Origin of the sequence: Rhodococcus sp. OK302 (assembly GCF_002245895.1) — a bacterium.
In the GTDB taxonomy this organism is placed as follows: domain Bacteria; phylum Actinomycetota; class Actinomycetes; order Mycobacteriales; family Mycobacteriaceae; genus Rhodococcus_F.
Genome location: NZ_NPJZ01000002.1, coordinates 677,132 through 734,802, shown reverse-complemented (window position 1 = coordinate 734,802; position 57,671 = coordinate 677,132). Strand labels below are relative to the sequence as shown.

The 57,671-nt window shown below is 61.5% G+C and carries 49 protein-coding genes and 5 pseudogenes (2 of these 54 running past the window's edge); 12 read left to right on the top strand and 42 right to left on the bottom strand.

What is annotated here, in order from left to right; translation table 11 throughout:
• Positions 1-972, bottom strand: the 5' portion of a protein-coding gene (locus BDB13_RS31405; RefSeq protein WP_094275857.1) for an enoyl-CoA hydratase/isomerase family protein. The gene continues 90 nt to the left of window position 1, outside the view; the window shows 972 of its 1,062 coding nt (coding positions 1-972); its start codon is at positions 970-972; its stop codon lies beyond the left edge, outside the window.
• A 90-nt stretch (positions 973-1,062) separates the two neighbouring features.
• Here BDB13_RS31405 and BDB13_RS31400 point away from each other — a divergent pair, with 90 nt between their 5' ends.
• From BDB13_RS31400 to BDB13_RS31390, 4 genes and pseudogenes are all read left to right on the top strand, one after another.
• The gene (locus BDB13_RS31400) at positions 1,063-2,250 is read left to right on the top strand and encodes a CoA transferase (protein ID WP_094275856.1); all 1,188 of its coding nucleotides are present in this window, start codon (positions 1,063-1,065) and stop codon (positions 2,248-2,250) included.
• Complete coding sequence (locus BDB13_RS31395) at positions 2,247-3,608, top strand: amidohydrolase family protein (RefSeq protein WP_094275855.1); 1,362 nt, start codon at positions 2,247-2,249, stop codon at positions 3,606-3,608. Before BDB13_RS31400 ends, BDB13_RS31395 begins: the two co-directional genes overlap by 4 nt.
• A gap of 227 nt (positions 3,609-3,835) precedes the next feature.
• Positions 3,836-4,000, top strand: a pseudogene (locus tag BDB13_RS33900) (IS6 family transposase); the annotation flags it as partial.
• Positions 3,994-4,707: an IS6 family transposase gene (locus BDB13_RS31390; RefSeq protein ID WP_141210788.1), complete on the top strand. Its 714-nt coding sequence runs from the start codon at positions 3,994-3,996 to the stop codon at positions 4,705-4,707. The pseudogene BDB13_RS33900 and the gene BDB13_RS31390, both read left to right, overlap by 7 nt.
• 443 nt (positions 4,708-5,150) lie before the next feature.
• Here BDB13_RS31390 and BDB13_RS31380 read toward each other — a convergent pair whose 3' ends face one another.
• From BDB13_RS31380 to BDB13_RS31330, 11 genes and pseudogenes are all read right to left on the bottom strand, one after another.
• Entirely contained in the window at positions 5,151-7,868 is a 2,718-nt protein-coding gene (locus BDB13_RS31380; RefSeq protein WP_094275853.1) for an ATP-binding cassette domain-containing protein, read from the bottom strand.
• The gene (locus BDB13_RS31375) at positions 7,861-8,739 is read right to left on the bottom strand and encodes a branched-chain amino acid ABC transporter permease (RefSeq protein WP_094275852.1); all 879 of its coding nucleotides are present in this window, start codon (positions 8,737-8,739) and stop codon (positions 7,861-7,863) included. The genes BDB13_RS31380 and BDB13_RS31375 overlap by 8 nt, the downstream gene beginning before the upstream one ends.
• Before the next feature lie 612 nt (positions 8,740-9,351).
• A complete protein-coding gene (locus tag BDB13_RS31370; protein WP_176459836.1) occupies positions 9,352-10,491 on the bottom strand; it encodes an ABC transporter substrate-binding protein in 1,140 nt (379 codons plus the stop codon).
• Between the two features lie 227 nt (positions 10,492-10,718).
• Complete coding sequence (locus BDB13_RS31365) at positions 10,719-11,477, bottom strand: class II aldolase/adducin family protein (protein WP_094275850.1); 759 nt, start codon at positions 11,475-11,477, stop codon at positions 10,719-10,721.
• 52 nt (positions 11,478-11,529) lie between these two features.
• Entirely contained in the window at positions 11,530-12,795 is a 1,266-nt protein-coding gene (locus BDB13_RS31360) for an amidohydrolase family protein (RefSeq protein ID WP_176459835.1), read from the bottom strand.
• Positions 12,796-13,023: 228 nt separating this feature from the next.
• Positions 13,024-13,448: pseudogene (locus BDB13_RS33895) on the bottom strand (IS630 family transposase); the annotation flags it as partial.
• Between the two features lie 753 nt (positions 13,449-14,201).
• Positions 14,202-15,992, bottom strand: a complete 1,791-nt coding sequence (locus BDB13_RS31350) for a CoA-transferase (RefSeq protein ID WP_176459833.1) — start codon at positions 15,990-15,992, stop codon at positions 14,202-14,204.
• A 31-nt stretch (positions 15,993-16,023) separates the two neighbouring features.
• On the bottom strand, positions 16,024-17,025 hold the full coding sequence (locus BDB13_RS31345) for a PDR/VanB family oxidoreductase (protein WP_094275847.1): 1,002 nt from the start codon (positions 17,023-17,025) through the stop codon (positions 16,024-16,026).
• A 135-nt stretch (positions 17,026-17,160) separates the two neighbouring features.
• Positions 17,161-18,627 carry an aldehyde dehydrogenase family protein gene (locus tag BDB13_RS31340; protein WP_094275846.1) on the bottom strand — a complete coding sequence of 489 codons (1,467 nt, stop codon included), beginning with the start codon at positions 18,625-18,627 and terminating at the stop codon, positions 17,161-17,163.
• The gene (locus tag BDB13_RS31335) at positions 18,624-19,712 is read right to left on the bottom strand and encodes a zinc-binding dehydrogenase (RefSeq protein ID WP_094275960.1); all 1,089 of its coding nucleotides are present in this window, start codon (positions 19,710-19,712) and stop codon (positions 18,624-18,626) included. Before BDB13_RS31335 ends, BDB13_RS31340 begins: the two co-directional genes overlap by 4 nt.
• Before the next feature lie 61 nt (positions 19,713-19,773).
• The gene (locus BDB13_RS31330; protein ID WP_094275845.1) at positions 19,774-20,946 is read right to left on the bottom strand and encodes a cytochrome P450; all 1,173 of its coding nucleotides are present in this window, start codon (positions 20,944-20,946) and stop codon (positions 19,774-19,776) included.
• A 309-nt stretch (positions 20,947-21,255) separates the two neighbouring features.
• On the opposite strand from BDB13_RS31330, the gene BDB13_RS31325 reads away from it, so the two are divergent.
• Together BDB13_RS31325 and BDB13_RS33465 are read left to right on the top strand one after the other, a co-directional pair.
• Positions 21,256-21,726, top strand: a complete 471-nt coding sequence (locus tag BDB13_RS31325) for a hypothetical protein (protein ID WP_254923159.1) — start codon at positions 21,256-21,258, stop codon at positions 21,724-21,726.
• A gap of 11 nt (positions 21,727-21,737) precedes the next feature.
• Complete coding sequence (locus BDB13_RS33465) at positions 21,738-21,956, top strand: hypothetical protein (RefSeq protein ID WP_369597493.1); 219 nt, start codon at positions 21,738-21,740, stop codon at positions 21,954-21,956.
• Between the two features lie 173 nt (positions 21,957-22,129).
• Here the strand turns inward: BDB13_RS33465 and BDB13_RS31320 are convergent, their stop codons facing one another.
• The 10 genes from BDB13_RS31320 to BDB13_RS31275 all read right to left on the bottom strand — a co-directional run bounded on the left by BDB13_RS31320 (position 22,130) and on the right by BDB13_RS31275 (position 31,203).
• Positions 22,130-22,921 (bottom strand): enoyl-CoA hydratase/isomerase family protein, encoded by a 792-nt coding sequence (locus tag BDB13_RS31320; protein WP_176459832.1) that lies wholly within the window; start codon positions 22,919-22,921, stop codon positions 22,130-22,132.
• Positions 22,922-23,001: 80 nt separating this feature from the next.
• Entirely contained in the window at positions 23,002-24,153 is a 1,152-nt protein-coding gene (locus tag BDB13_RS31315) for an acyl-CoA dehydrogenase family protein (RefSeq protein WP_094275959.1), read from the bottom strand.
• A gap of 35 nt (positions 24,154-24,188) precedes the next feature.
• The gene (locus tag BDB13_RS31310; RefSeq protein ID WP_176459831.1) at positions 24,189-25,082 is read right to left on the bottom strand and encodes a hypothetical protein; all 894 of its coding nucleotides are present in this window, start codon (positions 25,080-25,082) and stop codon (positions 24,189-24,191) included.
• Between the two features lie 51 nt (positions 25,083-25,133).
• Positions 25,134-26,039 carry a fumarylacetoacetate hydrolase family protein gene (locus BDB13_RS31305; RefSeq protein WP_094275842.1) on the bottom strand — a complete coding sequence of 302 codons (906 nt, stop codon included), beginning with the start codon at positions 26,037-26,039 and terminating at the stop codon, positions 25,134-25,136.
• A gap of 37 nt (positions 26,040-26,076) precedes the next feature.
• Positions 26,077-26,778, bottom strand: a complete 702-nt coding sequence (locus BDB13_RS31300; RefSeq protein WP_094275841.1) for a 4-carboxy-4-hydroxy-2-oxoadipate aldolase/oxaloacetate decarboxylase — start codon at positions 26,776-26,778, stop codon at positions 26,077-26,079.
• Positions 26,775-27,485: a PIG-L deacetylase family protein gene (locus tag BDB13_RS31295; RefSeq protein ID WP_094275840.1), complete on the bottom strand. Its 711-nt coding sequence runs from the start codon at positions 27,483-27,485 to the stop codon at positions 26,775-26,777. The genes BDB13_RS31300 and BDB13_RS31295 overlap by 4 nt, the downstream gene beginning before the upstream one ends.
• A 44-nt stretch (positions 27,486-27,529) precedes the next feature.
• Positions 27,530-27,880 carry a ferredoxin gene (fdxA, locus tag BDB13_RS31290; protein ID WP_094275839.1) on the bottom strand — a complete coding sequence of 117 codons (351 nt, stop codon included), beginning with the start codon at positions 27,878-27,880 and terminating at the stop codon, positions 27,530-27,532.
• Positions 27,877-29,541, bottom strand: coding sequence for an FAD-dependent oxidoreductase (locus BDB13_RS31285; RefSeq protein WP_094275838.1), 1,665 nt, complete (start codon positions 29,539-29,541; stop codon positions 27,877-27,879). The genes fdxA and BDB13_RS31285 overlap by 4 nt, the downstream gene beginning before the upstream one ends.
• The gene (locus tag BDB13_RS31280; protein WP_176459830.1) at positions 29,538-29,972 is read right to left on the bottom strand and encodes a nuclear transport factor 2 family protein; all 435 of its coding nucleotides are present in this window, start codon (positions 29,970-29,972) and stop codon (positions 29,538-29,540) included. The genes BDB13_RS31285 and BDB13_RS31280 overlap by 4 nt, the downstream gene beginning before the upstream one ends.
• Positions 29,965-31,203 (bottom strand): Rieske 2Fe-2S domain-containing protein, encoded by a 1,239-nt coding sequence (locus tag BDB13_RS31275; RefSeq protein ID WP_094275836.1) that lies wholly within the window; start codon positions 31,201-31,203, stop codon positions 29,965-29,967. Before BDB13_RS31275 ends, BDB13_RS31280 begins: the two co-directional genes overlap by 8 nt.
• A gap of 230 nt (positions 31,204-31,433) precedes the next feature.
• Between BDB13_RS31275 and BDB13_RS31270 the strand changes: the two genes are divergently transcribed.
• Positions 31,434-32,186, top strand: coding sequence for an SDR family oxidoreductase (locus tag BDB13_RS31270; protein WP_094275835.1), 753 nt, complete (start codon positions 31,434-31,436; stop codon positions 32,184-32,186).
• A 27-nt stretch (positions 32,187-32,213) separates the two neighbouring features.
• On the opposite strand, the gene BDB13_RS31265 is transcribed toward BDB13_RS31270, so the two are convergent.
• Genes BDB13_RS31265 through BDB13_RS31235 form a run of 7 tightly spaced genes read right to left on the bottom strand, consistent with a single transcriptional unit; the run spans position 32,214 to position 40,229 of the window.
• Positions 32,214-32,846 carry a TetR/AcrR family transcriptional regulator gene (locus tag BDB13_RS31265; protein WP_176459829.1) on the bottom strand — a complete coding sequence of 211 codons (633 nt, stop codon included), beginning with the start codon at positions 32,844-32,846 and terminating at the stop codon, positions 32,214-32,216.
• Between the two features lie 35 nt (positions 32,847-32,881).
• Positions 32,882-33,931 carry an LLM class flavin-dependent oxidoreductase gene (locus BDB13_RS31260; RefSeq protein ID WP_094275833.1) on the bottom strand — a complete coding sequence of 350 codons (1,050 nt, stop codon included), beginning with the start codon at positions 33,929-33,931 and terminating at the stop codon, positions 32,882-32,884.
• Between the two features lie 42 nt (positions 33,932-33,973).
• On the bottom strand, positions 33,974-34,747 hold the full coding sequence (locus tag BDB13_RS31255; protein ID WP_094275832.1) for an SDR family NAD(P)-dependent oxidoreductase: 774 nt from the start codon (positions 34,745-34,747) through the stop codon (positions 33,974-33,976).
• On the bottom strand, positions 34,744-36,363 hold the full coding sequence (locus tag BDB13_RS31250; RefSeq protein WP_176459828.1) for a class I adenylate-forming enzyme family protein: 1,620 nt from the start codon (positions 36,361-36,363) through the stop codon (positions 34,744-34,746). The genes BDB13_RS31255 and BDB13_RS31250 overlap by 4 nt, the downstream gene beginning before the upstream one ends.
• A 20-nt stretch (positions 36,364-36,383) precedes the next feature.
• Positions 36,384-37,244, bottom strand: a complete 861-nt coding sequence (locus tag BDB13_RS31245) for a 3-hydroxybutyryl-CoA dehydrogenase (protein WP_254923158.1) — start codon at positions 37,242-37,244, stop codon at positions 36,384-36,386.
• 53 nt (positions 37,245-37,297) lie between these two features.
• The gene (locus BDB13_RS31240) at positions 37,298-38,380 is read right to left on the bottom strand and encodes a 2-oxoacid:ferredoxin oxidoreductase subunit beta (protein ID WP_094275829.1); all 1,083 of its coding nucleotides are present in this window, start codon (positions 38,378-38,380) and stop codon (positions 37,298-37,300) included.
• A gap of 1 nt (position 38,381) precedes the next feature.
• Positions 38,382-40,229, bottom strand: coding sequence for a 2-oxoacid:acceptor oxidoreductase subunit alpha (locus BDB13_RS31235; protein WP_094275828.1), 1,848 nt, complete (start codon positions 40,227-40,229; stop codon positions 38,382-38,384).
• An 889-nt stretch (positions 40,230-41,118) separates the two neighbouring features.
• Between BDB13_RS31235 and BDB13_RS33460 the strand changes: the two are divergent.
• The 5 genes and pseudogenes from BDB13_RS33460 to BDB13_RS31215 all read left to right on the top strand — a co-directional run.
• Positions 41,119-41,256 (top strand): annotated as a pseudogene (locus BDB13_RS33460) (IS3 family transposase); the annotation flags it as partial.
• A gap of 293 nt (positions 41,257-41,549) precedes the next feature.
• Positions 41,550-41,813: a hypothetical protein gene (locus BDB13_RS31990; RefSeq protein WP_141210786.1), complete on the top strand. Its 264-nt coding sequence runs from the start codon at positions 41,550-41,552 to the stop codon at positions 41,811-41,813.
• On the top strand, positions 41,774-41,953 hold the full coding sequence (locus tag BDB13_RS33735; protein ID WP_094275826.1) for an IS3 family transposase: 180 nt from the start codon (positions 41,774-41,776) through the stop codon (positions 41,951-41,953). Before BDB13_RS31990 ends, BDB13_RS33735 begins: the two co-directional genes overlap by 40 nt.
• A gap of 54 nt (positions 41,954-42,007) precedes the next feature.
• Positions 42,008-42,118, top strand: a pseudogene (locus BDB13_RS33890) (hypothetical protein); the annotation flags it as partial.
• A 1,007-nt stretch (positions 42,119-43,125) separates the two neighbouring features.
• Positions 43,126-43,572: a hypothetical protein gene (locus tag BDB13_RS31215; protein WP_094275824.1), complete on the top strand. Its 447-nt coding sequence runs from the start codon at positions 43,126-43,128 to the stop codon at positions 43,570-43,572.
• 845 nt (positions 43,573-44,417) lie between these two features.
• Here the strand turns inward: BDB13_RS31215 and BDB13_RS31210 are convergent.
• The 13 genes and pseudogenes from BDB13_RS31210 to BDB13_RS31150 all read right to left on the bottom strand — a co-directional run.
• The gene (locus BDB13_RS31210) at positions 44,418-45,818 is read right to left on the bottom strand and encodes an IS30 family transposase (protein ID WP_441347260.1); all 1,401 of its coding nucleotides are present in this window, start codon (positions 45,816-45,818) and stop codon (positions 44,418-44,420) included.
• Positions 45,819-46,483: 665 nt separating this feature from the next.
• A pseudogene (locus BDB13_RS33450) lies at positions 46,484-46,642 on the bottom strand (IS6 family transposase); the annotation flags it as partial.
• Positions 46,643-46,708: 66 nt separating this feature from the next.
• Positions 46,709-47,413 carry an IS6 family transposase gene (locus tag BDB13_RS31200; RefSeq protein WP_441347259.1) on the bottom strand — a complete coding sequence of 235 codons (705 nt, stop codon included), beginning with the start codon at positions 47,411-47,413 and terminating at the stop codon, positions 46,709-46,711.
• Between the two features lie 47 nt (positions 47,414-47,460).
• On the bottom strand, positions 47,461-48,480 hold the full coding sequence (locus BDB13_RS31195; protein ID WP_254923175.1) for an IS110 family transposase: 1,020 nt from the start codon (positions 48,478-48,480) through the stop codon (positions 47,461-47,463).
• A gap of 309 nt (positions 48,481-48,789) precedes the next feature.
• Positions 48,790-49,668, bottom strand: coding sequence for a TIGR03619 family F420-dependent LLM class oxidoreductase (locus tag BDB13_RS31190; RefSeq protein ID WP_094275956.1), 879 nt, complete (start codon positions 49,666-49,668; stop codon positions 48,790-48,792).
• A 74-nt stretch (positions 49,669-49,742) separates the two neighbouring features.
• Entirely contained in the window at positions 49,743-50,195 is a 453-nt protein-coding gene (locus tag BDB13_RS31185; RefSeq protein WP_176459826.1) for a MaoC family dehydratase, read from the bottom strand.
• A gap of 28 nt (positions 50,196-50,223) precedes the next feature.
• A complete protein-coding gene (locus BDB13_RS31180) occupies positions 50,224-51,114 on the bottom strand; it encodes an SDR family oxidoreductase (RefSeq protein WP_094275821.1) in 891 nt (296 codons plus the stop codon).
• A gap of 72 nt (positions 51,115-51,186) precedes the next feature.
• Positions 51,187-52,224, bottom strand: a complete 1,038-nt coding sequence (locus BDB13_RS31175; RefSeq protein ID WP_254923174.1) for an acyl-CoA dehydrogenase family protein — start codon at positions 52,222-52,224, stop codon at positions 51,187-51,189.
• Between the two features lie 91 nt (positions 52,225-52,315).
• The gene (locus BDB13_RS31170) at positions 52,316-53,809 is read right to left on the bottom strand and encodes a class I adenylate-forming enzyme family protein (RefSeq protein ID WP_094275819.1); all 1,494 of its coding nucleotides are present in this window, start codon (positions 53,807-53,809) and stop codon (positions 52,316-52,318) included.
• An 11-nt stretch (positions 53,810-53,820) separates the two neighbouring features.
• On the bottom strand, positions 53,821-54,123 hold the full coding sequence (locus BDB13_RS31165) for a hypothetical protein (protein ID WP_094275818.1): 303 nt from the start codon (positions 54,121-54,123) through the stop codon (positions 53,821-53,823).
• A gap of 37 nt (positions 54,124-54,160) precedes the next feature.
• Positions 54,161-55,249 carry a phosphotransferase family protein gene (locus BDB13_RS31160; protein WP_094275817.1) on the bottom strand — a complete coding sequence of 363 codons (1,089 nt, stop codon included), beginning with the start codon at positions 55,247-55,249 and terminating at the stop codon, positions 54,161-54,163.
• Positions 55,246-56,538: an acyl-CoA dehydrogenase family protein gene (locus BDB13_RS31155; RefSeq protein ID WP_094275816.1), complete on the bottom strand. Its 1,293-nt coding sequence runs from the start codon at positions 56,536-56,538 to the stop codon at positions 55,246-55,248. Before BDB13_RS31155 ends, BDB13_RS31160 begins: the two co-directional genes overlap by 4 nt.
• 47 nt (positions 56,539-56,585) lie before the next feature.
• On the bottom strand, positions 56,586-57,671 hold the 3' portion of the coding sequence (locus BDB13_RS31150) for a thiolase family protein (RefSeq protein ID WP_094275815.1). The gene runs 57 nt beyond the window's last position; 1,086 of the gene's 1,143 nt are visible here — the last part of the coding sequence; the start codon falls outside the window, past its right edge — the gene reads right to left on this strand; the stop codon is at positions 56,586-56,588.

Here is a 57,671-nt window from a genome sequence, read left to right as displayed (position 1 = left end):
CCAGCGCCCAATCCGACGCGGAATCGACACTGTGCCACCGGCTCCCGGGATCAAACCCATTCCGATCTCCGGGAGCCGGAACACCGTTCCGGGGTGCGCGCTGATTGACTGGGCAAATGCCGGCACTTCGATCCCCGCACCGACGCAACTGCCATGGACGTGCACTTCGATTCGATCAGCCAGTCGGGCCATCAAACGCGCCGCCCCGGCTCGGGTCCGAATCAGGTGTGCGATAGCAAGATCCGGAGTGGTCCCGAACTCATCCAGATCGCCGCCCGCAGAGAAGGATGGTCCGGCTCCGTCGAGCAGGACCTTCTCAATACTGGAGTCCATCAGTGCAAGTTGTAGTGCGGCCACCAGGCCGTCGCGCACCTGCGCACCGTAGGCGTTGCGCCGTTCCGGGCGGTTGAGGGTGATGTGCAGCAACGCATCACGGCGATCGATCAGTACCGGTTCCTGCGGTGCCGGAGGCGGCAGTGGCCTCGGTCCGCGGCCCTCGAGCCACCGACGAAAGTCCGGGGTACCCAGGAGTGTCGAGTAGGCCAACGATTCCACATCCAGGGCAGCCGGAATGGATAGATCCTCACCCAATCGCAGAACCTGCGAAGCAACCACGGATGCATACGGGTTCTCATGGAAGCGTTCGAAGAAAACTGCCAATTCGGCATCGACATCTTCGACGTTCACGAACACCCGAATACTCGAATCCTGGTACGAACTGACGGTAGTGTCGAGTGCCTGTGCAAGTGTTCTGGTTGCTGCGTCAGGTGCCTTGGTGGAACGACCGACAACAACGCGGTCGCACTCGAGAACCTTGGCAGCGGCAGCCTTAGCGACGTCCTCGGACATCGACTGATCGAGGTCGACAGCTATCGCTGCATCGTCGAGAGCACCGCCCTCGGCCAGAATTGGATGATCGAGTGCCCCGTCGACAACGTCCGTCGGAGACAGCAAGCGAACCTTATCGATCATCTTCGTCCTTCAAACTGGCGGGCACCGAATAGCATCTCCACGTGCGGGATTGCCTTTCCGATAATGATTTTCGGAGTGTAACATCGAACGATGTTTGCCTGGCCGGACGCCGTTGACGAGACCGAGCGGATCCAGGATTGGTTGAGCAGTGGCATTGTGCCCCTCACCGGAACAGCGGATGGTCCTCCCCTGATTCCCCCGGGAAATGCAGCAACAATCGCCAACAGCCTGGGTTCCTTCATCGGCGCCGGCGGCGACGGCGCCCGTTTCCTTTCCGAGCGCGCAGCATTCACGGGAATGACCCGGAACGGCAACATCGCGGTCGGAGGGAAAACTCGTCTGCTCCCCACCTCTGACGGTTGGGCCGCCGTGTCCTGTGCCCGCGAGAACGATCCACACCTGTTGGGCGCACTGATATCGCAGGACATCGCCGACGATCCGTGGCCCTCCGTCGCCGCCTGGTTGTCCGCTCACCGTGGTTCCGAACTAGCCGAGCGAGCCATGCTGCTCGGTCTTGCTGCTGCACCCGTCCGACGCAGTGCCACTCCCGTTCCTACTCCGACAACCCGCCGCTGCGTTGACGGAATGCTCGTCGTCGATTTCAGCGCACTCTGGGCCGGTCCACTCTGCTCACATCTCCTCGGGGCTGCCGGGGCACGAGTGGTGAAAGTCGAGACAACCACCAGGGCTGACGGAGCGAGGTTCGGAAATCCGGAGTTCTATTCGCTGCTACATTCCGGACACGAGTCCGTCGTACTCGATCCTGACACCACGGCCGGGCGGTCAGCGTTGGCTCGTTTAGTGGGGCAGGCAGACATCGTGATCGAAGCATCAAGGCCGCGCGCACTAATCGGCTTCGGTCTCGACGCCGACGCAGCGGTCTCGTCCGGGACTACCTGGATTTCCATCACCGCAGCCGGACGCAACTCGCAGCGAATCGGTTTCGGCGACGACATAGCGGCGTCAAGTGGCCTGATCGCACACGACGCCACTGGATCTCCGGTTTTTGTCGGCGACGCCATTGCCGATCCGTTGACCGGACTTCTTGCTGCGGCCCTCGCGATGTCCGAAACACCTTCCGGTGCGGGGCATCTCTGGGATATTTCGATGACGGACCTCGTATCGTCCACACTGCCTCCTCACCCGCAGACCAAGATGCCGGAATACGACGCCAGGTTCATGGCTCTGCCGCGCAAGGGCGCAGGTGTCGGCGTCGCGCCGTCTTCCGGAGCCGACACCCAGTCAGTGCTTCGCAGCCTCGGAATCGATCTCCCGTGAGCGAGCTGTTGATCACCAACTGCGTGATCGAATCTGTTCCCGGACTGGATATTCGAATCGAGAATGGACTGATCACCGAGATCGGACACCACCTCAGCCGCGGCAACGAAGAGGTTGTCGACGCCGCGGGAAACGATGTCATTCCGGGATTGTGCGATCACCACATCCATCTCCACGCCCTGGCTGCACGCCGTGCTTCCGTCGAATGTGGTCCGCCGCATGTCCGGACTTCAGCAGAACTCGCTGCAGCACTGCATAGTTCACCGGGCACCCACGGCTGGGTACGGGGCGTCGGCTACTTCGAGTCAGTTGCCGGAGACCTCGACCGGGATCAACTCGACCGCCTCCACGTTGCACGCCCCGTCCGTATTCAACATCGGAGCGGCGCTCTGTGGATTCTCAATACAGCCGGAATCGAAGCAACGGGAATACAACGGGCCGATCACCCTGGCATCGAACGAGATTCGAACGGACATCCAACCGGACGAGTGTGGCGAGCCGACGCCTGGCTCCGTGATCGCATCCCCGGGAACGCTCCCCCGTCGTTGAGTACCGTCGGGTCCGAACTCGCCGAGCTCGGAATCACGGCCGTCACCGATGCAACCCCTGACCTCGATGACGATGGTATCGCCTCGATCTCCGCGGCGATGTCCACAGGCGAACTCCCACAACGGGTGCACCTATTGGGCGCGCCCTTGGGCAGCCGGCAGTTCTCGGATCGTCTGACCGTCGGCCCGTACAAGATCGTGCTTGCAGATTCCGGGCTTCCAGATCTCGAAGAACTGGCTCGAATAATCAGTGCTCACCACGCCCTCGGTCGGCCCATCGCAGCGCATTGCGTCAGCCGCGAAGCACTGCTGATCCTGCTGGCAGTCCTGGGCGAGGTCGGCTCAATTCCCGGCGACCGGATCGAGCACGGAGCACTGATTCCGGCTGAGTCCGTCGAGGAAATCGGTCGGCTCGGGCTGACCGTGGTCACTCAACCCGGGTTCATCGCCGATCGCGGCGACGACTATCTCGAACACGTCGACCCGATCGATATCGGCGACCTTTACCGCTGCCGGACTCTAATCGATTCGTCTGTGCCCGTTGCCTTTTCCAGTGATGCCCCGTACGGGCCACTAAGTCCGTGGGCAGTAATCGCAGCAGCGCAGGACCGCAGGACGCCGGGAGGCGTCATCCTCGGCGGGACCGAGGCGATCGACTACACCCAGGCCCTCTCGGCCTACCTCAGCAGTCAGGGTGATCCGGGTGGCCCACCCCGCCGCGTACGGATCGGCGCGCCCGCCGATCTCGTTGTTGTTTCCCACGACTACGAGCCAGTTGCCACCGTCATCAATGGCAGACGAATCCACTGACGTGGCGCTCTAACCCACCGAACCGTTTCGGCGAAGCACAGAGATCTGTGCTTACGCTACCGACGGGTGATGGCGCGGTGTGGACGCAACGTGCACTCGTCGCACTGTGCTGCATTCGATCTTCGTCGTCTGGCACACGTTCACCCACGACGCCTTCTACCGAGATCTCGGGAACTACTTTCCCAAGGGCACCGACCTGAGCATGCATCCCCTGCAGTATCTCCTGGCGGGCGATGAAACGGTTCATCTCAAGCTGGCACGTGCAGCGCTTCCTGTCCGCCTTCTCAGGAATTTCACCGCATTTCCAGCCGCTCCGACACAGGCTCTCGGTGCCCAAATGGCATTGTCAAGTTAACGGTACTTGGGTCCGGCTGGCAGGATCGGCTTGGTGAACACCGCAGCGCCGTCGTACAAGCGTCACCGCTTCCCGGTCGACATCATCCAGCGCTGCGTGTGGTTGTACTTCCGCTTCAGCCTCAGCTTCCGCGATGTGGTGGAGATGATGCTCGAACGCGGTGTCGTGGTGTCCTACGAGACGATCCGGCGCTGGTGCGCGAAGTTCGGGCAGGACTGGGCGAGCCAGCTGCGGCACCGCCGGGCACGACCGGGCAATAAGTGGCACCTCGACGAGATCTTTATGAGGATCGACGGCGAACAACGCTACTTGTGGCGGGCGGTCGACCAGCACGGCAACGTGCTCGACGTGCTGGTGCAGTCCCGCCGCAATGCCAAGGCTGCCAAGCGATTCTTCCGTAAGCTGCTCAAGGGCCTGCGATACGTGCCGCGGGTGCTGGTCACCGACAAGCTGGCCAGCTACACCGTCGCGCATCGCGACCTGCTCGGCTCCGTCGAGCATCGACGATCCAAGTACCTGAACAATCGAGCCGAGAACCCGCATCAGCCGACCCGGCAGCGCGAGCGGGCGATGAAACGCTTCAAATCGATGCGGCACGCGCAGCAATTTCTGTCGGCGTTCTCGTCGATCTCACCACACTTCCGGCCACACCGACACCGATTGTCGGCGGGTGAGTACCGGCAGGTGATGGCCGACCGGTTCACCATCTGGCGTGAGATCACCGACACCGCGGTCGCCGCCTGAACCACTCACAGCAACATCCGAATCGGACAATGCCACACCCGAATCCTATGCCCTGCAGAACCTCTCAGTTAACGTGACAATGCCGGCAACTGGCCGGACTGAAGGGCAACTTCTCCACTATCCGGCTCATCTGGGGCGACGGCGGCTACCCGGGTCGACTGCTCGGCTGGGCGAAAAGCGTGCTCGCCCTGCAGGTTGAGATCATCAGACGGAGCCCCGGTGCAAGCGGATTTCACGTGCGGCCCCGGGTTTGGGTAGTCGAGCGCACGTTTGCTTGGATCAACAAGTACCGCCGTTGCGTCCGCGCTTACGAGACACGACCCGACCACCACGAGGCCGTCATCCACATCGCCATGATCGGCCTCATGACCCGGCGTCGTGCACGGACATGACCCAGTTTCCGAATGCTCGCTTACATGCGATTCAGGGAGTGGTTCGTCTCGTCAGAAATAGACTTCTTGCAATTCATGAATCGATCCGCTGTCTCCCTCAAGTTCGAAGAGAGACCCATCCCTTAATACGTACATCCGATCACAGACACTTGAGAGCGTCTGAATGTTTTGATCAACCACAAGCACACCCTCGCCGCTTTCACGGGTTAGCCTCAGCAACACTTGCAGAGCTTCGCTGGTGGCCTTGGGGGATAACCCCAGGCTGAGTTCGTCTACCATCAAGATGGAAGGTTTGGCGGCAAGTCCTCGGGCTATCGCTAGCATCTGTTGTTGACCGCCACTTAACAACCCGGCAGGGCGTTGCAATAGTGGCCTGAGCGCCGGAAACCGGCTTAAAATTTGATCTAGGTCTTCGTTGGTCAGTCTGTGTCCGACCGCCAAGGCGCCGACTTGTAGGTTCTCTTGCACAGACAGTGATCCGACGACGCCCCTACCCTCGGGCACATGGATCAATCCAGACCTGGCAGCGCCCACCGGCGACGAAGGAACGGTCACCGAGTCCATGTCGACAAGACCCTCACCGCGACTAATTATTCCGGACAGCGCTCGTAGTAATGTCGTCTTCCCCGCGCCGTTTCGGCCTGTAAGCCCCACGAGTTCCCCTCGAGATACATGCAGGGAGACCTTGTCGAGGACGCGCGCAGGTCCGTATCCTACGGTCAAGTCGGTAACCGCCATCCCCTGTGTCGACAGATCCGCGCGAGATGTTTCCGGCTGCATCTCCGAGGATGACAGAGCGCCGTCAGCTGATTCAACCGCTGAGCATAGATCTAGTTCCCCTGCCCTGGAACCACATTCGCGCTCCCGACTCAGCAGTTCGACAGGCTTGCCGACGAAAGCTTCAAGTACCCGCTCGTCGCGCGTGACCTGCTCTGGTTGACCTGAGGCCAATACCTCCCCTCCGTCCAGTACGGTGACAATATCGGCTACCCGCCGAACAAAGGCAACATGGTGAGCGACAAGTAACACCGTCACGCGTCCGTTGGCACGAAGTTTGCGTATCGCGTTCTCAACAACGTGGATCTCGTCTTCTCCCAGTCCGGCCGTTGGCTCGTCGAGGAGCAAAACCGTCGGCTCTGACACAAATGACCTCGCCAGGTCGACCAGTTTCCGGTCAGCTAGCGAAATTTCATCGGCTCTCTTGTTCCACGTGGACTCTGAAACGCCGACCAGGCGCAGAGCTTCCTCGCACCTTGTTCGAGCATCAGCGTCTGCTTTCCGCCCGAGAGTAGGGCGCAGCAGATCCACGAGCAACCAGCGTCGTTGTTGGCTCAAGAGCCCTAGCGCGACGTTCTCAACTGCGGACAAATCGTCGACGAGCGACGGATTCTGAAAGGTCCGCCCAACTCCAGCAGCACGGATCTCCGGTGGCGACATCTTGGTGGTTGTAAGACCATTGATTCTTATCTCTCCACTCGTCGGTCGGAGTAGACCAGTGATGGTGTTGATCAACGTCGTCTTACCGGCACCGTTTGGACCAATCAGCGCATGGATCTGTCCGTGGGCAATGGTGATATCGACTCCACTAAGTGCATGTAATCCATCGAAAGCGACACCCACGCCGGCAACCTCGATTGCGGCTACTGTAGTCGCTATGGTGTCGCATCCATCGGCAAACTTCCGGCCAGAGTCCACCTCCGGAACATCGAAAGCGTCAGGTGCTGTCTCGCACGCTTCAGCGCTTTCGGGCTCGCCGGCCCTGCCAATCAAAGTCCCCGACCAACTTGGTAGCAGCTTCGCAGTCGCACCGCACCACCCGGAAATGGCTCCCAGGATTCCCGCCGGTGCCAGCACAACAAAGACAAGAAAAGTGATACTCGCGTATAAAGCCTGGTTCTCAGGAGCGCTCTGAAAGACGGAGGGCAATGCCGCAAAAAAGAGGCCGCCGACCAATGGACCCAATAATGTTCCTTGTCCTCCCACGACAACCATCGCTACCAGGGTGATAGACACCGCCGCAGCGAATGAATCTGGTGTGATGACCGTAAGGGCCTGGGAAAGCACAATACCGGCCAACGCCGAACCCAGACCTGTAAAGACAAAGGCGGTCCACTTAACTTGCTTGACCCTGACCCCGAGTAGGGACGCGACCTGTTCGCTCGACCGCACTAGTCGAAGCTCGTGGCCACGCCTTCCGCTGCCGAAATTTGATGAGGCAAATAGTACGACTGCTAAAAAGCCGAACGCAAGGAAATATAAGCCAACGCCATTACCTAGGTCAGCACCAAGAACATGTAGCTCAGGTACAAGCAGCCCAGACTGACTACCGGTGAGATTGACCAACGCACTTGACTGCAGGCCAGCTGACACAACAAATGCAAGAAAAAATGTGACAACTGCTGAACCAAAGTGCGAAAGTTGGACCACCGCAAGTCCGATAATTCCGCATGCAATCAAGGTGACACATAAGCAAATGGTAAGCGCAAGTATCGGAGACAGACCAGCAGTCCTCGCCACCGTCCAGGTATACGCAGCGATTGCAACTAGAGCCCCATGGCCGAACGAAATTTCGCCGAGGTACCCCTGCCAGAGGTTCATTCCGACAGCCACAGTGCCCCACGCCATGCCGAGTATCAGGACGTATTGCCATGAGGATTCACGGACGATCAACCCGAGGGCTGCTAACGCTACAAGTGCCGTGGCCAGGCCGGAATGTCGTCGTAATACGGTTTTTCTGGGCTTTTTTCGCTGTACCGAGTGCTCAAACACGATGTACTCTCCGATCTCCAAAAACTCCCTGTGGGCGAATAACTAAAACCGTAATCAGCGCCGCAAAGATAACTAGGTTTGCCGAGTCGGGCCCGAAGTAGGTTGCCACCACATTACTCAGTAGACCTGCACAGATGCCGCCGACAACCGCCCCAGTCAGGCTTGTGAGCCCAAAAGCGATCGCCGCTGTAAAAGCGTAGAGTAAGTAGCCGTCGAGCATAAACGTCGATACGTAAACGCGGTTTGCGGATAATAGGCTTACAATTGCGGCCAAGAAACTACTGATTCCCCAAGATACGGCAAATAACCGATCGCTACGGACGCCGAGCAACCTGACCGTCTCGCGGGAGTCGGCCATTGCTCGTGTGAGCAGACCGGCACCGGTGTATCGAAAAAATAGACTGAAGCAGCCAAGGAGGATCCCTGCAATAGCGACGGTTTGTATCAGTGAATAGTTTATCTGAATTCCAAGGAGGATGAATCCGCCAGAGCTGAGAAGTTGAGGAAACTGGAATGGTTGGCCCGCACCCCTGAATCGGTCCACGATAGCTGCTAACATCAGCGACAGGGCGAGCGTTCTGATAATTACATTTGTCTTATCCGCCCTCGGTTTGGGACGAATGACGCAGTAGAATGTAAGAACACCCAAGCAGGTGCTGAACAACAATCCTATGATGATGGCCATGCCAACAGGGATGCCGTACTCAACCATAACAGTTAAGGCGACGAACGCAGCTGCGGTTCCCATCATTCCCTGGGCGAAGTTCACGGTGGCAGTCGCCTTGAAAAGCACAACCATCGCAAAGGATAGAAGTCCGTAGAGCATTCCAATAGTCCCGCCGCTCAAGACCGTCTCCAGGAACAGACCCATGCCACTCTCCTATTTGCTCAAAGTTACTTGACGATTCGATTTCATTTGGTCTGCGGTTCATTAGAATTGGGTCCGCGGCCTTGGTCCAGACAAACGGGTGGCCGCGGTCGTTCCATCCGTTGAGGACGGTCCGGATCGCTGCTTCATGATTTCTTGTATCTCGATTCCCTCGGACAGGTAGAGGTCCATGCGCCGGCGAGCGCCGAGACAGGAGGGTCAGGGGATGTGGTCTCGGGACTAATGTCTGTTTCCGATGAGCTGAAGCGTGGGTTGCTCAGTTCGCGTTGGCCAGTCCGTTATTCACGAACAGCGATGCTTTCGATGACTCTCCGTGCGCACTCCCGATCATGGCGACCCATCTTGCATTGGCTTGTGCGCCGGCGATAGGCGTCAGAATTTGTTGAATCGATGCCGCACTTGGGCTGGGGTGTGATCAAACTGGCGCCCGCAATTACTGTGTGCATGATGAGCATTGGCAATTGAAAGACCTCCTAGCTGAGGCGAGGTGACGATACTCGGTGCATCGTCTGCTTCGTCAGCGGATGTGACGGCCGCGCCGTGAATAGGTCAGACCGTCAGGAGACTTCAAGCATGGCAACTAGCTCAAGGGCCTCACGGCAGAACCGGTACGGTGACGGTCTCGGCTGCTGCCTGATACTGACCGTCCTTGACTGTGACTGCCGGCAATGAAGTCAGACCCATGTGCGATTCTCGGGAGAAGGTCATGGGGGGGATGAGGGGACTCACCTGACGGTCCTGCATGGAGGCAAGTGCCTTGACCAGGCTCTCGCTAGTTGGGTCAGGCCCAGCGAGTTCGAGTCCCGCGACCACGGCCTGCGCGATCGCACAACCGAACGTGGTCACTGTATCGATCTCTGAGTCTGGGTAGTATTTTCGTACCGCTTCTAGGCAATCGGCTGCGCTGGGGTCCGTAGGTGGTTTGGTGATGGCCAGGCTGAAGAGAAGATCGTGTGCGCTCCGCGGTGTTCCTTGCAGAAAGGTCTCACCGGGAAGCGAGGTCGTACCGAGGATCGCCCTCTTGGGGAGCTGATCCTTGCCAGCAAGGTAATTCACGATCTTTGTGGTCTCAGCAGGAGCGGATGTGAAGACGACATAATCCGGCCGCGCCTCAGCGACTTGGAGTGCGACCGGTGTCACGTCTGCCCCGAACGGCACGACTGCTGTGCCGAGAAATGAGCCACCCCCATTTTGGACAGCAGCCTCGACCTTCGCCAGTATCGGGTCATTCTGGTCGGACACCGTGCGAACAAGGTAAACGCTTCCTGCGCCGGTCTTCTCGAACGCTGTGGACACCAGAGCATGTGCCTGATCAGGGAAGGTGGGAACCATCGCGAAGGCGTGGGGCACTACTGAGTTCACAAAGGACGGGCTCGACTTTGCCGGGAAGAGAAGCGGTACGCCTGCCTTGTCCAGGACTGGGACGATCGCATCGATCGAGCCCGCACCAGAGCCACCGACAATCGCTATGTTCTGGTCTGTGACCAGCTTCCGTACGTTCTGCACTGCGCGGGCCACATCGAGACCATCATCGAGCAGTGTCAGTTCGATCTTCTTCCCGTCCACGCCGCCAGCATCGTTGACTGCCCGAAAGATCGCCTGCTGGCCTTCGCTCAGAGCCTTGCCGTAGCCCCCCGCCGGTCCACTGATTCCGCTCGTTTCACCGAGTTTGATGACATCGCCATGCGATTCTGCGTTACCTGCGGCCCCGCAGCCGACGAGTGTTAGTGCCACCACAGCGGAGGTAAGCCCGCAAGCAAGTCTGTTAATGTGAAATGACGTGAGCATTACATAACCTTTCGTATTCCCATTCCCGAGAGAATAGGAACCTGTCGTTGTTGAATGGCCCCTAGCGCCATGTGCAGACGGGGGTGGACACCTCGACGGGTCGACAATCCCCGATTAGGGTGATCCTGGCCCTGGATGGAGTATGTCAGTTGCCGATGTAGGAATCGGGCAATCTATTCTGCCAGATCAGGCTGTTCTTGCATGATCCGCGCGAATATCGGCTGAAAATTGAACCATCCAGCGCGTTGATCGTAGAGTGCCGCGACCGCTCGAGCAGTCTCCGCCGGAATTGAGTCCGGCTGCCCGGCAGCTAGGGCGAGAAGCTGTGCCTGGCAAGATCTTTCGAGAGCGATGAACCACCATGCGGCTTCGTCAACCGTCGCGCCGACCGTTAGCATGCCATGATTCTTGAGAATGGCCGCGCGATTCCCACCCAAATTCTCTGCGAGGGAACGACCTTCGCCGTCGTCAAGGACGACGCCGTTGTACTGCTCAAAAACGGAGTGCCTCTCGTAGAATGCGCATGCGTCCTGGGTGATCGGGTCCAACTTCCGGCCGAACGCCGACCACGTCTTTCCATGCAGAGAGTGGCTGTGCGCGACGCCTACGACATCAGGTCTGGCATCGTGCACACTGGCATGTATCGTGATTGCTGCTGGATTGACGGGACCTATTCCCTCGACCAAGTTTCCAGTTCCATTGATCAGGCATAAATCAGATACGCGAATCTGGCTGAAGGACATACCCCAAGGGTTGACCCAGAGGTGGTCGAGGTATTCCGGATCGCGGGCGGTGATATGACCCGTAACTCCGTCGTCGAAGCCGAATCTGCTGAAGATCCTGAAGGCTGCGGCCAGGCGAATCTTCCTATGATTTCGCTCCTCATCATGGGTAAGGAATGTTGGTGGAGTCGGCAGGTCAAGAGTGTGCATTATTGGCTACTCCAGGGGAGGTAATCGGCGGCGAAATTAGCTCCGGCGAGGGTTAGTATTGGGAAATATGCGATGAATCGATTAACTTCGAGGGGGGAAGTGGGTGCTGATAGAGCGCACTCGCATTTCGGAAGCAGAGCTTCTCAACCGTTTCGCGGGGTAGTGACTTCATGTCCCGACTGAAGAGTTCTTGCGAATCAGGCCACGAGGAGTCAGCATGCGGATAGTCAGTCTCAACCATAATTTTATCGGCTCCAATGATATCGAGCATCCGGAATGCCGCTGGATCTTCGATCGACGTAAACCAGAAATTTCGTCGCAGGATGTCAACTGGGTCCGGATCTGACATGCTCCATGTCTCCGAACTGGCAGCCTGCCTGTAAGAACGCGTGAGTCGTTCGATGATCATCGGGACCCATGAGACCCCGGACTCGGACAGTACGATCTTCAGTTTCGGAAAACGCAGTGGGATCCGCGAGAAGATCCAATCAACCACTGCCTGTATGGAGTTCAATGGAAAGAGTGCGACTGTGACATCTGCAGGGGATGCCGCACTCGGTTGACAAATCGATCCTGAGGACCCCACGTGCAAGTTGACTACGGTCTCGGTCTCCTCGCATGCACGAAAGAAAGGATCCCAGTACTGGGAGTAGAGAGAGGGGAGCCCCAATCCCTCAGGGTTCTCCGAGAATGTTACTGACTGGAAACCGCGCTCCTTGTTTTTTCTAATCTCCAATGCCGCCACTTCAGGGTCAAGGAGCCACGGTAATTGGCATGAGATGAATCTGTCGGGATACGCTCCGCACCATTCCTCGAGCATCCAGTCGTTGTACGCCCGAACGGAGGCGAGACCAACATCGCGATCACGCATTCCACTCAACCGCTTCCCAGAAAATCCCCAGACGAATGATGGAAAGTTTAGAGATGCATACACCCCGTTGAGATCCATATCCTTGACTCGCGAATGAACGTCCCAAACACCGGGCCGGAAGTCTTCGTACTTTTGAGGCGCCAAGCTCCATTCCTCGATTGGCCGACCGACTGCTCCGCACATCGTGAGGCGCATAGGGATTCGGTCGTCATCAATATGCCAATACGGGATACCATCCTGATTGGGGACAACTGCTGGAACAAGGTCGCGATACCGCGAGCTTGTACGACTAGTGAAGATATCTGCGGGCTCGAGGACATGATCATCCACTGAAATGAGAGGGCACCATAGTTCCCGAGGGTCGGGGTCCGGCAGAAATGTCGGCTCTAAACGAACCAGTCCTCTTCCCTGACTCTCGACATCTGGGTTGTGGATATCAAGCGCCATTTCTGACTCCATTCAAGCGATGGGGAGGGTGACCCGAGGTCATCTCCGAGAGATACGTCGACGTGAGGTATGAGGAGTGTGAACCCGATCACGTTACCCTTACGGTTGGAAGGTATACGACGGCCGGGAGCCTGTCAACGGATTCAGTGGTTCACGAGGACATTCGGGTTAACGGCAAACTTCAGCACATAGTGTGCGCGACCTGACCACCCGAATGTCCTGCAGCCGGTTGTCCATCACCAGATGCAGATCCCGATCGGGATCTGCCCGAGCAACGTGTTTCAGAAACACCAGAAACTCCTGGTGACTGCCGGATCCGGCAGATCCCGGTCCCCTTGCCCGTCGCCACCCCCAGCGCCGCATACAAGGTCGTGGTCCTGGGTCTGTCGCTCGGGAATCCCGATCTGCATCTGCAGCGCGGGAGCTGTCCGGTCGAGGGCCTGATCTGGGACTTCTCATCCATGCACAACACAATCGCCTTCTCCGGCGGATTCAAGGTACAGGCCAACAATGTCGGTGACCTTCTCGACCAGTTCCTGGGCAGTGGAGGACTTGAACGTCTCCGATCGCCACGGCTGGACCTCATGCTCCCGCCACACCCGCGCCAGCGTCCCATGCCCGAACCCGAGATGGTCGGCGAGAAGACGTGAATTGCCTTGCTGCCCTTGTTCCTGTGGTCGAGCGGGGAGAGTGCGTCCTGCAGCGCGCGGGGTATTCTGTCGCAGTCGGGGGGCTGCATCGCTGGGAGCCGTGGGAGTTGGCGCGGGATGGCCGGGGCGATCCCGCGGTCTGGTCCTTGAACCGGGCGGGAAACGGCATCGTGAACGCAGCGTCGATCAGGGCTGGCCCGTCGATAGGTCGCCACCGGATTCCTAGTTCTCGCAAGGCTTCTGCGGTGATGTTGTTGCGCCGGGCGTACAAGTTGGGTCCGATCCCTTCACTCTTCCGGCGGCGACCGCGACCATGGAGCCTTGACCTCTTCGGGTCACAGTGCACAACGAGACAGATGGTGCGATCGGCCCGAGAGGTCATGCGGCCGCGTGCCTCCAGGGTGCGACAGCGCCGCAGTTCGAGCGGCGGTGGTGAGTCTGTCGGGCCATCGGGGCTTGCCGGTGCGTGCAGACGCTGTCAAGTGCGTGGTCCGGTGCGCTTGCACCTGAAGGCCTTCGCACTGACCGGGTCGGCGAGGGTGTGACTGCAGCGCTGGCACCGCTCAAGCTCGAACTCTACGAGGTAGCCGCAGCCGGGGCAGATACCTGTCCGGTGTCATGCCGAACGTCACGAACAGTTCGCCGGCAGCCGCCTCATCATAGGGTTCCCACGTCATGACGAACCGGATCAGGTGCCTATCCTCACGGTTCATCTCACACTTCCTGCGCGGTCCAGACATCCAGACAACTGGGCCGTCAGCCGAGTAGGTTGCCGTCCGGATCGATGGCCCTCAGGTACTCGAGTTCGGTAGCGCTCGGCGCATCCAACGGATGGACATCCGGCGCGAGCTGGACATCCCACCCGGTTGCCGAACGGATCTGCGCGAGCGCCCCGTCGGCGCTCTCCGAAACATCGGCAAACCAGGCAGACAGCACGTACACCCCGTCCTGCCTTCGGAGGTGGCCGATGTCGGTGGCAATGACTTCGAGGTTCGTACCGCAGTAACTGATGAACTTGGCCGTCTCGACAAATTTGCGAGGGTCAGCCGCCACGACGGCAATCGTCGTCACCCGCGCAGCAATGTCCGTACTGCCCCCGCCGCCCACGAGAAAGTGCCCCGACGGCGAACGATTGCTGTTGGCATTCCCCTGGCTGTCGATGACCCCGGCCGAGAGTACAGCGATCGTCGTGTCCGGCGTCGACGGGAGCAACATGCCGAGCACCTCTAAAGTGCTGCTCAGATGGCGCGCGGTGGGCAAATTGCGGGTGTTCGACAGCGTGGCGTCGTGAGGCCTTGGTACGTAGCCGAGGACACCGCTTTCGAAGACGAGGTCGACGACGTGCTGGTTCTCGAGGAGAAGTGTCCTGCCCAGCGCAGCCGCGAGATGCGACAGCCCCGCACCGGCAACGACGGTCCGAGTCCCCGAAGCCCGCGCCACCTTCTCCATGGCTCGGGCACCCGAAACGGCGAGGCGCTCCTCCAACGTCACCTCGCCGACGTCAGCAGAGTCGGGTTCGGTATCGATTTCGTCGATGCGCCAGGATTCGTCGAGGTCCATGGCAACGAGATGCTCGATTCGCTCCCGGCCCAGCTGGCTGAGATACCCCTGCCGCGTCGACACGTCGATCCACTTCCTACTGAACGACTCTGCATCCTCGACGGTTCGAAGGCGCCCCAGTTCGGCCAGGAACTCGTAGTCCTCCCCATACCCGGACGCCCCCTCCACCCGCACCGGGACCGGCGAGGCAGACGGGTGTGCACCCAAGGGCACATGCGCCACCCCGAGAACACGGGCCGCAGGAACCCTCACGTTGCCTGCCCACCGACGCAGGTCGGCTGGCGACACGATGTGATCGGCCGTGAGTATGACTCCCCTCCGGGCGGCATAGACGGTGTGCACGTCCTCGGCGAAGGGCGGGAACAACACCCCATTGCCTTCCCAGTCCGCGACAGGACAGTGGATCAGCGACACATCCGGGCGCAAGGCAGGCATCACCGAGCGCTCCGAGCCATCGAACGGATCCACCAGGCTCCTGACACCGGGGCCGGCCCCCGCGGGCAGGTCCGTGTCGTCCATCGTCCCGGCTGGAACAAAGGGCCAGCCGAGCGCGCCAGCGAGCACCCGCTGTATCAAGGCGAGAATGGACCACTCCTCGACGACAAGAGTGCCGTCCTTCACCGCCTGCGCGAGGATCGAGTTCGGGCGCACCGAGGGATAAGTTGTCGCGGCGAACGAAGTAACCAGCTTGTCCACTCCCCCCGACGCGACGAGGAGGCCGACCTCGGCGCGCAGGGACGCCGAGATGACGGTCAGACCGCACAGACGACCCGACCGCGCCTGGCGGATCACCTCGAAAAGGGCACCGTAGGCACGCGTAGACAGCCAGGGAAAGTGGATCGCGTCGCCAGACTGGACTGCCTGCTCGACGAGCTGCTCGAGAGACCGCACCTGTGAGCGGGCAGGCGCGGTCGCGGTCGCGTCGTACCGGAAGCCGTCGGCCGCTCGCAGTGGCCGACCGACGTCGGGGAAGGTGATGGGTTGCACCCTGGATTCCAATCTGTTGTGGTGGTGCCGGCTAGAGGTCGAGAACCAGTCGCGGAGACCTCGAACGCCCCACGCAGATCATCATCCGGTCTCCGCGCTCGCGCTCCTGGTCCGAGAGCAACAAATCGTGATGCTCGGGCTCGCCTTCGAGGACGCGCGCCTCGCAGGCTCCGCAGAAGCCCTCTTCGCAGTCGGACAGGAAGTCCGGGATCGCTTCGCGCACAACGTCGATGAGAGTTCGGTCCGATGGCACGGTCAGTACCGCGCCGGTGCGGCGCAACTCGACTTCGAAGCTCTCGCCGCCGGATTCCGTCTGGGTCGAGATGCCGCCGCGTGAGATGCTGGATGACGCACCGAAACGCTCCACGTGCAGCGCATGCGGTGCAAAATGCTCACCAACGCGCTCCTCTGTCGCCCGGATCAGGCCCTCGGGTCCGCAGCAGTAGATGGCGGAATCGCTTGGTGCACCGCCGAGGACGGTATCGAGATCGAGCATCCCCTGTACGTCCTGCGGGACGATCTCGATGTTTCCCGTGCCGAGTTGCTCCAGCTCGTCGAGAAAGGCCATCGATGTCTTGCCGCGGCCGCCATAGGTCAGTCTCCACGGCACGCCTCGGCGACTGACCTCGCGGGCCATGGCCAGGATTGGGGTGATGCCGATTCCCCCGGCCAGAAACAGGTATGCGGGGGCATCGACGAGCCGAAAATGGTTGCGCGGTCCCCGCACGGACAACATCCGACCGACCAAGGCCGTGTCGTGGATCTCGCGCGAACCGCCGCGGCCATGCTGGTCCCGCAGCACCGCCACTGTGTACGACGTGCGGTCCTCTGGGGCACCGCACAATGAGTACTGCCGAACCTTCCCTGACGGGAGGATCAGGTCCAGATGTGCCCCCGGGGTCCAGGTCGGAAGTTCCGCGCCACTCGCATCGACCAGCCGGATCGAGGCGACACCCTCCGCCTCCCACGTCACCTGCTGCACGAGCAGCTCGTACACGCGCTGTAGATCAGCGTCGAGGTCAGCGTTTGTCATGCGATTTCATCCATTCAGAGGTGTTCGTCTTCGATTTCATGAGGCGGCGTCGCGGTCCCGCGCGGGCACACCGCGGCAACAAAGGGCTGACGCCCCCTGGTGCCGCGGTGTGCCCGAGTCGGTTCCGGGCGGTCACTACCCGTAGATCTGGCGATCGTTAATCTGCTGAGACCAGGTGTACTCGAGCAGGCCTTCGGTCCCCATTTCGCGTCCGTAGCCGCTGTCCTTGACTCCGCCGAATGGCGCGCCCGGATCGAAGGCGGACATGCCGTGCTTGTTGATGAAGGTGACGCCCGCATCGATGTGCTCTGCCAAATCCCATGCGCGGCTCAGGTCGGGCGTCCAGATACTGGAGGTGAGCCCGAACGGCGTCGCGTTCACGAGCGAGATCGCCTCGCTGTCCGAGCGGAAACCGATGATCGGCAGGGCAGGTCCGAACTGCTCGTCACAGACGATCCGTTCCTCTGACCGGACCTGCGTAACCAACGCGGGAAGGTGAAAGTATCCGCCGTCCCACGAGGCCTTATCCCTGACGCGGCCGAACGAACTCACCTTCGCGCCCGATGCTTCGGCCTCGGCGAGAATTGCGGTGAATCTCTTGAACTGTCGTTCGTTGGCCAATGGACCCATCGTGACGTCTGGGTCGAGCCCGTCGCCGACGACCATGTCCTGCAGGGCATCACCGAGCTTGGCGGTAATTTCCTCGAGCAGGGTTTCGTGTACATACAGTCGCTTGACCGCGAAGCAGACCTGACCTGAGGTCACGGTGAACGCGGCCGCCAATTTGCGGATGAGATCATCGTCGACATTGACATCGTCGAGCAGGACCGCGGGGTCGTTGCCGCCCAGCTCGAACACGCCTCTCTTCAAACGTGATCCGAGCGCTTGTGCGACCGCACGTCCGGCCTCCATCCCGCCCGTGAAGGCAATCATTCCGACGTCGGGATGCGCGCTCAGGGCGGCACCAACCCGCTCACCCGTACCGGTGACGACATTCACCACACCAGCAGGCAACGCCGCACCGATCGCCTCGATGGCCTTGAGCACACCCAGTGACGCGAACGGGGAAGGGACGGCGACGATGGTGTTACCCGCGAGCAGTGCGGGGCCGAGCTTGACGCCGAGCAGTGCGATCGGCCAGTTCCAGGGGACGATGGCACCGACGACACCAACCGGCCGGCGATGGACCTCGAGCCGGCCGGTATCGTCGTGCTGGCGGTCGGTAAGGACCTTGTCCAGTGCATCGAGATCATTGAGGTAGTGCGACCACACCCATGGTGAGGACTGAAAGTCCATCACCGATTCCGCGAGGATCTTGCCCATCTCGCGGGTCAACGCCTCCGGACCCGAAGGGTCTATTGCCGCCAGTCGTGCGCCGGCATCGGCGACCAATGCCGCACGCTCGGCAAGGGAAAGACGCGACCAGTCGTACTGCGCCCTCTTCGCGGCGGCGACCGCCAGATCGACGTCGCCTGGCGCGCCGTCGGGTATCGACCCGACGATCTCTGTGGTCCGGGCCGGGTTGACCACTTGAATCCGCCCGCCGTCCACACCGTTGTGCCACTGGCCGTCGACGTACATCTGCATATCCAGTGCGCTCATAGCAGCACCACGCCCTTGGTGATTTCGTTCGCGGCGAGCTGGTCGAGGGCTTTGGGGACTTGGTCCAGTGAATAGGTGGCGTCGATGACCGAATCCAACGGAAGCCGACCATCCATGTAGAGATCGACAAAGGCGGGAATGTCCCGTTGCGGGAGAATCGATCCCGCGTAGGTACCGGTCAACCGCTTCTGCATCAGGAACCCGAACAGGTCGAACGTGGCCGTAACCGATGCGTCCATCACGCCGATGGCCACCGCCAGTCCGCCAGGACGGATGGCCTGCAGCGAGGTCTCCAACGTGCCTAGGGCGCCCACCGCGTCGAACCCATAGTCGGCACCCCTGCCGTCGGTGAGGTCACGGATCGCGTCCACGGCCTCCGCTCCGGACACCGAGATGGTGTGCGATGCCAGGCCCAGATCTCTGGCCCGTTCGAGCTTGCGTTCGGCGATGTCGACCGCGATGACGGTCGTGGCCCCCATCGCCCGAGCACCCATCATCGCGGCGAGTCCGACACCGCCAGCGCCGATGACCACCACGCTGCTCCCCGGCCTGACCTCCGCGCGGACGATCGCAGCTCCCAGACCCGTCGACCATGCGCATCCCAGACCGGCCAGCTTCTCGAGCGGCGCATCCCGTCGAATCTTCACCGCCGCCGATGCCGGCACGACCGCATACTCGGCGAAGGACCCCTGGCAGAAGAGGGTGTGCACGTCCTCTTCCCCGGATTGGAGTCTGGTGGTGCCGTCAAGCATCGTGCCCGAAAAGCCAACGGCGCGTTCGCACAGCGCATACTCACCGCGAAGGCACTGGAAGCACGCATGGCATGAGGTGATGATCGAGCAGATCACGTGATCACCCACCGCGAGTTGCTCCACACCTGCGCCGATGTCGTCGACCACTCCGGCGCCTTCGTGCCCCAGGACGATCGGTCGTGGCGAGGGCAGGTGCCCGGCCAACACTGAGACATCGGTGTGGCAGATACCGGAGCTCACAAGGCGAACCCTCACCTCGCCGGCCTGTGGTCTCGGGTCGGGCAATTCTTCGATGCTGATCTGGCCGATACCTCGGCTGACTGCGGCTCTCATGGACATCTCCTGCGTGTAGGAACGAGTTCCGGGCTACCCGCCCGAATCGGACTGTGACTGGTCATGCCTGCGGTGTGAAAACGATCGGTACCGAACGAATGACTCGCGTCTGCCCCTCGGAGATTCGCACCGCGGCTGGATCTACCAATCGGTAGTCCGGGATCCGGTCCAGAATCTCTTCGAGCATGATGCGCAGCTCGAGCCGGGCCAAGGGAGCCCCTGGGCAACGGTGGACTCCTGCACCGAATGCCAGGTGCCGGTTCGGCTTTCGGTCCAGCATGATCATGGAGGGATCGTCGAATGCGGCGTCGTCATGGTTCGCTGAGAGCCACGACAACCAGACTCGCTCACCCTCAGGGATCACGGTGCCTGCTACCTCAACCCCCGCGGTGGTCGTTCGACCGAAGCCGGGAACCGGTGTGACGTATCGCAAAAACTCCTCGATCGCCGAGGGCATCAGCTCGCGTTTGGCCTGTAGTTGCGATCGGATCTCGGGGTGACGGTCAATCAGGGTAAAGATGTGATTGCCGGCCGCGGCAGTCGTCTCGCCGCCGGCCCCGGTCAGCGAGAGATAGATATCGAGCGCCTCCTCCTCGGTGACCGGACGGTCATCGATCATCGATGCGAGCAGATGACTGGCAAGGTCATCGGTCGGGTTGACCCGGCGGGCAGCAATCAGCTGGAGGTAGTAGTCGCGGATCTCCATCTGCAACGCCACCCCCTCCTCCGGCGTCGCGACCGAGACCAAACCCAATGACCAGGCACTGAAACGGGATACGTCCTCGTCGGGGATACCGAGGAGCCAAGTGATGACCCGCGATGTCAGCGGGAAGACGAGGTCTCTCGCCAGATCCGCTTCGCCGGCGGACGCAAAGCCTTCGATCAACTCGATAGCGTGCTTGCGTACCTCGTCCTCAAGTTCCGCGATCCGGCGCGCACTGAATGCGACGTTGAGAAGAGACCGGTACTTGCCATGCTCGGGCGGGTCGGACTCCATGGGAATGAACGGTCTCGGCGCCCCGACCGACGGGAGGGTGATGGTCGGCAGGGACGAGAATCGCGCCGTGTCGCGCGTGGCCGCTTCGACCTCCTCATACCGGCTCAGCGCCCAGAAGCCGCCATAGTTCTCGCTGTGCTGAACGGGACACTTGGCCCGCATTTCGCTGTGAAACTCCTCCGGATCATCAAGAGTGGCGACGTAACGGTGGTCGTAGTTGCTTTTGCTGATGTCCACTGCTCCCCCAGAATGGGATGGGCCCGGAAGCCGGTGATTGTTTTGCCCTGGATTGGGCGATAAATCCGAGACTAAGACCTTCCGATCGGAAGGTCAATGGTCAATCTGGTGGGGCTTAGGGTGCCGCCACCGAACGCGCCCCAGGGATGCGCGCTGGGTACGGTGAGTGACCCAGACCACGCCGTTGCCGCATCCAGGCGCCGATCTTCGGCGGCCTGCTACGTCTGCGGCCCGTGCTACCGCCAGAGGGAGTGCACCTCAGGGGCACTTCGTGGGCGCGGACACCACGCCGCAGCATTTAGGCTGCCGATGGCCGAAATCTATCCACCGCTGACACAGCGTGACCTGACCCTGAGTATCGCGTCAGAACTGGGCACGGCTGGGTTCGAGGAAGCCCACGAGATCGGACGTGGCGGCTTCAGCGTCATCTACCGCTGCCGGCATCGTTCCCTCGATCACACCGTCGCCGTCAAGATCCTCACCTCACGATCCGGACCCGAGAACCTCAAACGATTTCTCCGCGAACAGCGCGCAACGGCGCAATGGCGCAACGGCGCAACGGCGGGACTGTCCGGGCACCCAAACCTCGTCACGTCCTCCGGGTCGGCGCCACCCCTACGGTCGGCCCGACATCATGACGGAGTATCACCCCATGGCTCGCTGGAGGCGCGGACCGCCTGTGCGGCCCGCTCGAGTGGGGCGAAGCGCTCCGCCTCGGGGTCAATGTGGCCGACGCGCTCGAGACCGCGCATCGGATCGGCACCCTCTAACGCGATGTAAAGCCGGCAAACATCCTGCTCACCGACTACGACGAGCTGCTGTCCGATTTCGGCATCGCCCGCATCGTCGGCGGTTTCGAGACAACCACGGGCACTGTCACCGGATCACCGGCGTTCACCGCCCCCGAGGGGGTCAAGGACCAAACACCTACGCCGGCGTCGGACGTCTCCAACCTCGCCGCCACGCTCTTCTGCGCAGTGACCGGCACGCCGCCATCGAACGGGCCATGACGGGAATCCCCGGTGATCGTCCCGCCTCTGCCGCTGAACTCGGCACGATCTTCAACAGGCCGCGCGCCGAAGCAGCCTGAGCGTTGACGAGATGGAAATCGAACGCGCGGTACACGGCGGCAATGATGAAAGGTCCGCCGATGCCCACGGCTGATAGAGGAACCACCGCAATGTCAGCGCCAGCGCGAATAGTCTGCCGGACGCTTTTCCATGAACGCGTCGCGTCCCTCGTCGACGGATTCGGCGGGCACGCCCATAGCGATCATGTCGAGGCCGTTGACCATCGTGTCGTAGGAGTGGTTCCACCAGACATTGCTTCCGGCCTTGGCGATCTGGAGCGCCTGGGGGTGCAGCGCGAGCAGCCGCTGGGCCCATTCGCGTGTGGTCGATTTCAGATCAACGTCGTCGACGACCTCATTGACCCATCCCCACTCGAACGCCTGCTGAGCTGAAACCTTCTCGCTGAAGAAGACGATCTGCTTTGCCCTCTTCTCGCCGATCTGCAACGGAAGCACATTGGTTCCACCGAGGACGGGGCAAGCCCCAATCATCGTGCCGGCCTGTCCAAGGCGGGCGCTGCGGGCAGCGATGGCAAGGTCTGCGGCGATGACCAGCTCATTGCCGCCGCCCACGGCGATCCCGTTGACCATCGCGATGACGGGCTTTCGACAAGAGCGAATCGAGGTCATCGCCCGAAGGGCGTACACCCCCGTGTCGACCAGCCCCTTCTTCGTGAACTCCCGCACGTCACCACCGGCCGAGAACGCCCGGCCGTTGCCAGTCAGTACGACGACACCAACGTCTGGGTTGACCGAAACGCCGTCGAGCAGGTCGGCGAGACGATGAAATTGGGCGGGGCCGAACGCGTTCAACGTCTCCGGCCGGTTGAACGTGATCCAGGCGATCCGGTCCTCGATCGAAAGGAGGATGTCCTCCTCGGATCCGTGATATCCATTCAGTGACATACGTGATTCCTCTTCTGATTCGGGTGTTCGGCGAGCCCGAGTCGTGGGCATCGCCGTGGACGGGTTTGCGGGCACGGGCGTTAGTTCCACCACAGCTTTCGGTCGAAAACCGCCTGGGCGAGCAGATTCTTCTGGATCTGACTCGTTCCCTCGACGATGGTCAGCTGTTTCGCGTCGCGGTAGTACATCTCCACCGGGTGGTCCTTCATGTATCCGGCGGCGCCTAGGAGCTGTACTGCAGTGCCGGAGACCTTGACTGCGGTCTCCGTTGCCACCAGCTTGGCCATCGACAACAGGGGAACCGCGGCCTTGTCGAAGGTGCCTTCGTCAACCATGCTGGCCGCGCGGTAAGTCAACAGTCGAGCTGCCTCGATCTCGGCGGCGTGCTCGGCAACCATCCACCCGAGTCCCTGTTGACTGGTCAGCGGTGCACCGAACGCCTGACGTGTGTGCATGTAGTCGACTGCGTACATCAGAGCGCCCTCGGCGAGCCCCAGTCCACGCGCTGCGACGATGGGCCGCATCGAATTCAGTGACAGCATGGCCAGTTTGAACGCCTGGTCGGCTTCTCCTACGAGTGCGACGGCTGGTACGCGGACGCCGTCAAGGAGGAGTTCTCCGGTGTTGACGCCGCGGACGCCCAGCTTGTCATCGACGCGGGCCACGGAAACACCGGAGAGGTTGCGGTCGACGATGAAGCAGCTGAACCCGTCCTTCCCGGTGCGCGCGAAGATGGTGTAGAAATCCGCCTGCTCGAGCCCGGACATCCAGCATTTTGCGCCGGTGATTACCCAGTCCGTGCCGTCGCGGACGGCGCGGGTCCGCATGCCCTTCAGGTCCGATCCGGCCTGCGGTTCGGACAGGCCGAAGGACGCGCGCCTGGCGCCGGAAGCCATGTCGGCAACGTAGCTTGTCTTCTGCTCCTCTGAACCCCCGATAAGAATAGGCAGGGCCGGCAGGCGGGTCAGCAGGAGCATCAGCGCGACGGTGTTGGAGTATTTCGCGACCTCCTCGATGGCAATCGTGAGGCCCAATGTCCCGGCACCGGAACCACCGTATTCGGTGGGTGTCGCCAGGCCGAGCAGGTCCGCTGCGAGGAGAGCCTTGAAGATGTCGTCCGGATACTCGTTCTGGCGGTCGATCTCCATAGCGCGCGGCTTGACCACCGTCTGCGCGAATCGCCTGACGGATCGCTGTAGCTCGACGTGATCGTCGGGTAGGGCGGCATACATGAGTTCTCTCCAGGTTCGTTGAAGGGTTTTGCAGATCAGGCCGGAAGGCCCCATTGGGCGAAGCACATGCCGACCCCGTAGCCGGATTCGGTGCGATACGCCGGCACGTAGTCGATGATCTCCGCCGGGACCTGTGCGCAGGCGTCGGCGATGATCCAGTCGGTGATCTCCGCCGTCCCGTTGAGACGCAGCGGAAGACCATGCTTCTCGTGGGCGAGACGTAGTTCGTCATCCCCGATTGCGTGCCATGACTCGAGGTCGCGCGATTGCAAGGCAGCCAGCACCCGCGAGTCCAACTCCTCATCCAGCACGAGATGACTCAGGCCCCCCGACGCCAGCACCGCGACCCTCGCTTGAGAGGGGACCGCGTTGATCGCCTCGCGCAGTTCTTGGCCGAACGCCACGCACCGGCGCACCCCTGGCACATTCGGCAGATTCCACACATTGGTCACGACCGGCAGCAGCGCAAGCTCGGAGTCCATGAGATCGAGGAACCTCAGCGGCCACGTGATCGCATGGCCGACACCGTAGTCGTCCGAGGTCTCCGATGTGTGAGCGACATCGAACCCGTTGTCGCACAGATGGTTCAGGATTCCGAGGCCGAGGTCGCGGGCAATCGGCATGGAGACCCGGAATAGGTCGGGTCCCTCGTCCCGCCGGTTGGCGGCGCTGGCATCGAGATGGTCCGCCAAGAACATCTCGAACACCGGGGCGGACCGCGGCCCAAAGTTTTCGCCCTGGTCGCTGCCGACGATCAGGAGCACATCCGGCTCGACCGCCAGAATGGAGGCACGCAATCGCGTCATCGCACTGTCGAAGCGTGTCTGGTGCTCGTCCCAGGAGTCGCGCACGTGTCCGCGCAGATGCGCGAGGGATGGACGCGGGATGCGCGGCTCGAGCGCCGGCCAGTCAGAGACTGGTGCGATCAACGCGGGGCTGTGTGAGGTCCCGAAAACACCTACAAGATTTGCCATTTGCCTTCATTCTCCAAGTTCGATGATGCGGTTTCGCTGTCGGCCGAGACCCGTGATCTCGCTCTCCAACACGGATCCGGGGCGCAGCCACTCTTGGGGAGTCCTGGCCAACCCGACGCCGGCCGGCGTTCCGGTGCTGATGACATCCCCGGGCTCCAACGTCAAGGTTCGGCTCAGATCCGAAATCAACGCGGCGACGTCGTGAATCATCAGGTTGGTTCGGGACCGTTGCTTCTCGACGCCGTCGACCCAGCACCTCAGCTCAAGATCCTGAGGATCCGGGATCTCGTCGCGAGTGACGACGAACGGTCCAAGCGGTGACGAACCTTCGATGCTCTTGCCCTTCCACCATTGGTTTCTGGAGAGCTGCACATCCCTGGCACTGACGTCGTTGAGCACCGCATATCCGAAAACGTGCTCGAGGGCGTCCACAGACCGGATACCGCGACCACCCCGCCCGATGATCACTGCCAACTCGACTTCCCAGTCCAGTTGTGTGCTGATTCGGTCGTCGGACGCAATATCGTCGAAGGGCCCGCAGATGCTGCGCACGTCCTTGGTGAAATACACCGGCACATCGGGCACCTCGATCTCACCCACAGCTCGCTCCGACTCCTCGATGTGCTCGCGATAGTTGACGCCGACGCAGATGACATTTCGGGGAAGGCGGCCCATGGGCGCGACGAGCTCGAGATCGCCGACCTTCCCGACGACGTGGTCCGATCCGTTTTGTTCACAGATTTGTCTGAGACGCTCGATCCCATTGATGCCGAGTTCGACCCATCCCGACATGGTCAGGGGCAGATCATCGGTATGCGATCCGGACAGTCGGGTGATGTCGATGACTGAATCGTCAGCATCGACTACGCCGACGTGTGTCAGTCCGTCGGACAGGAAGGAACACAGACGCATGATTATGCCTCTCGGTCGGGATGTCGAATGGGACGGTCTAGTGCGGCGAGGGCACTCGATGGACGCCGAGTTTGCGTAGCTGCTCACGCAATTCGGGAGAGAGCCCCTGCCACCCGCCGGCGGCAATGTCCTTCAGCAGCGCGGCCTCACGTTCGACCCTGGCCCGGGCTCGCCCCAGGACCTCTTCGGCCGACGCGAGGGGAACGACGACCACTCCGTCGTCATCAGCGACGACGACATCACCTGGCCGCACCGTGGTGCCGCCTGCGACGACCGGAGTATTCACCCAGCCAGGGCCGCCCTTGGTGGTTCCTGACGCAGAGACCGTTTTCGCCCAGACCGGTAGAGAGAGCCGGCGCAACTCGCGGACATCCCGCACGCCTGCGTCCACGACGAGACCTGCGGCACCGCGCGCGATGAGGATGCTGGTGATGATCTCGCCCACCATTCCGGACGTCGACGGCGCCAGGTTGGCGACGACCAGAACGTCACCCTCCTGACACAGGTCCAAGGCGGCCAGCAGCATCAGATTATCTCCGGGCTGGTTCAGACAGGTGACGGCCGGGCCGGCGGCGCGGGAACCCTCGACGAGTGGCTTGATCGAGTGGTCCATGAGTCCGCTACGACCTTGCGACTCGTGTACGGTCGCGACGCCGAGCTCGGCGAACGCTGCCGCGAGAGATCCTGCGCGACGGTCGACGTAGTCGACAATGGACGGGCTGATGAGATGGTTGGTCATCGGAACAGATCCCCGGCTGCGGGCAGGAAGCTCTCGAACGCCTCTGCGTGAGTGACCTTTCGGTCCAACAAGAGCCCGGCCATGATTGCCCGGTAGCGGGCCCGCTGGTCGTAGACCTCGATCATGAACTGCTGGACCTGCGAACACTGCATCATCTCGAGCTTCTGGTCGGCGACGTCGCTGATATCGATGTACGTATCCGGCTTGAAATCGCAAAACTCGGGGAACTCCGGTTCGTAGCCGTGGATCTGGCGCGCGACGAATCGCTTCGCTTCCGGAAGTCGCCCGTGCGCGCGAGCCCAGATTGCTGCGTCCTCCACGAGTCGCGCGGTGGCCACATGATCCGGGTTGTTGGGGTCCGTGCGGCCGTGGGTGAGCACGATGTCCGGTCGCAGCTCTCGCAGCAGCCGAACCATCTCGAGCCGACGGTCATCATTGATGACCATCGGGTAGTCACCCCAGTCATAGGTCCGCAGCTCGACCCCGGCAACAGCGGCAGCCATCTGTGCCTCCCCCAGTCGAATCTCTCGCACGCGATCTGCCGTCTGGTCTGCCTCAGCCCACGCCGAGGCAGACTCGCCTCGCTCCCCCATCGACAGGCAGACGACGGTCACGTCGGCGCCCGCCTTGACGTAGTTGAGAATTGTCCCGCCGGTGCGCCACACCCAGTCCATGCCGTGCGCGCTGACGACTGTCACTTTGGTCATCGTGTATCTCTTTTCTTGTGGTCGGTTGCGATTTGGTGTCGCAGTTACGGGTTGGAACCGGTATTGGGCATCGCGCGCACGTAACTGCCATCCGCGGGCACGGGGCCGATACTTTTTGCGCCGCCCGGCGAACCGATTGGTTTATCGCGTCCTGGCAGTACGGATTGGAAGAACTCGACGGAGTCCACGATGAACGGTTCGAAGTCCTCGTCCTCGTCCCGGTCTGAGGCAATTGCCTCGACCGGGCAGGCCGGCTCGCACGCCCCGCAATCGATGCATTCATTTGCGTTGATGTACAGCTTGCGGCCGCCTTCGTAAATGCAGTCGACAGGACATTCCTGCAGGCAGGAGCGGTCCATGATGTCCACGCACGGCGCTCCGATGATGAAGGTCACTGCGTAACTCCTTGGCCTTGTGAGTTCGCGCCGGTGGCGAGTCGAGCCGCAAGGTGCCGGCCGGCACCGTAGCCGAACGCCAGTGCCGGACCGATAGTCGCGCCTGCTGCCCAATAGCCATCGTTGGACGGCGATGCGGCGCAGTTGCCCACGGCGTAGAGACCGTCCACCGGGACGCCGTCCAGGCCAAGCACTTGGCCGGCGCTTGTAGTGCGCGGGCCGCCCTTGGTATCGAGCGTCCCGAGCCCTATCAGCACCGCAAAGAAAGGCCCTTCCGCGCTGAGCGGCGCCATCACCGGGTTCGGGCCGCCCCCTGCGCGCGGCTGACCGGTGAAGAACACCTCGATCGGTTCGGCACCACGTCCATGGTCGGTGTCGATTCCCATTGCTGCCAGGTCATTGAACCGGTCGATGGTGACGGCCAGATTTGCCGTGAAATCTCTGCTCAACCGGGCACCGCCGGTGGCCGGTTGCAGCGACAGCAGTCGATCGACGAGGTTCGCCGACAATCCCTCCCAGCTGTCGCCCGACACGAGATGCGTCGCGGACTCGCCGGGCAGCACAAGCGGGTAGGCGAACTGCTCCATCGAGAACAGTTGCTGCGTCCGCTCGTCGAAGAGCAGCACCAGTAGATCTGGTGCACCCGGTCCGATGTGGATCTTTGCCCGGTCGCTGTAAAACAGCTTCTCGTTGACGACGCGGCGCCCGGCAAGATCCACGATTAGCGATGAATCACCTGGGGCAACCCACATCCCTGCGCGTGTTTCAGTTGTGCCCCCAAGGGTTTGTTCGATGGCGACCTCGTCCCACCAGGCGCAGTCCATGTTGTGGAGCGGGATGTCAAGTGCCTCCAGGGCAGGTAGCGCGTCGCCTGTGTTCTCACCGGCAGCGCAGCCGCCCCAGACCCGTGCGGGCAGGTGCCGCGATCGACGCTCCGCGTCATGCGTGAAGCCACCGACGGCGAGAACTACGCCGAGCCTCGCCCGGGCCCGCACGTCCCGTGCGCTGTCCAGATCGCGGACGACCGCACCAACAACCTGACCGTCCTCGAGTATCAGATCGGTGAACGCGTGTCCGGTCACGATCTGGACACCGAGGCGCCTAGCGGCAGCGGCCAGCTGAGCAATGAGATCGCCGCCGCTGGCCGGGCGATTCTGCTCATCCGCGGGGCACAAGGCACGGCCGTACACGCCGCCTTGTTCGGGCAGGTTCATGTGATAGTCGGGGAACCGCAGTGCCGTTTCGATGGTCGAGCGGAGCGCACCAGTGGTGTCCAGGAACTCGACGGCCTCGGCGGCGAGGTCGTAGTAGGCGACGATGTGGTCGTGCTCCCAGGCTGTCAGTCCCAGCAGGGCGTCTTCGGCGGAGTAACGGTCGGGGGCGCTCACCCGTGCCATGTAGCCGACGGCCCCTTCCCGCGGGTCTTCGACTCCGTGCTCGCGCATGAGGTGGTTGTTGGGAATCCAATACACGCCGCCGGATTTCGCGGTGGTGCCTCCGACGGCCCCGGCCTTCTCGAAGAGAACTACCGTGCAGCCGGCTTCGGCCGCCGTGACTGCGGCTGCGAGACCTGCAGCGCCGGAACCGAACACCGCAACGTCAACCACCGTTTCGGATAGGTCGCCGATCGCGCCAATGGCGCTGCACGCGTCAGTGCTCATGTTGAAGCCTCCGCAGTGTCTCCAATGGACGCGTCCAACTGAACCTCGCGGGCCTCGAAGAGCCAGCCTTCCTCAGTCCGCACCAGGCGGTCCGAATAGCGCCCCGTGGCCAGGAGCGTCGGCCGTTCATGGCTCTCATACCTGCGGAACATCAGCAGGTTGCACCGTTGCTCCGCGCAATCGCCGTTCACGGTCACCGCTGGATCGAGCGTCATGTGCAGGATGCCCCAACCTCTGGACCGGCAGAAATCTGAAAGCTGTTCACGGCCGGTGAAGGTCACGCCCTGCCCGACGATCTCCAACCGGCCCGACTCCAGGAAGGTGCCGGCCCAGCCGACGGCATCGGACTGGTCGAAGCACCGGTTGTAGGTCGCGGTCAGCTCGCGGATGGCTTGCCAGTCCTTGAACGCGATACCAGCCGAGCTAGACATATCGGGCCTCGGTGGACGCGGCACCGCGCCAGTCATCGGTCTGCTCGAGGGTCATCGCGACGCCAGCGGATCCGGGCCTGGCGAGGGGATCGTCTTGGCCGAAGACCTCGCCGTCCTGTGTGTGGGAGCGAACGGAATTCAGCAACAGGCGGCGTGTTTTGACCACCGCAATGTCGCTGGTGCCCAACTTCTCCCGAGATCGGTCAACGATCGAACCCTGGCTCTCCTGGATCGCGACATCCTCGAGGACCAAGTTGTTGAAGCCCGAGAAGTGTCCGTCAGACATGAGGGCACGGTCCTGACCCCAGTTGTCCTTGCCTCGCGTTAGGGCGGCGAAGTCATCCGGCGCAACCGTCAGATCGTGATACCAGAAGTGCGTGTCGGTGTCCTCGGTGAGCGGATGGTCATCGTTCCACCGAATGAACCACTGGCGGGAATGCTCATCATCGATCGGTGTCCCTATGATCGCGATCCGGTCTTCGTCGCCGGTCGGGATGTAGGCCGTCCACGGCATGACGAACTCGGTTACCCGCACGTGCATTCGGTCCGCATCGGCGTGCCTGATCGCAGCGAAACGAATGCCGTATCCGGTTTCATCCGATTCGTAACGCGGCGCAGAGTCTTCCGCCGTCTCACCCAGACTTCCGCTGCTCTGGCCCAACCACGACTGGTGGAGGATCGACACGTGCGAGGAGTCCAGCGTTCCCTCCACCGCCTGCAGCCAGTTGCAGTGAGTTTCGGCCGCCAACGATCGGACATGAGCGGCCGGGACGTCAGCGAACGGAAACCGGGGGAAGGGCGGTGGTTCGTCATGCAAGCCCAGATACACCCAGACCACCCCGCCGGCTTCCCTGGATGGGAAGTACCGCACGCTGATCTTCTGGGCCATGTCCTCGAGACGCTCCGCGGGCTCGGACGGCACCTCCACAACGGTGCCGGACACGTCGATCTTCCAGCCGTGGTAGATGCACCGCAGAGCGCAGTCCTCATTCCTTGCAAGTGCCAGCGAGGCACCTCGGTGCGGACACGCTTCGTCCAAAAAGCCCACGTTTCCGTCCGTGGCCCGGAAAGCCACGAAGTTCTCTCCGAACAGCCGAACCTTCACGGGAGCGCCATCGGCGATCAGCCGCTCCGAGCGCACGGCGGGCGTCCAGTACTCGCGGAGATACGCGCCCATCGGCGCCGGTCCCTCTACTCGGGTCAGAAGTTCATTATCTTCATGCGACAGCATGCGGATCCTCCACTCGTCCACGCCGCAATCGGCGGGCTCAATCAGTCACGGGGTCAAGCTCTTTCAGGTAGAGCGACCTTCACCCTCAGGGGGGACTGAACTGTTATCCTGTCGATTGGAAGGATAACGTGGCATCGGGACCGAAATCAAGACTTATGTCACATCGAGATTTATTCGTTTCGCACACCACTCCCGCCGGAGGCGGGTCCATTCACACACAAGGGGTAGCAATGCAGATTTCCGGAGCAGTTGCCGTGGTCACGGGTGCCGCAGCAGGCTTGGGTCAGGCCACCGCACAGATGCTGTCGCAGCGTGGCGCTCGTGTTGCGGCAGTGGACTTGGCAGCGCCGCCGGGAACGCCGAGCACGACATGGCTTCCACTCGCCGCGAATATCAGCTCGGCCGCGGATGTCGACTCAGCGTTCGACGCGACAGTCCGCAGCTTCGGCAGAGTGGACATCGTCGTGCATTGCGCAGGCATTGCCGGCGGATTCCGCCTGATCGGCAAGGATGGGCCGGTCGACCCCGATCGGTTCCGAGCCGTGATCGATGTGAATCTGCTGGGCACGTTCCATGTCTTGCGCGCGGCGGCATGGCAAATGAGCATGAATCAGAGGCCCAATGGCGGTGAGAGCGGCGTAATCGTCACGACTGCGAGCATTGCTGCTTACGAGGGTCAGCAGGGTCAGCTGGCCTACGCAGCTTCCAAGGCTGGTGTCATCGGCATGACATTGCCGGCGGCGAGAGAACTAGCTAAGTACGGGATCCGCTGCGCCACAATCGCACCCGGAGCATTCGAGACTACGCTGACGACGGATCTGCCGGATGCGCTGCAACAGCAACTGACCTCGTCGGTTGCCTACCCGCCGCGCCTGGGCAAGCCGGCAGAGTTCGCGGAACTGGCGTGCGCAATCATCACTAACGAGATGCTCAATGGAGAGGTCATCCGCCTCGACGCCGGCGCTCGGCTGTCAAAGCGCTGACTTGCAGCACGCGGGGGGGAGAGGGCGTCAGTTCGCCGCCCGCCCCTTTGCTCCGCCGGAACCCCTTGGCCGAGTGCGTAGTCCGTCGAAGGCCATATCGATAATCTTGTCCACCAGCGGCCGCAGCGGCCCGTGCTCTTCCTCGTTGTACCAGAACGCGCACCAACTCATGCTGCCCATGAGTCCGTTCACGACGAGCTCCGGATCGACCTTTCGGAAGATGCGCTTGTGTGAGCATTGAGCAACGGCATCTTCGAAGGTTCGCTGGTACTGGCGGACAATTGCCGGCTGGTGAGGATCATTAGGCGAGGACGGCGATGTCCACAGTTGCATGAAGCCTACGAGCACGGGGGACGACACGCGCAGGGCGCAATGCTCGGCATGAAAATAGAGAAGCTCCCGGAACCGCTCGTCCGCCGTAAGGTCGCTACGCTCCGCGATCTTGGCCAACTCCTGCTCCGCCACGTCAGTGAACCGCGCCTGGATCAGCTCGACCAGCTCATCCTTGGAGGAGAAGTATGTACTGAGGCTGCCCTTTTTTATTCCTACCGCGTCGGCAATGTCCTGCAGACTCGTTCCGTCGATGCCCTTCCGACGGATCAGTTCGATGGCCGCGTCGAGAACGTTGGCATGCCGTTCGGCAGAGCGCTTGGGTGGCACGGGATTCCCTCCGACGGATAGGCGTAGCCCCACGATCAACCCAGCGGCGCGCTGCCGCCCACTGGGCCACGCAAAGCGGGAACTATTACCCTACCGAACGTCTGGATGGCGTCGAGCACCGCATCGTGCGGCATAAAGGGATGGTAGAGCCGGAAACAGAGGTGCGAGTCAGCTCGGCCGGCAAATCTCTGCTCATAGGAACTCAGGGCAGCCGTCACCTCGTCCGGTGTTCCGATGAGGTTGTACTGCCGCACGGCCTCCTCCGATGAGAGGTTGGCGTCAGGCTCGACGGGGTTGCCCGCTTCCTCGGCCGCCCACCGAGCGTGCACGTCCATCGTGTAGGTCATCCCTCGCCCTGCGAGCTTCCAGCCCAGCTCCGGATCGTCGGCAATGAAACCCGATCGCAGCTGTCCGAAGGAGAAGGACGTCCGCCGCTCGTTCGGCGCCGAATCGAGCACCTTGGAGAAACTCGACATGGCCGAGTCGAACGGAGCAGAAACCCCGAAGTAACCGTCGCCCAGGCGCCCGGCACGCGCCAGCGCCCGCGGCCCCGTGCCCCCGAGCCAGATCGGCGGACCGCCAGGGGTGTACGGCTCCGGCCTGACGACAGCGGTGTCGATCTGGTGCACCCGCCCGTCGAATCCGAAGCGCTCGCCCTGCCAGGCCTTTCGGAGGATCTGGACGGTTTCCTCCAGCGCTCTACCCCGGGTGGCCATCTCGGCACCGAACGCCCGGAACTCGCTGCGCCGCCACCCCGTTCCCATACCCAGAATGAATCTCCCACCCGACATCTGGTCGAGAACAGCCACGTCCTCGGCCAGTCGGAGGGGGTTGTGAAATGGAGCCAGCAAGACTGCGGTCCCCACCACCAGCCGTTTCGTCGAGGCAAGGATCGCCGCCGCGATCGGCAGCATCGACGGCAGGTAGCCATCGGCCGCCCCGTGATGCTCGCTCAACCACACGGAGTCCAGACCAACGTCTTCGGCGAGTTTCGCCTGCTCGATGATCCGGGCGTACTCATCATGAAAGCTGATGTCCTCGCCCGACGGCACCTGCCCGGTGTACAGACCAAGTCCATATCGCATTGCTCTCTTACCTCCGCTGTTCGAATATCACTGCCACACAGTTCATTTTGTTGGGGGCAGGTTGACCCAGCCGCCGCCGTGAACCACAATTTCCGCACCGCTCACGTAGGAGGCGTCATCCGAGCAGAGGAACCCGACGACGGCGGCAACTTCTTCGGGTTCTCCACCGCGGCGTGACGCAATTGACGCGATGTTGGCCTCGAGCACGTCCGGATCGACGTCACTGACGATGTCCGTGAGGATCGTTCCCGGCAGCACCGCGTTGGATGTGATGTTGCGCCGCGAGACCTCGAACGCCAAGCTCTTCGACATAGCCAGCAACGCGGCCTTCGAGGCGCCATATCCACTGTCACCCGGGCCGCCGGTCGCTCCCAGTACCGAACTGATGAAGACCACACGACCCCAGCTGGCGTCGTACATGTATGGCAAGGCGGCCCGAGTCACCGACCAGGTGCCGCGGATGTTGGTGGACAGCATCTGGTCAAACTCTTCCAGGCTCTGTTTGATCATCGCCCGAGAGCGCTGGACCCCAGCGTTGTTGACCACGACCAGCGGCGGCCCCAGCCGACGGTCGGTTTCGCGGACGAGCTCCTCCCCCGCTCCCTCCACCGAGATATCCGCCTGAATCGCGACCGCCGTGCCGCCATTCGCAATAATCTGCTTCACGACCGCATCGGCGTCGGACTTCGACCTGGCGAAATTCACCGCGACGCTGTAACCCTGTGCTGCAAGGCGTAACGCGGATGCGGCACCGATTCCGCGCGAGGCGCCGGTGACAAGTGCGACCCCTTCCTTCCCATTGTTCGATCTGGTCATGACACATCCCTTTCGTGAGCTGCCCAGTGCGGGCGACGCAGAGCCAATTTGTCGATCTTGCCTGGCCCGGTACGGGGCAGCTGCGCATGAAATTCATACGAGCGCGGTGTCTTGTAGCCGGCAATCAGATCGCGACAGTGCCGATCGAGGTCTGCCTCGGTCATGTCTGCTTCCCCGCGCAACACGACGGCGGCGTGTACTTGCTCGCCCCAGTGCGCTGACGGAACGGCGAAGACAGAGGCCTCGACGACGTCGAGGTGCTTGGTGAGCGCGGCCTCCACCTCAGCTGCGTAGACATTTTCTCCGCCACTGATGATGGCCTCCCCCGCCCGCCCCACGATGTAGAGGTAGAAGCTCTCGTCGCGATACGCCAAGTCGCCGGACCAGTACCAGCCGTCACGGAATCTTTGACGGGTGACCTCGGGCTGCCGCCAGTAACCGACGGCGAAGTTTGGTCCGCGGCCGACGATTTCGCCGATCTCGCCGATCTCACAGTCCGTGCCGTCGGGTCGAACCACCCGCACCTCGACTCCGATGACCGGTCGGCCGGCGGAGCGGAGAACCTCACTGCCCAGCAGACGGTCTTCATTCGGTAGGAAGCTCAGAATCGGGCCTGCCTCGGTCATGCCATACGACTGAGTGAATGAGCAGCCGAGTCGGGCGATGGCCCGATCTAGGAGCGTCGGCGAGATGGGTGCACCCCCGTGCACCACGAGCCGCAGTGCCGAGAGGTCGGGTTCTATGTCCATCTGGTCGAGATACTCGAGCAACAGGGTGAGCATGGTCGGGACCAGAAATGTGCAGGTGACCCGTTCGGTCTCGATGGCGTCGACCACGGACTTCGGATCGAAACGCGGAATCACCACGTGCCGTCCTCCCGCCCAGGTGATCGGGTAGGTCGACATCCCGTCGCCGAGATGAAACATCGGCGAGCAGTGCAGATAGACGTCGTCGGCCGCGTACCCCAGTCCCGCGATCATATGCAGCGCGTTCGCGGCGAGGTTGCCGTGGGTGAGCATGGCGCCCTTGGCTCGTCCGGTTGTGCCGCCGGTGTAGAAAATCGCTGCCAGATCGGTCGAGCTCACCTCCGCATCGCGACCCGCGACGGTTGCCTCGGCCGGTTCGGCGAGCAATTGTCCGAAGGTGACCACACCGGTACCGACGGACCGGGTGAGTGCTTCCGCGCGCTGCTGTTGCACCTCGTCCGCGACCAGGATCGCCGGTTCGCAGTCCTGCACCAACTGCAGCAGTTCCGCATCCGCGAGCCGCGCATTCAGTGGGACCAGGACGTAGCCAGCTGCTGGCACCCCGAAATAGGCGGCAAGATACTCAGCACTGTTGGCCCCGAGGATCGCGATCCTGTCCCCTCGCGCAGCCCCGCGCCGAGCCAATCCCGACGCCAAGCGATCGCACCAGGACAGCAGCTCGGGGTAGCTGACCCTGGTATTGCCATCGACCACCGAGACCGACTCGCCATGCAGCCCGGCGGCTCGGCGCAACGACCACATCAGGTTGGGGGCAACCGTGACAGCGGTGCCCGCATGAGGCGTATCGGACAGCGACCACCTCACCGTCGGGGCCACCGTCAGACCGGTGCCGATATTGATTGCGGGCATGGGATCTCCTTCGGGTCCGGTCATCGCGAGTACGTGAAGAAGCCGCGTCCGGTCTTTTCTCCGAGGAGCCCGGACTCGACCATGCGAAGCAGCAGCGGAGGAGGAGCAAACTGGGGGTCCCTGAACTCCTCGTACATCGAGTTCGAGGCCGCGAGCAGGATGTCGAGGCCGACGAAGTCCGCGAGCGACAGGGGACCGATGGGATGGGCGCAGCCCTCGACCATGCCCCGGTCGATGTCCACCGCGGAGGCGAAACCCGCCTCCAGCATCCGCACGGCGGACAGCAGGTACGGCGTGAGCAGCGCGTTCACCACGAACCCGGCTCTGTCCTGAGAACGGATTACGAGCTTCTGTAGGTCCTCACGCGCGAATCGCTCGATTCGGTCGATCGTCGCGGCGTCCGTATGCAGCGTCGGCACGAGCTCGACGAGCCGCAGAGCAGGCACCGGGTTGAAAAAGTGCAGGCCGACAACACGTTCAGGGCGCGTGGTCGCCGCGGCCAACTTGGTGATCGAGATGGATGAAGTATTGGAGGCAAGAACGGCAGTGGGGCTGGCCACCGCCTTGTCGAGCGCGGCGAACAATTCGGACTTCACCGCCTCGTCCTCGACAATGGCCTCGATGACCAGCTCGCGGTCACCCAGCTCGTCGAGCCTGTCCGTGAAGCTGAGCCGGGCTAGCGCACCTGCGCAGTCGGCGTCGGTGATCTTGCCTGCTGCCACTGCGCGGCGGAGCGAGCTCGCGGTCCTCACCCGTGCCGCCTCCGCCCTGACGAGGTCTGCCTCGCAGACGATGACGTCGGCCCCCGCGAGCGCGCAGACGCGCGCGATGCCTGTTCCCATGAGGCCACCACCCACGACTCCTACCTGATTGATGATCAATTTTTTCTCCTTAGTTGGTTCCTACAAATATGTGATGCACCTGAGTCCGTGACCTACGTGTGCTGCTGACCCACCAGCCAGGTATCGCTTCCCGCGATGACCGTAGACAGGTCGGGTGCGCAGCCGTGCGCCCGTGCCTCGGCAATCTGTTCGTTGACCAGATCGTCATAGGTGGGGCGGGCGACATCACGGAAGACGCCGAGCGGAGTGACTCCGTCCGGTCGGTCGCCGAGACGCGAGAGCATGAAGGCCAGCGACGAATCTTGTTCGTGGACATCGTGAACCAACACGGAAGCTGATTCCACGCCGTCGAGCGTCACGATCTCCAGGCCGCCTCGCGGGTTGACTAGTAGGCCCTTTCTCGTCGTCGTCCCGAAGATCATCGGTTCGCCGTGTTCCAATCGGACGGTGGCGTCCCCCCTGGTGTCGGGATCCTTCAGCAGGTCGAAGGCGCCGTCATTGAAGATGTTGCAGTTCTGCAGGATCTCGACCAGGGCTGTTCCACGGTGCTGTGCGGCGGCCCGGAGCACACTAGTGAGGTGTTGTCGGTCAGAGTCGATCGTCCGTGCGACGAAGGTCGCCTCCGCGCCCAACGCGAGCGAGATTGGGTTCAGCGGTCGGTCGACCGAACCCGTGGGCGTTGACTTGGTGACCTTTCCTGCCTCGCTCGTGGGCGAGTATTGACCTTTGGTCAGACCGTATATCTGGTTGTTGAAGAGCAGGATCTTCAAATTCACGTTCCGCCGAAGTGTGTGGACAAGATGGTTGCCACCAATAGAAAGGGCATCGCCGTCACCGGTGACGACCCACACAGACAGATCCGGACGCGATACTGCCAGTCCCGTGGCGATAGACGGCGCGCGGCCATGGATGGAGTGCATGCCGTAGGTGTTGAGGTAGTGCGGGAATCGCGACGAGCAACCGATCCCCGAGATGAAGACCATGTTTTCGCGGGCAAGTCCGAGCTCGGGCAGCAAGCCTTGAACAGCAGCAAGGATCGCGTAGTCCCCACACCCGGGACACCAACGCGCTTCCTGGTCGGTCTTGAAGTCCCCTGGCGTCAGTGTCGTGGTGGAGGCAGCAACCAAGCTCAGCCCGGACGTCGGGGGCAGGGCGGGTACAGGATTGTCAAACATGTCAGATCAGTTCCTCGATCTGCCCGGCGAGCTCTACCGAAGTGAACGGCAGGCCGCGGACGCGGTTGTATCCGACGGCGTGGACGTCGAAGGAGGCCTTGATCAGCGTGATGAGCTGACCGAGATTGAGCTCGGGGATGAGAACCGTGCGGTACCGGCCCAGGACCTCGGCGGTGTTGGCAGGGAAGGGGTTCAGATGGCGCAGGTGGGCTTGCGCAACGTTTCCTCCGCGTTCGCGAACAGCGCGCACGGCTGAGCCGATCGAACCGTAGGTCGATCCCCAGCCAAGCACGAGAACCTCTGCACGATTACCCGGGTCATCAATCTCCAACGGTTGCATATCCGCTGCGATGCCCGCGATCCTAGCTGCGCGGACCCGCACCATCGTCTCGTGATTGTCCGGGTCAGAGGAGATCGTTCCCCGGCCGTCGAGCTTTTCCAGGCCGCCTATCCGATGTTCGAGGCCGGGCGTCCCCGGTACTGTCCACGGCCTCGCCAGCGTATCCAGATCCCTGAGGTACGGCCAGAACTCGCCGCCGTGGTTCAGCTCGGTAGCGAATCGAACCTGCATGTCAGGGAGGTGATTCAGGTTAGGCAACCGCCAAGGTTCCGAGCCGTTTGCCAGATGGGCATCGGAGAGGATTACGACGGGCGTGCGGTACTTCGTCGCGATCCGCACCGCCTCGACCGCAACATCGAAGCAGTCCGACGGTGAGCGAGGAGCGAGGACCGGGACCGGCGATTCGCCGTTGCGGCCGAACATCGCCTGCATCAGGTCCGCCTGCTCGGTCTTGGTCGGCATCCCCGTCGACGGACCAGCCCTCTGAACATTGCACACCACCAGCGGCAACTCCAGGGCAACCGCCAACCCGAGAGCCTCCGCCTTGAGTGACATACCTGGTCCGCTCGTGGAGGTCACACCGAGATGTCCACCGAACGAGGCTCCGATCGCTGCCGCTATCCCCGCGATCTCGTCCTCCGCCTGAAAGGTACGCACCCCCCGCGCCTTGTGATGGGCAAGTTCATGCAGCAGGTCGGACGCCGGCGTGATGGGATAGGCCCCTAGGAACAACGGAATACCTGCCTGCTCAGTTCCGGCAAGGAGCCCATAACAGAGTGCGAGGTTTCCAGAGACGTTGCGGTAGCGACCCTCCGGCAGGCGGGCGGGACGCACCTCGTACCGAGTTGCGAACATCTCGGTCGTGTCACCAAACGCGTAGCCGGCCCGGAACGCCACAATGTTGGCGTCGGCGATCTCCGCATGTTTGCCGAACCTACGGCGTAAGTACTCGATGGTCGACGAGGTAGGACGGTCGTACATCCAGCACAGCAGGCCGAGCGCGAACATATTCTTCGCTCGTTCGGCGTCCTTGTTGCTGATCGGGAACCCGCGCAGAGCCTCGAGCGTGATCGAGGTCAACGGAACGGCGTGCAACCGATAGCTGTCCAACGAGCCATCTTCGATTGGATTGGACTCGTATCCGACTTTTCTTAGACTTCGTCGCTTGAACTGATCGCTGTCGACAATGATCTCAGCCCCGACCGCAAGGTCCCCTAGATTTGCCTTCAACGCCGCTGGATTCATCGCCACCAGAACATCCGGCTCGTCGCCAGCCGTCTGAACTTCGTGGTCCGCAAAGTGCAACTGGAACGAGGAAACCCCCGCCAGCGTCCCCGCAGGTGCGCGAATCTCAGCCGGTATGTCCCGCCTGGTCGACAGATCATTTCCGAAGAAGGCCGTCTCCCCGGTGAACCTGTCGCCGGCCAGCTGCATGCCATCGCCAGAGTCCCCGGCGAACCGAATAACGACACTCGATAGTTGTTTGGTGCCAATAGAACTGACGCCCATAGGGGTCACCACTCCTCGTTTCCAAGTTGCCAACGACGACGTGCCGCAAAGATGCTCCGGTCATCGGATTCCGCGCGCGAACTGGGGTCGGCTTGTCCGTGAAATCTAATGCCTTCCGATCGGAAGGTCAATAGCCTTCGCCCTTGGTCCATGGTCGACAAATCGACTTCCGTCGGGTCACGGCTTCCGTCGGGTCACGAAGCCTTGACCGGTCACGGCTTCGTGACCGGTCATGACCTGCCTGCCACAATGCGAATTCCCCTGTGCAACAAACATTCCATTGATCCCCGAGGTGATTATTGACGGCATCGGATGCCGATGACTTGGGTCTCACAAGGGTCAGTGACAAGAGGTCCAGATTTCCAACGAATCAGGCGCAAGATCTTCACAGCGCACAGTTACCACCGGCAGCTGCGCCTCAAGAGCCATGGCGCGCAGCGACCGAAGGAGCAGCCGATGACAAAACTCTAGAAGTTCGAACACAAGGCGTCCCGGAGCAGTTCGGTCCGGGGGAACTGGTGGAACCGGCCGAGAAGCAGTGCCTCGACAGCGCCACGGTGAGCGATCACTCCAGCCCTGACGGCGCAACAGCGGCCACCGCATCGTCTCCATCAGTCTGCAGGCAGCACTACTACGACTCTGGCAACTCTGACCCCGCCGGTCCGTCGAGCGCCGCACACCTCCCAGATGTTCTGCCGCGGCGTTGATGGAGACATCCAAAACCCGGAAGGAAGCACAGCATGGTCGCACCACGGAGGTACCCCGACGAGCTGCGTGAACGCGCCACCCGAATGCCCATCGACGCCTGCAAGAACCCCGCAACCAGGACCGGCGCCTACAAGCGCGTCGCTGACCAACTCGGAGTCCATCCGAGGCGCTGCGGATGTGAGTCAAACGCACGGAGGTCGACGAGGGCCTGCGTCCGGGGACCACGAGTGACGACTCATCCCGCCTCGCCAAACTCGAACGCGAAGTCAAAGAGCTACGCCGAGCGAACACGATCTCGAGGCAGGCGTCGGCTTTCTTCGCATCAATGTCATCCTGAAGGTGTCCGGTGGGATTCGCTCGTTTCTTCGCTGCCCCGGCCTCGGTTGGTGGCTTGTCCCGATGTGCGGTCCCACCGGACGTCGGACAGCCGATCGCGTGGCTTGACGCCGGAAAGGCTCGGAGTGAAGCTCTACGACTGCTCCGCAGGGGACTCTCCGATCGCGTTTTTCGTGCCTTGCGCGCCGACCAATCTGACATCGAAAATGCAGCAGAGGCACCGCTTTCCGAAGCCACTTGACATAGAAGCATCGCGGAGTTGGACCGCCCACACAGGTGAAGGTCGAGTTCATCGACCGCCACAAGGGTGAACACGGCGCCGCGCCGATCTGCGATACGTTGGAAAACACCGACGCCGCGATCGCACCGAGCACCTATTACGGCTCCAAGACGCGCCCAGAATCGGCCCGTTCGATACATGACCGGGAGTTGAGCGAGCAGATCGCCACCATCCACGACGACAATTACAGCGTGCACGGCGCCGGAAGGTCTATGCCGAAATGCGCCGCCAAGGTACACCGGTGGCCCAATGCACGGTGAAACGATTAATGAAGAAAGCAGGGTTGAAAAGTGTTGTGCGGAGCAAGAGTCCACGCACCACACGACCGAAAGTGGAAACGGATCGTCCTGCCGATCTGGTCGAGCGCAGGTTCGTCGCCGACGCTCCGAACCAGCCGTGAGTCGCCGACATCACCTGTTGCAGAACGTTCTCCGGCTGGGTCTATGCGGCGTTCGTGATCGATGTCTTTTCCCGTATGGTCGTCGTCTGGCAAGTCGCGACGTCGCTGTATACCGACCGCGCGCTCGACGCATTGGAAATGGCTATCTGGCGGCCTACCCACGCGGGAGCTGACTTGTCGGGCCTGATTCACCATAGCGACCGCGCGCGACATACCTCGCATCGGCCGGCATGCTCGAATTCGGCTACGGCAAACCACGCCACCTCACCGGCGAGAACGCGATCAGTGCAGCCGCATCAGGTGAGAAAGACGCGCCGTTCGGACTCTGGCACATCACCCTTCATCTACCGGGGCCGGTACGCCGAGACCGTGTGCGTAGCGGACTTCGAACGCGCCACCAATGCATTTCCGGCGTCGAGTTATCGGCGGGCAGCTGGCGGCCATTCCCAGTGAGCCGTCCAACGCGGCAAGGAGACCTGAGCCATACCCGCCACCCGAGGGTGATCAAAACGTTACGACAGTCCCGGAATCTCGAGCGAAAACTCCAACGATCTGCTGGACTACTTCCCCAAGGGCACCGACCTGAGCGTGCATTCCCCGCCGCATCTCCTGGCAGTCCAGAACGAACTCAATCATAGACCCGGCAGAATTCTCCAAGACTGCACTCCGACAGAACTATTCGAGTCCCTGCTAACCTCTCAGCCGCACCAAGTGTTTGCAACGATGACTAGAACCCGCCCCGTCGTTGACATTCCCAACTTCGATAGCAACTCCATCGAGGTCAGCGAGCAGGGAAGGGCTCTGCCACGAAGAGATTTTTCGTAGTGTATCGCCACGCTTTCAATATCACGTGGAACGACGAAACATCCGGCAAGTGCCGCGTTTGCCGTCATCCATGGCGAACGCGCCAAGGCATCAAAACTCAGATACCGGGATCCCGACGGCGTCTGCACCAGTCACTCGAAGCCGATTCACCCACCAATAGACCCAACTGCGTGTCGTTTTCGGCGTGACGATGTACGGTAACCGCAGACCGTTCACGGTGCCAGTGGAATTGCACGATGTCCCGAATGACGGTGTCTGCGAGTGGCACGCGGACGACCCTGACGGAAAAGTCGTCGGCTACGTCGAATTCCCTACCCACTACTTCAAATAACGCAGGAGCCTCAGCGATGGCCAAACAGGATGGCCCGAATACTGATCTACATGACAAGTTCAGAATCTTCTGCCATGAGCTGATCCGCGAGCAAATCCGCGCAACATTCGACACCCTGCCCGCAGCGACTGTCCAGGACCTGCCAGAAGCGTTCGAGTTCGATCTCACCGCCGCGATCCTGCGCACACTTCTCGCCACGAGGGCGTTACGCCGGCCGTACGAATTCGGCAGAACGATAGAAACGACCAATAAATCGGTAACAGCCCCACAGTTCCGAATACCGGACAGCGCACCGCATCCGATCTCGGCCGATCTCAGCCGTGGTGAGCGGCAACCGAAACGCAGTATCGGCAACATGGCGCATTTCACCGAACGCACCGACCATCCACCCGTTACGGCGATTATCACGGCGGTTGACGACGCTACCGACGAGGCCAGAGATTTCTTCGCGCCTTCCCGGTAACGAACGTAGGTGCCTCGTGGAAGATATCCCGTTCTCCGAAACACCGAAGCCCGGCCATTGGTCGTAGCCCCCACACATCAAAGAATCCTGAACTCCGAACAGCACTTCGGCAGTTAGTCCACTCGACGACCCGTTCTCGCCGTACAGCGACCTCACGCGGTGCGTAAATGCCGTCAGGCAGTTATCCGGTGCCGAAATCTCCGAACTGCAGCTCCTGTCTCCGGTTCTCCATACACGTGGACAGGCCCCGCCGACCAGGACGGGAGTCACTATCAGCGGGGCCTGACACCCTCGACCGCACTGTCTTTTCAATGCGGAACGCGGGCACGGAGTTTGAAACTACCGCCGCCAATTCCGTTCCGCGACTTACAGACCAGTAGTAATGAAGTCTCCGATCACAGACTTTGGTCAGGGACTCCTCGATCGGCATCCGTGCTGAGCGCACAACATGGATGACCCGCCGTCATTGCGGATCCGATTCAAGTTTTCTCACGGCGCGCGTTCGAGGATCACACGCATTGGTTCTCGAAGACATCCGGGCACCGAACTGCCGATACCTGACTGCCCCTTTATCATTCACACCATCTGATGAATGCGTGCCGACTATAACTTCCGGGGTGCATCGACGTGCACGAAGCGCCCCAGCACCGCCACGGACGGACCGGGCGACGTAATATCTCCCCTGTGTCCCACTTGGGTTGGGCACACGGCCCGCCCGACAGCTGCCATACAGAGGTTGGCGGGCCACCTGATCTGCGCGTTCACCTTTGCCTGCTCGGACGCGCACGGCCCACCGGACAGACACTCACAGCTTGGATTCCAGCGGTCGTCGCAACACTGGTGATTTATTTCGCCGGAAGAAGTAGATCACGTAAACGCTCGGCTGGGGTATCCCAGTCGAGCGTTTTTCGTGGTCGCCCGTTAAGTTCTTGGGCAACGCGTTCGAGATCCTCAGGACCGTGGACGGAGAGGTCTGTGCTCTTCGGAAAGTATTGGCGCAGTAAGCCGTTGGTGTTCTCGTTCGAGCCTCGTTGCCAAGGGCTGGCGGGATCGCAGAAGTAGACGTCCATGCCGGTGGAGATGCTGAAAGATTTGTGGTTGGCCATCTCCACACCTTGATCCCACGTCAACGACCCGCGTAGATGTTCGGGCAATGTCCCCATCGTCGCGATCAGTCCGTCTCGGACTATTTCCGCACTGTGTTCCCCCGGGATGTGGACGAGCATGACGTAGCGGGAGGTGCGTTCGACGAGCGTGGCGATCGCTGACCGGTTGAAGGCGCCGGTGATCAAATCTCCTTCCCAGTGCCCCGGTACGGCCCTGTCTTCGATTTCCGGCGGCCGTTCGGAGATCATGATCATCGGATCCACAAACCTCGGCGTTCGCTTCTGCGTCGATCGATGGGTCTTCCGTCGGGCTCTGCCAGTTCGTAGCGCCGTAGTGATTTCCCGACGCAGCCCGCCGCGTCCCTGCAAATACAGACTCTGATAGATCGTTTCGTGGGCCACCCGCATCTCCTGATCATCGGGAAATTCCTTGATCAGAGTCTTGCTGATTTGTTCCGGAGACCAGCGAACGAGAAGCTTTTCCTGCACATAGCGTCGCAAGGGCTCGGATTCGACGAATCTGCGAGTCTTCGGTCGTGGCCTGCGAGCGACGGTAGCGCGCTGCGCTGCATAAGGTTGATAACCGCCGTGCACTGGATTGCTGTTGCGGGCGATCTCTCGGCTGACCGTCGACGGCGCCCGCCCCAACGCCACTGCGATCGCCCGCATCGACGATCCTGAGGAGACCATGTCACGGATCGTCTCACGCTCCTGCAACGACAGATATCGAACCGAAACCCGTGCCTCCAGCTGGGCAACCGTCACTGCCGGGTACGGGATGGTCTCGGATCCGCCGGCCGAAAAGTTCACAATGGTCACACCGCGTGTGTAGTCGACCTTGCGTCCATCCGGGTAGATCCTCGAGTTCCCCACCTTTCGGATCCCACGATCCCAATCCTTCGCTGTCCGGAGATGCACTCCGACCGCCACCGCCGCTTCTCGGCGAGTGACTCCCTCCGTGCGTAGACGGAGGAACTCCTCGTAGCCCTTGTGCCGCGCTCGCTTACTGCTCAGGCCACGCCTGCGAGCCCACTGCGCGCACACCGACCGCTTGAAGCCCAACGATCGGGCGGCTGTGGTCACACTGCCGACCCGATCCAATTCCCGAAAGAATTGGTTTTTTTCGGAGTGCGTGTGCAACCGCTTCCCGGACGGTTCTTCTCCCACATGAGCCACGGTCGTTGCACTCCCAGACATCGGGTGTTGCGACGACCGCTGGAACCCAAGCAGACAACCCGGTGGGCCACCAGGCTTCCGGAACTGCGGAAGTCCGCCGCCGAACAATCGTTCCGATGTCACAGCTCCAGTAACTGTGACACCGTGAAGACTGGTATCGAAAACCGGTGCACCGTATGTTGCAGGAGGCGGCATCATCCGACTTCGACGTCGGATACGGCAGATACCCCCACCGGGTGTCATCACCCGGACCATTGGCGGGACATCACAAGCGGCACTTCGCTTCTCTGCGGCAGTCGGAGTGCCTGCCTCGCCGGGACGCACGTCACGCTGCACCTTCCGGCGAGGCGTCGGGGGTCGGTGGGTGTCGAGGTTCTCGACACCCACCGGCCTCACGCTCGCAGGATTGAAGGCATTGTCGCGCACCAGGTTTACGCAGACTTCAGCGTGGGCACTTGGTTCTTGCTGGACGGATCCGTTCGGGTCGGATTCCACAGCACATGGCCCGCCTCCCGGCTGACACCTCGCCGGAGGTGGGCCCACAACGGCACTGTCACGTTGATTGAAAGATGCAGCGCGCAGTCAGTTTTGGAGCTTCTACCCTGGAACGCTTTCGGATTGTTCGCCTTTCAGGCGGCAACATCGGTCGCGGTGACTTCCCGCCAGACCGCGAAGCGGTCGACCATCTCGGTACGCCACTCGGCCGCGATCAGTCGGTGTCGGCGGGGCCGGAAATGCGGCGAAATACCCGCGAAAGCAGAGTGGAAGCGTTGCGCGTGCCCGGGTGAAGCTTTGTCAAGTTGTTTGGGATGCAGCAGTTTTCGCGCGCATCAGGCCATCACGCGGAGCGGTGTTCAGGCAGAGAGAGTCACTTCGGTGACCTGATCCCACACCTGGAACCGGGCGGCCATTTCGGTGCGGCAATCGGTGGCAGTCATACGGTGGCGGGGCGGGCGGAAGTGCGGGGAAATTCGACTGAAAGCAGCCAGAAACCGTTGCGCTGAACCTACGCTGCGGAACCCTTTCATCGCCCGTTCCCGTTGCCGGGCCGGTTGATGGGAGTTCTCTGCGCGGTTATTCAAGTATTTGTTTTGCCGGTGCTCGGCTGTCGACATGGTGGTGCGGTGTGCGACCCGATACGAAGCGAGCTTGTCGGTGATCAAAACCCGCGGCTGACGGCCTGGTTTCTTCAGAAGTGTCCGGAAGAACCTGGTTGCGGCCTTACCGTCCCGCTTGGACTGGATCAAAATGTCGAGAATATTCCCGTGCTGATCGACCTCCCGCCACAAGTACTTTCGGACTCCGCGGATCTTGACGAAGACTTCGTCGAGTTGCCACGTATCACCACTTTGCGGCTGATGTCGGCGCAGTCGGCGGGCGTATTCGGGCCCGAGTTTCGCACACCAGGTGCGGATCGTCTCGTAGGTCACCTCGATCCCACGGGCGGCCATGAGTAACTCGATCTCCCGGAACGAGAGGGTGAACCGGTGATACAACCACACGCAGTGGGAGATGATCTCCCGCGGAAACCGGAACCCCTTGTATTGCGACACCACCAGATCATCCCAGATCAGCGGTTCTCAAGAACTTGACAATGCCCTCTTGGTCAAGTCGCGGCGACAAGCAGTTGCTCGCCGCGGTGTCGGGAAGGAGCGTAAGGAGTGTCGGTGGTCCAGCAGGCCCAGATCACTCGGACCCATCCTCGGGCGAGTATCCGTACCGCGTGTGGGTGCCGAGCACCCCGCGAACGGGCACGTCGGTAGCAGTCGCCGGCCCACACCGAACTGTGTCGAGAATTTTCGGCGAAGCCGGTAATCGCGGCGCCTGCCGGCTTGTTGGCGGTGTAGCGGAAGCCGACGGAGCGGGATTTTCCCGAGGCCCTGGTGACCGGTGCGGCCCCGCACAGGGCGGCGACCTGTTCGAAGGTTGTCGCATCGCTCGAGCAGGGGTCCGATCTCTGCGATGAGCGCTGCGAGGCTGACGTTGGCGACACGGGGAAGAGACTTGAGCAGCACAGTTTGGGATGTGCAGCCAGGGCGTCCGCGAGTTCATGCTCGAGATTGGTAATTTCGGTGTTGAGCAGGTTGATCTGGGCGATGGATCCACGAATGATCACTTCGAGTACCTTCGGCGCGATGCGGTTCGCGGCGGCGGGCGCTGCTCGGAGTCGCCCGACCAGCTCGGCTGCAGACTTGCCGCCACGGTAGCTGTGCCGACGGCAGAACTGGCGCATCCGACCTTCGCCGAGGAGCGCCGCCGACTGCGGGGTGGGGTAGTCAGCCAAGAATGCCAATGCGACTTGGATGTCGACCTCTCCAAACACCCTCGCCGCGCCGGGCCAGTGCTCGGACAAGATGGCCCACAACTGGTTCCAGGACGCCGTGCGTGCCTGGACCAGCGCGATTCGTGCACGAACCAGCGCGGCAAGGACTCGAGTAGCTTGCGCTACGGGTTCGACCCGGCGCAGGCGGCGATTGTCGGTGCGGGCGTAGTCGGCGAGCATGAACACATCAGCCGCATCGGAGTTCGCTCCTGCTGAACCCCACCGTGTTCGCGCAGCCTTGAAGGATGCCGGTTCGATCATCAGTTCGGGGTGGCCTGCGCTGGCGATGCGCCCTACGACCAGACCTTCACCACGCTCGATCGTGGCGGCGTGCAGCGACAGTGAGGCATGAGTACGAATTCACATTCGGACAATCCTGCAAATTGCCGATCCTGCTGTGAGCCCTTCGACTCCAACCTCGACGCAGCATTCATCATGATGAATATCTATATCGTGATCACTTGTCAACCAGCAACTCAAGGCGGGTCCCGCACAGTACATCCAGAAAGACTTCGCTCTCGACTGTACGAATGTCGCTCTGAAAAAACGTATCTCGATGCGCAAACAAATCAGCGAACGCTTATGTCGCCCTATTTATCCCGAGGCAATAAGCTAGGCCGACCGCACGCCCAGATCGTCGGCTGCCTTCTCGAGATTTGCACGCTTCTCCTCGACCGATTCACCCTTCCAGATCGAATCCGCCCACACGACCAAGTTGGTCATTCCGTGATCGTGGTACCGCTGCAGCTGACTCTCCTTCGTCGCATCCACTCGCACGTAGCAGTCGAAGTCATCTGTCTTGCCGTATGTTTCGCGAATCCGCGTGACCTCGGTGACTAGTTCCAACGATCCTTCGAACGAGGGCGTACCTGAGGTGAACCATCCGTTTCCGAGCCTCGCCGCCCGGTCCATCGCCTTGGGACCATTTCCTCCCAGAATGACGGGGATGTCTACCTTTCGCGAATGCACCTGTACCGGACCGATATCGAAGTGTTTGCCCTTGTGCGCGAACGGTTCACCGGACCACGCAGCCCTCAGCACCTCGATGCACTCCTCTGTCCGCGACACCCGCGTCTTGTAGGGCACTCCGAGCGCGGTGAACTCCTCCTCCAGCCAACCGGTACCGACGCCGAGCAGTACTCGGCCACCGCTCAGTTCCTGAACGGTGATCGTTGTGCGCGCGGTGAGCAACGGATGACGGAGCGGGGCCAAATACACGGCGGTACCGAGTTTGATTCGTGACGTCGAAGCGGCAATCGCCGCGTGCACGGTCCAAGGGTCGGTCAATTCGGTCGCGGTGTCGACAATCGGGCCGACATGGTGACTATGAGCCTGCGTCCCATCGGTCGGATGATCACTCCCGTACCCAAGCGGATGAAAGATGTGTTCACCGAGCCATAACGCATCGAATCCGAATTGGTCTGCGGATCTTGCCAACTCCAACAGGTCCGGACCGGTCATGCCGAACGCACACAATCCAAGTGAAGTCACTGGCTTTCCTCTCGTGATTTCCTGATACATCAGTGGGCGTTCACTCACCGATCGGTGAAGCATGGATCTCTGCGTCAGGGAACCAGAAGTCGTACCGTTTCGGCGATGCACGCGGGCTTCGACGCACCTTCGATCTCGACGACCATAGTGATCACCGCCTGAATGCCGTTGGGGGTGTGCTGAGCCGCGAGCAAGGTTGCGCCCGCACGCACGCGAGAACCCGCTCGAACCGGATGGGGGAATCGGACCTTATTGGACCCGTAGTTGATTCCCATCCGGATGTTATCGACCCGGAAGATGTCTTCACCGAGCTTGGGGAGCATCGACTCGGTTAGGTATCCATGTGCGATGGTCGCACCGAAGGGTCCGTCCGCGGCCCGGGTGGGGTCGACGTGGATCCATTGCCAGTCATCTGTTGCATCTGCGAACTTGTTTATCCGTTCCTGGGTGATCTCCAGCCACGGTCCGTAGCCGAGATGTTCGCCGACCGCATCGATGAGTTCATCGACATTGTTGAATGCACGCACTGCCCACTCCTTGTGACTTGTGACTTGACTAGCGGGGTGTCCCGGCCATTGTCGAGTTGGGTCGAGCTCGAGCAAGGAGGTCCGGAATAACCTCAGTGAGCTCCGCCGGTTCCCATCGCGCATCTTTTGATACGCCGGGACCCGCTACCCAGGTCTCTGCGACACTGATGGATCCACCGTGCACATTGAATACGCGACCGGTGACATTGGCTGATTCGTCGCTTCCCAGCCAGACCACGAGCGGCGAGATGTTGGCCGGCGACCCCACATCGAATCCGGTGCGTGCCTTCACTTCTTCGACCATCGCGACATAGCCGGTCAGGCCCTCGGTCATCTGGGTGAGCGCGCTCGGTGCGATGGCGTTCACAGTGATGCCGAATCGGGAAAGCTCCTCGGCCGCAATGACAGTGAAGGATGCGATCCCTGCTTTCGCCGCACCATAGTTGGTTTGCCCGATGTTTCCGTACAAACCTGACGGTGATGACGTGTTAACGATTCTCGGCGCTGCGATCGGCGTCCCGCTCTTGTGCTGTTGCCTCCAGTACGCGGCCGCGTGTCTCGTCGGGCAGAAGGTTCCGCGCAGATGGATGTGTATGACGGCGTCCCACTGATCCACCGTCATGTTGACCAGCATCTTGTCGCGCAGAACGCCAGCATTGTTGACCAAAGTATCCAAACGCCCGAAATGGTCGACCGCACTGGCAATCAGATTCTCAGCACCGTCCCAGTCCGCGATGTTGTCCGAGTTGCTCTGCGCTTCTCCACCCAGGGCCCGAATCTCCTCGACCACAGCGTCGGTCGACGCAAGATCGTTCACCACGACTTTCGCGCCCTGGCGGGCGAACTCAAGCGCGTGCTCGCGCCCGATCCCTCCTGCAGCGCCGGTGACGATGACGACGCGTCCGTCACAGATTCCCACGGTCTCTCCTTTGTCAGGTGAACTGCTGATTAAATGTCACACGCGGAACTGCTCAAGCGCTTCTGAAGTGTTTCAAGCCAATGCGAGCTCGAGAAGTCGCTCCGCATGATGCTCCGGCCTACCCATCAGACCTTCACTGCTCAGGGCCCTCCGGTAGTAAAGGTGAGCGGGGTGCTCCCACGTGAACCCGATCCCGCCGTGCACTTGAATGCACTCTGCTGCAGCAAGAACCGCTGCTGGACCGCACACCACAGCGACCATCGAAGCGGCCCGTGAAAGTTCCTCGGCACTACCTTCTGCTGCTGCCCATATTCCGTGCTCAACTGCCGACTCCGCGCTCTGCACCGCTACCGCGACCTCGGCGAGCTTGTGCTTGATCGCCTGGAATGATCCGATAGGCCTGCCGAATTGAATCCGTTCGCGCGCATACCGGACAGCCATGTTCAGGGTGGTTTTCGATTGCCCTAGCTGTTCGCAACCGATTGCGAGCAGCGCCATGTCGCGAGTGCGGGCTAGCAAGTTTTCGGCCTCACCAATCTTGCCGATGATCTCGGCTGGGGAATTCTCAAGCGTGACCGCCGCCAGCGGTCGTGTGAGATCGACGGTGTTCATGGGAGTCCGACGAACGTGCTCGCCCTCGACTGCGTACAGTGTGCAACCTGAGTCGTCGCGCACCGGAATCAGAATGAGATCTGCTGTGGCACCGTCGATCACGAATTCTGCCGAGCCCGACAGAGACCAGCCCGAGGCGCTCTTGTACGCAGCGAAGGGCGCGGAATCGTCAACGAAGGCATCATCGCCTATCAACACCGGGTCAAAGATCACGGTAGCGGTGGCATCGCCTGCGGCAATCCTCGAAATCCACTTCGCCGCAACATCGCAACCGTCTGCCGCAAGCAAAGCTTCGGTGGCGGCCACGGTGCCGAGGAAAGGCACGGTAGCCAACGCAGCGCCGAGTTCTTCCACGACCACAGCGGTCTCCGCGAAGGTGGCACCCACCCCGCCCAACGCCTCGGGAACAGCCAGCGCAGGCGCTGCAAAATCTCCGCTCAGGCCCGACCATAGTTCCGTATCGAATCTTCCCGCCGCTGCCCCCTCGGCCCGCTCCAGTAACTTCTCGGGGGATTGACCTTGCGGACCATCGCGATGACCGATTCACGGAGACGCGCTCGATCTTGTGTAGCACCCGAATGTTCCAGAATCATGCGGAGACCTCCTTGACTAGCGCCGTCAGTTCGATGCGAACCTCACGGCGCAGAAGCTTGCCGAGCTCGTTATAGGGCAACTCGTCGCGATAATGAACTCGAGCGGGCACCCGGGTGGAGCGAAGGGCCGCTCGTACCATCTCCTGAAATTCGGCTGAATCCGACGCCGCCCCCGGTGCGAGCACCACCACAGCTTCGACCCTCTCACCCCACTCCGGGTCGGGTACACCCACGACGGCAACGTCGGCCACGGCCTCATGGCTACGCAGGCAGTCCTCGATCTCTGCCGGTGCGATGTTCTCGCCCCCTCGGACGATCACATCGTCGGCGCGTCCGTGCAAGAACAGATAACCGTCAACGTCGAGATGTCCGTGATCGCGGGTCGGGTACCAACCGTCCTCCTGCACCGCCGAGTGCGAAAGGTACTCGCCCGACACCTGTTCGCCGCGGACCCAGACCTCGCCAGCCGCACCTGCCGACAAAACCGTTCCGTCCTCGGATCGCACCTCAAGTTCGATAGAGGGGATCGGAAGGCCTACCGAACCGAGCCGCGCGCGAACTAACGGGTCCTCGCTGGCTGCCGCAATCCGATGATCCTCGGGCCCCAAAACCGCGATCGTAGAACTGGTCTCGGTAAGGCCGTAAGCATTGACCAGCCCCACGCCGGGTAGAAGCGAGAGAGCGCGCTCGACCGTCTCCACCGGCATCCGGCCTCCCCCGTACGAAAGGTGTCGCAGTGCGTCGAGCCTCTGGCCACGTCGTTCGAGTACATCGAGAATCCGGCCCAGCATCGTCGGAACCACCATTGCGTGCGTAATCGCCTCATCCGCAGCGAGATCCACCCATGACTCCGGGTCGAAAGCAGGAAGTTGAACGATACGACGCCCCGAATACACCGATGTGAGAGCTGAACTCACCGAAGCAATGTGATAAGGCGGAACCGAAACCAGAATCGCTTCCTCCGGACCCGCATTAAAGAACTCGATGGTACTAACCACGTACGGAACAAGATTGCTGCTTCGCAACACCGCGGCCTTCGGGTCACCACTGGTACCGCTGGTGAACAGCAATACAGCAGGCGAGTCCTCATTCCGTGCCTCGATAGCTTCGGTGGCGGCGCCGACTGTAGCTAGATTGAGCAGGCTGATGCTGCTGCTGGGCTCGACTCGGGCCGTGAAGTCGCCGCCCGCAACGACCGCAACCGGTGCGAGCCGTTCGAGCGCGCGGCCAACTTGTTGGTCAGTCCAACGGTAGTTGATGGGAGCGAACGGCACACCGGCGTAGCTGCATCCGAACAGCAGCGCAACGCAGGTCGGCGAGTTCAGGTCGAGATACGCCAACGCCTGCGCGTCGAGCTGTCCAATCTGAGAGCCGTAGCGACGGCTCAATTCGAGCAGTTCACGGTAGGTCAGTCCGTCGCGTCGGGTGCCGACGGCAATTCGATCACCACCGGCGTCTGCAGCCATTTCCAACAGCATCGAAAGATTCATGGTCGTACCAATCAGTCTGAAGAGGGAAGTGCCTTGGGCACCAACAACGTAAGTGGCCGATCATCGGCCGAGATAGAGCCGGCACCAGGCTTGACGCAGAGAACTTCCACTCCCGATTCCGTGTCGACATACCTTTTACCCATCACGCTGCCAGCGTCGAACCCGGCCTCAGGAACGCCGACCGCTTCTACCGCCTCGTCCGGTGCCAGCATCGGTACCCCACCACAACGCAGGACACTGTCTCCGTTACCAGCACGAATGACCATGACTTCGGTGCTGCAGACCGCGCTGCGCATTTTGGCACCAGTTTTCATCGCTTACTCCTCATTGATTTCAACGCAGCATTCGACATCAGGACAACAACCCGAGGGCACGACGAGCGAGCGGCGCAACTAGCGCGCCCCGCTCCCCCATCCGGGCATCGGTTGTCTGACCTCGAACAAATCGGGCGTAGAGCTGTTGGAGAATCACACACGTCTTCCAACATCCAAGTGCCTCGTACCAGGCGATATCGGTCAGATCGAGGCTGCTGCTCTTCCCGTATCGGTCGATGACCGCGGTACGGGGCGGCAGGCCGAGTCCGAGTATCCCGGGAACGGCGATGAAGGCCGCATCCGAGTCTGGATCGAGCGTGCTGTCCGGCCAATAGTTCAACAGCGTGCCCAGATCCGACAGCGTGTCACCGGTTGTCGCCATGTCCCAATCGAAAACCGCCGTCACACGATCCGGATCGCCCGGCTTGAATTGGCAATTGTCGATCTTGTAGTCGTTGTGCACGATCCCGCTGCGCTGACTGTGCGGCTGACCCTTCACGAGCCGAGCCGCCACTTCCCGCATGACGGCCACAATTTCCGGCGAGTCCGCTTCCGGTTCCACAGCAGCCCAACGCTTTTGCCATCCGCTGAGCTGCCGGTCGAGGTAGCCCTCAGGCCTGCCCAAGTCGGACAACCCCGCCTTCTCTGGATCAACTTCATGCAAGTCGGCGAGTGCATCGATGACGGCGAGTCCGATACGTTGGCTGGCATTGTCGAATCCACGCATCGAGTGAGGGATATGGTCCCAGACGACGATCCCCTCGCGGTACTCGTTGACGAAGAACTCTGCGCCGATGATCGACTCGTCGGCACAATGTAATAACGCGCGCGGCGCTCGAGGAAACTCTGTGTGCAGCCGTGAGAGAACCTTGTACTCTCGTGCCATGTCGTGGGCACCTGCGGCAATCGTGCCGAAGGGTGGTCGCCGCACCACTAATTGCCGATCACCAAAAGTGACCTGATACGTCAGGTTTGCTGATCCGCGTGGAAACTGGAGAACCGAGAAGGTGCCAGAAAGTTCCGGAAGCTGCTCGCGCAGATAGCATTCGAGCTTATCCCAGGCAAGCTCCTCCCCAGCGCGAACCGGTGCAAGCTCCACTTGATCCTCATTGATCTCGGTACTCATAACAGGCTTGCCAGATCGAGATGCGCATACTTCGCCTGTGCCGCTGCGTCCAGGGCCGGAAGATGACGGGTCGGAAAGAGCCCCGGTGCCGGAGTTGCATTGCGCAGCAATTGTTTTGCCACCGTCTGCAGATGCAACTCGGTAGCACCGTCAGCGAGCCCCATATGGTAGCTCTCCATGATCCAACGCCCGAACGGTAACTCGGTCGAAATACCTAATGATCCGTGGATCTGGGCCGCGCGCGAAGCCACGTCGAGCAGCACCTTGGGCATCGCCGCCTTGACGGCCGAGATATCGACCAGAACCTTCTTGTAGTCGTTGTACTTGTCGATCTTCCATGCGGTCTGAAGCACCAGAAGCCTGAACTGCTGGAGCTGGATCCATGATTCGGCAATCATCCCCTGCACCATTTGAAGGTCCGCCAGGCGCTGGCCGCGCGTGTGACGGGAGACCGCGCGCTCGAGCATCATGTCCAACGATGCCTTGACCAACCCCACCGTCCTCATCGCGTGGTGGATGCGCCCCCCTCCCAATCGAGTCTGCGCGACCTCGAAACCCTGACCCTCGTCGCCGAGCCTGTTGACCACGGGAATTCGCACATCCGTGTACCGCATGTAGGCATGAGTAGCCTCATGGTCCTCATGTCCGGACACTCCGACATTGCGAACGATCTCAACGCCCAGGGTATCGATCGGTACGAGGAACATGGATGCTCGCTTGTGCGGCGCGGCCTCCGGGTCTGTGACAGCCATGACGATGAGGAACGACGCGAATCTTGCGTGCGAAGAGAACCACTTCTCACCGTTGATGACGTAATCGTCCCCGTCTCGCACGGCGCGGGTGATGAATCCAGTCGGGTCGGAACCACCGGCCGGCTCGGTCATCGAATAGGCCGACATGATATCGCCTTCGATCAAGGGTTCCATATAGCGCTTCTGCAGTTCGGCACTACCGAAGTGCGCAAGTACCTCTGCGTTGCCCGAGTCCGGGGCCTGGCAACCGAACACCACTGGCCCGCTGTGCGTTCGTCCGAGAATCTCGTTGAGAAGAGCGAGCTTGAGCTGTCCGTAGCCTCGTCCGCCGAGATCGGGCGTGAGGTGGCATGCCCATAGGTTTCGCTCGCGTACTTGTTGCTGCAGAGGGCGAATGAGTTCATTGCGCTTCGGATCCGTCACGTCCCAGGCATGATCGATCATCCGGTCGAGTGGTTCGACCTCGGTGCGAACGAAGTCCTCCACCCATTCCAACTGGGCCTGGAATTCGGGATCGGTTTCAAAGTCCCAACTCATCGGGTGCTCCTAGCGTACGTAGTGAAGGAAGTAAGTTTTGTAGAGGACTACCGGGACAACACCGTGCACGCGCTGATGCCAGGTGCTCCGTAGACGTGGCTGAAGGCCAGCTTGGGGTTTCCGGGAACCTGTCTGGCGCCGGCAGCACCGCGCAATTGCACGACATTCTCGTACACCTGTCGAAGCCCAGTCGCGCCGATTGGTTCACCGTTCGCGATGCAGCCGCCGTCAGTATTGATTGGGATTCGTCCACCGATAGCAGTCTCGCCGGCAACGATCAGCGCCTGCTGTTCTCCGTGTTTGCAGAGCCCAGTCTCGGCCATGTGCATAATTTCGGCGCCGCACTCGGTGTCCTGAATTTGCGCGACATCGATATCAGCGGGATCGACGCCAGCTGCTTCGAAAGCTGCTCGCGCAGCGACCGTCGTCGGGCCCTCCGCACTTTCAGGCGAGACCCACGGACTAAATACCTCGAAAGAGCCAAACTGACGTGAGCGCAACTCTGCAGCGTCAAGGAACACTGGGGTGTCGGTGTACTTCTTCGCCTGATCCGCGCGTGCAAGGATCAGAGCGACTGCCCCCTCCGCCGGGGAGCAGAACATGAATTGGGTCAAGGGATGGCTCACCATCGTCGACTCCAGGATCTGCTCTTCCGTCATCGGACTTCGGCGCCACGCGTGGGGTGCGAGCGATCCGTTCTGGAACGCTTTCACTGACACCTTCGCCAAGGTGTTCTCACTGATGTCGTGTTCCGCCATGTACCGCTGAATCTTCATCGCGAAGAACTGCGTCGTCACCATCATGCCGGTCTCGCCGTACCACTGTCCCAATCCATTTGCCTTGGGATCGGCGTTGAAGGCACCCTTGGGATGCTTGTCGAACCCGATCGCGATGCCGAGGTCATGTTTGCCCGACAAGATCGTGTTCACCGCAGACGTCAATGCGCTGCCGCCGGTGGCGCAGCCGTTTGAGACGTTGATGAACGGCAATCCCGTCAGTCCTAGTTCCGAGACCAGCGTGTCCGCGTTTCCAGCGGAATCACTTCCACCGTAGGCAAATTGAATGTCGCTCCACTCAATGTCCGCGTCAGCCAGCGCCTCTCGCACGGCATAGACCGCTTGCGTACGGCCGCT

Bases quoted from the DNA above. Each gene is read 5' to 3' on its own strand.
- BDB13_RS31400 (WP_094275856.1), top strand. From the start codon at position 1,063: ATGTTTGCCTGGCCGGACGCCGTTGACGAGACCGAGCGGATCCAGGAT.
- BDB13_RS31375 (WP_094275852.1), bottom strand. From the start codon at position 8,739: ATGGGTCTGTTCCTGGAGACGGTCTTGAGCGGCGGGACTATTGGAATG.
- BDB13_RS31365 (WP_094275850.1), bottom strand. From the start codon at position 11,477: ATGCACACTCTTGACCTGCCGACTCCACCAACATTCCTTACCCATGAT.
- BDB13_RS31360 (WP_176459835.1), bottom strand. From the start codon at position 12,795: ATGGCGCTTGATATCCACAACCCAGATGTCGAGAGTCAGGGAAGAGGA.
- BDB13_RS31345 (WP_094275847.1), bottom strand. From the start codon at position 17,025: ATGACAAACGCTGACCTCGACGCTGATCTACAGCGCGTGTACGAGCTG.
- BDB13_RS31340 (WP_094275846.1), bottom strand. From the start codon at position 18,627: ATGAGCGCACTGGATATGCAGATGTACGTCGACGGCCAGTGGCACAAC.
- BDB13_RS31335 (WP_094275960.1), bottom strand. From the start codon at position 19,712: ATGAGAGCCGCAGTCAGCCGAGGTATCGGCCAGATCAGCATCGAAGAA.
- BDB13_RS31325 (WP_254923159.1), top strand. From the start codon at position 21,256: ATGGCCGAAATCTATCCACCGCTGACACAGCGTGACCTGACCCTGAGT.
- BDB13_RS31320 (WP_176459832.1), bottom strand. From the start codon at position 22,921: ATGTCACTGAATGGATATCACGGATCCGAGGAGGACATCCTCCTTTCG.
- BDB13_RS31315 (WP_094275959.1), bottom strand. From the start codon at position 24,153: ATGTATGCCGCCCTACCCGACGATCACGTCGAGCTACAGCGATCCGTC.
- BDB13_RS31305 (WP_094275842.1), bottom strand. From the start codon at position 26,039: ATGCGTCTGTGTTCCTTCCTGTCCGACGGACTGACACACGTCGGCGTA.
- BDB13_RS31300 (WP_094275841.1), bottom strand. From the start codon at position 26,778: ATGACCAACCATCTCATCAGCCCGTCCATTGTCGACTACGTCGACCGT.
- BDB13_RS31295 (WP_094275840.1), bottom strand. From the start codon at position 27,485: ATGACCAAAGTGACAGTCGTCAGCGCGCACGGCATGGACTGGGTGTGG.
- BDB13_RS31285 (WP_094275838.1), bottom strand. From the start codon at position 29,541: ATGAGCACTGACGCGTGCAGCGCCATTGGCGCGATCGGCGACCTATCC.
- BDB13_RS31280 (WP_176459830.1), bottom strand. From the start codon at position 29,972: ATGTCTAGCTCGGCTGGTATCGCGTTCAAGGACTGGCAAGCCATCCGC.
- BDB13_RS31275 (WP_094275836.1), bottom strand. From the start codon at position 31,203: ATGCTGTCGCATGAAGATAATGAACTTCTGACCCGAGTAGAGGGACCG.
- BDB13_RS31270 (WP_094275835.1), top strand. From the start codon at position 31,434: ATGCAGATTTCCGGAGCAGTTGCCGTGGTCACGGGTGCCGCAGCAGGC.
- BDB13_RS31260 (WP_094275833.1), bottom strand. From the start codon at position 33,931: ATGCGATATGGACTTGGTCTGTACACCGGGCAGGTGCCGTCGGGCGAG.
- BDB13_RS31255 (WP_094275832.1), bottom strand. From the start codon at position 34,747: ATGACCAGATCGAACAATGGGAAGGAAGGGGTCGCACTTGTCACCGGC.
- BDB13_RS31250 (WP_176459828.1), bottom strand. From the start codon at position 36,363: ATGCCCGCAATCAATATCGGCACCGGTCTGACGGTGGCCCCGACGGTG.
- BDB13_RS31240 (WP_094275829.1), bottom strand. From the start codon at position 38,380: ATGTTTGACAATCCTGTACCCGCCCTGCCCCCGACGTCCGGGCTGAGC.
- BDB13_RS31235 (WP_094275828.1), bottom strand. From the start codon at position 40,229: ATGGGCGTCAGTTCTATTGGCACCAAACAACTATCGAGTGTCGTTATT.
- BDB13_RS33735 (WP_094275826.1), top strand. From the start codon at position 41,774: ATGCGCCGCCAAGGTACACCGGTGGCCCAATGCACGGTGAAACGATTA.
- BDB13_RS31215 (WP_094275824.1), top strand. From the start codon at position 43,126: ATGGCCAAACAGGATGGCCCGAATACTGATCTACATGACAAGTTCAGA.
- BDB13_RS31170 (WP_094275819.1), bottom strand. From the start codon at position 53,809: ATGAATCTTTCGATGCTGTTGGAAATGGCTGCAGACGCCGGTGGTGAT.
- BDB13_RS31165 (WP_094275818.1), bottom strand. From the start codon at position 54,123: ATGAAAACTGGTGCCAAAATGCGCAGCGCGGTCTGCAGCACCGAAGTC.
- BDB13_RS31160 (WP_094275817.1), bottom strand. From the start codon at position 55,249: ATGAGTACCGAGATCAATGAGGATCAAGTGGAGCTTGCACCGGTTCGC.
- BDB13_RS31155 (WP_094275816.1), bottom strand. From the start codon at position 56,538: ATGAGTTGGGACTTTGAAACCGATCCCGAATTCCAGGCCCAGTTGGAA.